35 protein-coding genes (2 of these 35 cut by a window edge) are annotated in these 57,671 nt (G+C 40.2%); 8 read left to right on the top strand and 27 right to left on the bottom strand.

Annotated elements, in window-relative coordinates; translation table 11 throughout:
• Positions 1 to 83, top strand: partial view of a DNA endonuclease SmrA gene (gene smrA, locus Q4567_RS01140; protein WP_216048222.1) — the 3' portion only. It extends 502 nt beyond the left edge of the window; the window shows 83 of its 585 coding nt (coding positions 503-585); its start codon lies off the left edge, out of view; it ends in the stop codon at positions 81 to 83.
• Between the two features lie 113 nt (positions 84 to 196).
• On the opposite strand, the gene Q4567_RS01135 is transcribed toward smrA, so the two are convergent.
• From Q4567_RS01135 to Q4567_RS01115, 5 genes are all read right to left on the bottom strand, one after another.
• Positions 197 to 547: an L-rhamnose mutarotase gene (locus tag Q4567_RS01135; RefSeq protein WP_303499025.1), complete on the bottom strand. Its 351-nt coding sequence runs from the start codon at positions 545 to 547 to the stop codon at positions 197 to 199.
• 46 nt (positions 548 to 593) lie between these two features.
• The gene (fucP, locus tag Q4567_RS01130) at positions 594 to 2,012 is read right to left on the bottom strand and encodes an L-fucose:H+ symporter permease (RefSeq protein WP_303499141.1); all 1,419 of its coding nucleotides are present in this window, start codon (positions 2,010 to 2,012) and stop codon (positions 594 to 596) included.
• A 297-nt stretch (positions 2,013 to 2,309) separates the two neighbouring features.
• Complete coding sequence (locus Q4567_RS01125; RefSeq protein WP_216048220.1) at positions 2,310 to 3,107, bottom strand: IclR family transcriptional regulator; 798 nt, start codon at positions 3,105 to 3,107, stop codon at positions 2,310 to 2,312.
• A 235-nt stretch (positions 3,108 to 3,342) separates the two neighbouring features.
• On the bottom strand, positions 3,343 to 4,809 hold the full coding sequence (locus tag Q4567_RS01120; protein ID WP_216048219.1) for a S9 family peptidase: 1,467 nt from the start codon (positions 4,807 to 4,809) through the stop codon (positions 3,343 to 3,345).
• Positions 4,796 to 6,010: a putative glycoside hydrolase gene (locus Q4567_RS01115; protein WP_303499023.1), complete on the bottom strand. Its 1,215-nt coding sequence runs from the start codon at positions 6,008 to 6,010 to the stop codon at positions 4,796 to 4,798. Before Q4567_RS01115 ends, Q4567_RS01120 begins: the two co-directional genes overlap by 14 nt.
• A gap of 562 nt (positions 6,011 to 6,572) precedes the next feature.
• Between Q4567_RS01115 and Q4567_RS01110 the strand changes: the two genes are divergently transcribed.
• From Q4567_RS01110 to Q4567_RS01090, 5 genes are all read left to right on the top strand, one after another.
• Positions 6,573 to 9,005, top strand: a complete 2,433-nt coding sequence (locus Q4567_RS01110; RefSeq protein ID WP_216048217.1) for a hypothetical protein — start codon at positions 6,573 to 6,575, stop codon at positions 9,003 to 9,005.
• A 5-nt stretch (positions 9,006 to 9,010) separates the two neighbouring features.
• Complete coding sequence (locus Q4567_RS01105) at positions 9,011 to 10,579, top strand: sulfatase-like hydrolase/transferase (RefSeq protein ID WP_216048216.1); 1,569 nt, start codon at positions 9,011 to 9,013, stop codon at positions 10,577 to 10,579.
• Between the two features lie 52 nt (positions 10,580 to 10,631).
• On the top strand, positions 10,632 to 12,458 hold the full coding sequence (locus Q4567_RS01100; protein ID WP_216048215.1) for an alpha-L-fucosidase: 1,827 nt from the start codon (positions 10,632 to 10,634) through the stop codon (positions 12,456 to 12,458).
• A 143-nt stretch (positions 12,459 to 12,601) separates the two neighbouring features.
• Positions 12,602 to 14,113, top strand: coding sequence for a sulfatase-like hydrolase/transferase (locus Q4567_RS01095; RefSeq protein ID WP_216048214.1), 1,512 nt, complete (start codon positions 12,602 to 12,604; stop codon positions 14,111 to 14,113).
• A gap of 143 nt (positions 14,114 to 14,256) precedes the next feature.
• A complete protein-coding gene (locus Q4567_RS01090) occupies positions 14,257 to 16,647 on the top strand; it encodes a PDZ domain-containing protein (protein WP_303499022.1) in 2,391 nt (796 codons plus the stop codon).
• A gap of 396 nt (positions 16,648 to 17,043) precedes the next feature.
• On the opposite strand, the gene Q4567_RS01085 is transcribed toward Q4567_RS01090, so the two are convergent.
• The 14 genes from Q4567_RS01085 to Q4567_RS01020 form a co-directional block, all read right to left on the bottom strand.
• Positions 17,044 to 18,516 carry an SEL1-like repeat protein gene (locus Q4567_RS01085; protein ID WP_216048212.1) on the bottom strand — a complete coding sequence of 491 codons (1,473 nt, stop codon included), beginning with the start codon at positions 18,514 to 18,516 and terminating at the stop codon, positions 17,044 to 17,046.
• A 97-nt stretch (positions 18,517 to 18,613) separates the two neighbouring features.
• Positions 18,614 to 18,904, bottom strand: coding sequence for an EF-hand domain-containing protein (locus tag Q4567_RS01080; RefSeq protein WP_216048211.1), 291 nt, complete (start codon positions 18,902 to 18,904; stop codon positions 18,614 to 18,616).
• Between the two features lie 545 nt (positions 18,905 to 19,449).
• On the bottom strand, positions 19,450 to 19,875 hold the full coding sequence (locus Q4567_RS01075; RefSeq protein ID WP_303499021.1) for an ATP-binding cassette domain-containing protein: 426 nt from the start codon (positions 19,873 to 19,875) through the stop codon (positions 19,450 to 19,452).
• Between the two features lie 61 nt (positions 19,876 to 19,936).
• Complete coding sequence (locus tag Q4567_RS01070) at positions 19,937 to 21,829, bottom strand: sulfatase (protein WP_303499019.1); 1,893 nt, start codon at positions 21,827 to 21,829, stop codon at positions 19,937 to 19,939.
• Positions 21,830 to 21,849: 20 nt separating this feature from the next.
• Complete coding sequence (locus tag Q4567_RS01065; protein WP_303499018.1) at positions 21,850 to 24,333, bottom strand: hypothetical protein; 2,484 nt, start codon at positions 24,331 to 24,333, stop codon at positions 21,850 to 21,852.
• A 233-nt stretch (positions 24,334 to 24,566) separates the two neighbouring features.
• Positions 24,567 to 27,002, bottom strand: coding sequence for a hypothetical protein (locus tag Q4567_RS01060; protein ID WP_216048207.1), 2,436 nt, complete (start codon positions 27,000 to 27,002; stop codon positions 24,567 to 24,569).
• Positions 27,003 to 27,391: 389 nt separating this feature from the next.
• Complete coding sequence (locus Q4567_RS01055; RefSeq protein WP_303499017.1) at positions 27,392 to 28,585, bottom strand: putative glycoside hydrolase; 1,194 nt, start codon at positions 28,583 to 28,585, stop codon at positions 27,392 to 27,394.
• Between the two features lie 3 nt (positions 28,586 to 28,588).
• Entirely contained in the window at positions 28,589 to 29,611 is a 1,023-nt protein-coding gene (locus Q4567_RS01050) for a glycoside hydrolase family protein (protein ID WP_216048205.1), read from the bottom strand.
• 222 nt (positions 29,612 to 29,833) lie between these two features.
• Positions 29,834 to 32,455, bottom strand: coding sequence for a glycoside hydrolase N-terminal domain-containing protein (locus Q4567_RS01045; protein WP_303499015.1), 2,622 nt, complete (start codon positions 32,453 to 32,455; stop codon positions 29,834 to 29,836).
• Positions 32,456 to 32,457: 2 nt separating this feature from the next.
• Complete coding sequence (locus tag Q4567_RS01040; protein ID WP_303499013.1) at positions 32,458 to 34,119, bottom strand: arylsulfatase; 1,662 nt, start codon at positions 34,117 to 34,119, stop codon at positions 32,458 to 32,460.
• A 115-nt stretch (positions 34,120 to 34,234) separates the two neighbouring features.
• The gene (locus tag Q4567_RS01035) at positions 34,235 to 36,004 is read right to left on the bottom strand and encodes a right-handed parallel beta-helix repeat-containing protein (protein WP_303499012.1); all 1,770 of its coding nucleotides are present in this window, start codon (positions 36,002 to 36,004) and stop codon (positions 34,235 to 34,237) included.
• The gene (locus tag Q4567_RS01030; RefSeq protein WP_303499011.1) at positions 36,005 to 36,667 is read right to left on the bottom strand and encodes a hypothetical protein; all 663 of its coding nucleotides are present in this window, start codon (positions 36,665 to 36,667) and stop codon (positions 36,005 to 36,007) included.
• Positions 36,668 to 36,769: 102 nt separating this feature from the next.
• Positions 36,770 to 38,212, bottom strand: coding sequence for an arylsulfatase (locus tag Q4567_RS01025; protein WP_303499009.1), 1,443 nt, complete (start codon positions 38,210 to 38,212; stop codon positions 36,770 to 36,772).
• A 29-nt stretch (positions 38,213 to 38,241) separates the two neighbouring features.
• Complete coding sequence (locus Q4567_RS01020) at positions 38,242 to 39,729, bottom strand: sulfatase-like hydrolase/transferase (protein WP_303499007.1); 1,488 nt, start codon at positions 39,727 to 39,729, stop codon at positions 38,242 to 38,244.
• A 498-nt stretch (positions 39,730 to 40,227) separates the two neighbouring features.
• Here Q4567_RS01020 and Q4567_RS01015 point away from each other — a divergent pair, with 498 nt between their 5' ends.
• Positions 40,228 to 42,672, top strand: coding sequence for a LamG domain-containing protein (locus Q4567_RS01015; RefSeq protein ID WP_303499005.1), 2,445 nt, complete (start codon positions 40,228 to 40,230; stop codon positions 42,670 to 42,672).
• Between the two features lie 72 nt (positions 42,673 to 42,744).
• Here Q4567_RS01015 and Q4567_RS01010 read toward each other — a convergent pair whose 3' ends face one another.
• From Q4567_RS01010 to Q4567_RS00995, 4 genes are all read right to left on the bottom strand, one after another.
• Positions 42,745 to 43,356: a hypothetical protein gene (locus Q4567_RS01010; RefSeq protein WP_216048198.1), complete on the bottom strand. Its 612-nt coding sequence runs from the start codon at positions 43,354 to 43,356 to the stop codon at positions 42,745 to 42,747.
• Positions 43,357 to 43,921: 565 nt separating this feature from the next.
• Positions 43,922 to 45,814, bottom strand: a complete 1,893-nt coding sequence (locus tag Q4567_RS01005; RefSeq protein ID WP_303499003.1) for a sulfatase — start codon at positions 45,812 to 45,814, stop codon at positions 43,922 to 43,924.
• 333 nt (positions 45,815 to 46,147) lie between these two features.
• Positions 46,148 to 47,857 (bottom strand): VCBS domain-containing protein, encoded by a 1,710-nt coding sequence (locus Q4567_RS01000; RefSeq protein WP_216048196.1) that lies wholly within the window; start codon positions 47,855 to 47,857, stop codon positions 46,148 to 46,150.
• 67 nt (positions 47,858 to 47,924) lie between these two features.
• Positions 47,925 to 50,663, bottom strand: coding sequence for a TonB-dependent receptor (locus tag Q4567_RS00995; protein ID WP_303499002.1), 2,739 nt, complete (start codon positions 50,661 to 50,663; stop codon positions 47,925 to 47,927).
• A gap of 362 nt (positions 50,664 to 51,025) precedes the next feature.
• On the opposite strand from Q4567_RS00995, the gene Q4567_RS00990 reads away from it, so the two are divergent.
• Entirely contained in the window at positions 51,026 to 51,808 is a 783-nt protein-coding gene (locus Q4567_RS00990; protein ID WP_216048194.1) for an IclR family transcriptional regulator, read from the top strand.
• 72 nt (positions 51,809 to 51,880) lie between these two features.
• Here Q4567_RS00990 and Q4567_RS00985 read toward each other — a convergent pair whose 3' ends face one another.
• The 4 genes from Q4567_RS00985 to Q4567_RS00970 form a co-directional block, all read right to left on the bottom strand.
• Positions 51,881 to 53,452, bottom strand: coding sequence for an alpha-L-fucosidase (locus Q4567_RS00985; protein WP_216048193.1), 1,572 nt, complete (start codon positions 53,450 to 53,452; stop codon positions 51,881 to 51,883).
• Positions 53,442 to 54,926, bottom strand: a complete 1,485-nt coding sequence (locus Q4567_RS00980; protein WP_216048192.1) for an arylsulfatase — start codon at positions 54,924 to 54,926, stop codon at positions 53,442 to 53,444. The genes Q4567_RS00985 and Q4567_RS00980 overlap by 11 nt, the downstream gene beginning before the upstream one ends.
• 333 nt (positions 54,927 to 55,259) lie before the next feature.
• A complete protein-coding gene (locus tag Q4567_RS00975) occupies positions 55,260 to 56,909 on the bottom strand; it encodes a sulfatase-like hydrolase/transferase (protein WP_216048191.1) in 1,650 nt (549 codons plus the stop codon).
• 137 nt (positions 56,910 to 57,046) lie between these two features.
• A protein-coding gene (locus tag Q4567_RS00970; RefSeq protein ID WP_216048190.1) for a sulfatase crosses the window boundary here: on the bottom strand, positions 57,047 to 57,671 show its final stretch. 1,217 nt of this gene lie beyond the right edge of the window; 625 of the gene's 1,842 nt are visible here — the last part of the coding sequence; its start codon lies beyond the right edge, outside the window; it ends in the stop codon at positions 57,047 to 57,049.

The following is a 57,671-nucleotide window of genomic DNA, read 5'->3' as shown; positions in this document are numbered from 1 at the left end:
GCGGTTCAGCATCCGTGTATGTGCTGCTGAAAAAGAGTGAAACAGACAAAGCCACTAATCGAGAATTACATCGTAAAAAATAGCCGGTTAACAAGCCGAGTTTGATGATGTTTTGCGAAGGGTGTGTACAAGATACAGTAGTAAAGTAAAGCTAAGGTAGGCAAAGGCTACCTTAGCTGAGTAAGGTCACAATTAATCAGCCATTTTTTTGCAGATCAAATATGTTTTGCATAGGTTGCCATTTAGCGTTTTGCTGCTGGCTGTCGACTTTCTGGAAACGTTCCATCAGCCTTTCCCATTCCTGCACTTTAGGATTTTCACTGTCTAACTTAGCTTTAGTTTCAAAACTAAAGCCAGGCTTAACGTCCAACACCATCACTAAATGCGTATCAAGTCGAAAAATTTGCATATTTTCAATGCCAGAAGCGCGGATACTCTCAAGTACCTCTGGCCACACTGCACCGGGCTGATGATATTGCTCGTATAAGCGAATCAATTCATCATCGTCTTGCAATTCAAGACGAAGACAATAACGCTGATTATCCATAGGTCGGTTCCCCTTTCGCACAATGGCTATAAATGTTTTTTATCTTTTAAACTTTGTATACGTGATGTGCGCGATAACCAAATAGGCTAATCACCACAAAACATAGCAAAGGTAATAAAAAGGAGGTTTTTACTGACGGAATGTCACCAATAATAGGCGCTGCATCAATCATCGCTGCTTGCAAAGGAGGCATTAATGCACCGCCAACAATGGCCATAACTAAACCAGCAGAACCCAAACTGGCATCATCGCCTAAATCTTTTAGAGCAATACCGTAAATCGTGGGGAACATCAGTGACATACAAACTGAAATACCAATCAAGCACCATAACCCTAACATTCCGCCTAAAAATATCGTACCCAAAGACAATGTAATACCGCCTAATGCTAACAACATCAGCAGCGGACCAGGACGAATAAACCCTAATAAAAAAGTACATACAAAACGACTAATTAGAAACAGTGACATTGCCACAATGTTGTAACCTTGCGCCTCCGATGCAGTGAGGCCTACAGCGGTCATGCCATAGTGGATAATAAATGTCCAACACATGATTTGTGCCCCCACATAAAAGGCCTGTGCTATCACTCCCTCAATGTAACGACCATTAGTGAATAAGCGCCCAAAGGTTGCGCCTAATTCTTTTAGAGTTAATGGTTTATCATGGGAAATCGTGCGTGGTAATTTGCTAAATAGAAACACTAAAAACAAAATTCCTACCACCACAGCTATAGCGATGTAAGGGCCTCTTACGGTGATCAAATCAGCCGATTGCATTGCTTGATGGGCGACAGGCTGGTTTTGCGCAAATTCACTTAACGCGGCAGTCAATTTGCCGTCAACAACGCTAGGCAGCATCTCAGCATATTCTGGATGCTCCGCACGCTCTGCGGCGCGGAATTCTTCTACCTGCAATTTATTTAAGATAACCGTGGATGCGACAAACATACCGGTTAACGAACCAATTGGATTAAATGCCTGAGCTAAATTAAGACGACGAGTAGCTGTTGCCGGATCACCCATAGACAAAATATAGGGATTTGCAGTGGTTTCTAACAACGCTAAACCACAAGTCAAAATACATAGTGCTGCAAGAAAGAAATTGAATTCTTGCTGGACACTGGCGGGAATAAATAATAGAGCGCCCACGGCGTAAAGCGCAAGCCCCAACAAAATACCTGATTTATAAGAATATTTACGAATAAATATCGCAGCCGGAACAGCCATGATGCCGTAGCCAAGGTAAAAGGCAAATTGCACCATACTACTTTGTGCATTGGTGATTAGAAAAATATCTTTAAAAGCTTTTACAAGCGGATTGGTTACGTCATTGGCAAAACCCCATAATGGGAAAAGCATCGCTACAAGGATAAAAGGCACTAACATGCCTTCACCGATTATGCGCGGATGAGATGTGGATTTCTGTTTTGACGCTTGTTGTGCACTAACTGCTTCGACTTGCAATGTCATATTCTTTCCAACTTAATTAATTTAAATGACAGACAGTGATTGAGTTGCCTCTAAAATTCATCGACTCAGGTGATGCAAATTATTGGTTTTGCATCTAACCCAAGACAAATCTTTTTGTAAACAAAAGCGAATTCACGCTTTTACAAAATCAATCAAAGATTCTCACAAAGCGATAACAAGGGCAAGAATTATTTTACATTTAAAACATAATTTCATATGCAAACTTAATTTACAGTTGTACTTTCGAATAAATTTATAATGACAAAAGCCAATTAGGTGCTTCGCAAATAGTTAGGAAGCATCAAATCCTAACGCGGTGGATATCTCAAGCGCTGCCTGTTTGATCAATTTATGGGCGTCGTCGATATTAGTTTGATGTGACCCATCCAGATACTCAAAGAAAGGGACAATTAACGCGGCTACTGCTTGATCTTGATAATCAAAAACTGGATAACCGATATCTTGAATCCCCTGTGCTTGCGCACTATGGATACATTCGTAACCTTGACTCAGAACTTTTCTAACCATTTTATCCAAATTAAAGTCAAGATCAGTAGAGTGATGTGCAGGAATACGACTTAACATTTGTTCGCGAGTATGTTGGTCTGCAAATGCCAACAACAAGTGTCCTGAACAGGTGTTCATTAAAGGTGCTTCAGCGCCCAAACGCACACTAAATACCCTTTCTGATGGTGAATCCTGCTGTACGACTACGTGCCCTTTACCTTCATAATATATGACTAAATGGCAAGATTGCTCTATCGCGTAGGACAAGCGTTGTAACACCGGAGTCGCAACACTGGTCAAGCGTTTAACGGGCGGGAAGCGATGGGCTAAACCAAACATTTTTAAGGTTAGCATGTACCTGTCACTGCCCGGTTGAAGTGAAACATAACCACGTTGTTCCAACACCACTAACATCCTAAATAACTCGCCGACTGATCTATTTAGCGTTTTGGTAATCTCACCAATGTTCATGCCTTCAGCTTGATTGGCTAGCAGCTCCAGAATATCTAACCCTTTCTCAAGTGCTGGGGCACTGTAAGTTTTGCGTTTAGAGTTTTCTGATTTGTCAGTCGCTTTTGTCATTTTTGTTCCCTGTTTAACCCTTGGTAATATTTGTTCTGCAGCATAATGCTTTACATTTTTTGTAAGAACAAGTCTGTTTTTTGCAAACGTTATTATTGCTTATTTAACTAACTAGGCGTCAGACTCGTTAGATTAATAGCTACATTCCCTTTGATTATAAACTATCAATTTTGTTGAATAGAGTAGATTTCAAAACCCGTAGAGTCTGACCTTTTAAAACAAAATCAACTTTGAGTTAATTTGAAAATAGTTCACTGCTTACTGTGTATGTCTGATTTTCCTTATGATTTTCATCAGTGACCAACACCTGCAAATTAACAAACCAGTGACGGACATCCAAAGGAAGTGCATCAAAGGTTGCAATATATTGCCCGGGTATCGAACTAGGCGTCACTAAGTTAGTGTCAGCTTGAGTCCATGAGGCTTTACCTGTATGTCCTTGGTCTGCTGTATAGTGAATTGTCGCTTTAGCGACTTGATAATCTTTGTTATCTAAATTGATCGAAAATTCAGCTTGAGCTTTGCCAGAGTTGAGCTGTTTAACTGAAAGCGATTTAGCCCAGACTGTGCCTTGACGCACAATCTGTCTAGCAAAAAGATAGGATTCAGGCTGATCCCAACCAAGCTTGTGTCCATGCCTAATTCCCGGCTTGATACTCACTGAATAATCACCGCTTAATTGCTGATATGTACTCGCCTGCGCATCGAGTGCAAAATGTTTGTCGTCACGCCATGTCAACCAAAGAGAAGGTTGACGATAATTGCTTATGCGATGTCCGGGCTCCCATGTATTTTGGTATGCAGAATTTCCCATTAAGGCTTGCTGATATTGATTCTGCATCCCATCAAGAAAACCGCAACCATATATGGGGATAGAAAAGTCGAAGCTACCGTCAAATCCCATGACGGTTGAAGTAATGACCCCGCCCCAAGATATTCCGGTCAGGCCAATATGTTGCTTATCAATATCCGCTTGTGCGGTCAAAAAGTGTTTAGCTCGAATTACCGCCGACACAGCATGAAACATCCATTGATCTTGCAGTGGTCTATCAGAATCTGCATAAATTCCTTGTCTAGAAGGGCCAGAACCTAGATGTTTTTGCCACCTCAAAGTGTCATTGATTTTTGCTTCTTCAAGATCATCGGCGGGAATGTCAGTTTGCCCTTCCACAGCGACAGAAATTGCCGCAAAGCCTGCATCATTCCATTTATCAACCCAATTTTTAAAGGCTGTCCCCCCTCCCCCATGCACTAAAACCATGCCAGGGGTTTTACCCGATGGCGTTGTCAGTGGGTGTTCTGGAAACTTATAAAGAGCAAATATTTTAGTGGTTTTACGTTGTCCACTTTTATCGGTGTAGGGTTCACCTTCTAAGTAGAGTTCAAGCATGCCATCAGCGCGTAGCTTTGATGATACAACCTGTGCAACATGTTCTTTAGCCAGTTTGGAAAAGTACATGTCTACATTTATATTAGCGCCAGTATCCTCCTGCTGTATTGCCTTGCAGCCATGTAAAAAACCACTAAAAATGACAACAACTGCGAACCTCCTAAAACTTGTCGTCACTGCATCATCTGCGAATATTTTATGGGAAATGAAATTAATAATATGGCGTAGATGAAAGTATCGCCCACTTCGTTTGGTAATCTGCCAGCATAAGTCTGTGGCATTGATACTGGTAAAGTGACTATGAATCTTCATGTTGACCCCAGGTAATTTTGGCGGTTTTGGTATCGATATTGACGACAACAGAAGCATGCTCAAACTCTCGTGTATAAGTCCACCCTTCTTGCTTCGCATCAGATAAGGGGGCGCCGAGTTTTCGATCTAACTCAGGATACCACTGCAATGCGCCATGATGATCGCGGTAACCCCAAGTGTAATTAAAGTAAGAATAAGGCTGAGCAATGACTAAAAAACAGGCAAGGGGGAAATCAATGGCCTTTTTGGCCAGTTCATACAGTTCTTTTTCTGGCTTTTTCATCATTTGCTTGTCAGTAAAATTAAATCCAGGCCAAGCTTTGAAAATGACAATTTTTCCGGTTTTCGCGGCCTGCATCATGCGTTCCATGTCCAGTTGAATCATCTCCTTAGAACGACTTTGAAACTGATCAAAATGCTCAACTATGACTCCATTTGCATGATTGAGATAACGTAAACCACCGTCTTCCCAACCTCCAGGAATAGAACGAATACCGTTATAAATGATAAGTTTTTCAGCACCAAGGGTAGCGCTAGTTTCATCCAATAATTTGATGACTCCCTCTTCTAACGCTTTAAAGCGAGCAGTGCCAAGTCTTTTTGCGCTCACCTCAGGCTTGATCGAGATCTGTGGTAATGCGTCAATAAAGACGCCATCTAATTGCCCCTGTTGAATGGCATCGTTGGCAACTTTTATCCACCAGCTTCGCACTTCAGGATTGGCTAGATCATACTTTTTCAAATGTCCGCGTTTGAGGTCCAATTCGCCACTTTTAGTCTTAATTGCGCCGTTTTTTATTTTTGAAAATGTGTCATGAGCGTCATACAGCGAATAATCAAGTAACCCATTCCAGTAAAACAGTACTTTCATATTCGGGTTGAGCTGTTTTAATGCTTTCGCCCCAGCAATAATGCCCTTTTCAGAGCTGCCATGCTTTTTTAATCCATGTCCTTTTTCCAATGTGACAAAGTCATAGTGGCTAGCAATAAACAGGTTCTCTTCATGGCTAAGGTCTCCCTTTGTGCGACCAAAATGAGCATAAACAGGAACAGTATCCCAATTAAAGTTAGGGTAAGCACTGGTGACTTGAGACTGTGACGGATTGTTTGATAATTGAGAAGCATGGGCCTCACGAAGCGCACCAGATAAAAACGTTGCCATTAATATAAAGCAGATTAGAGTTGATGTTTTAATCTTCATTTTAACCTTTAATAAAACCATAGCGGCATCTCGTTTGCTGTACCTTTTGCTATTAATCAGTAATAAACTATTTGTACACAGATGCGATTAGATGAGGTATTCCTAACTGCTTCTAAGGGTTATCTATTCTTAATTAACACATTTTTAAGCAGCCTATCCAACAAAAAATTAACATACACGATTAATTTCATATACTCAATATAATTTTATATTTGAAATATCACTATGAATATAGAGGTAGTTGTTGAACTAAGTCTACTAAAGTGTTCAAAATTTATTGTGCTAATACAGCGCAAAAAAACAAATAATTGACAAAATCATAACATTCCAATAAATTCCACATATAATATTTTGTTTTATATTTAAAATGAGGTATCACTATTATGAGTTCAGGTTTTTGCAGATGAATGCACTGAGGCTTGAGTGGTTTGAGTGGTTTGAGTGGTTTGAGTGGTTTGAGTGGTTTGAGTGGTTCGCTACAGTAAGCAGAAAACCATTTTATCTGTACAGCTCTATATTAAGGTTTTTCTACGTGAAAATAACGCCTTCAGGATTGTCATAAATGAATTTTTTCTGGCTAACAACGATAAAATTAGCATGTATCGCATTATTACTGTCTCCTTCAGTACATAGCGTTGTACATAATAGTTCAGTCGTTTCCACACAAAGTTCGGACTTAAAAGTAAGCTTGGATGTTGATTACGCTGAGTTCTTAAAGCAACAAGATTTAGTTTGGGATCGGCTACCCGATAGTTGGCCAGTCGCGCCTTTTAGCGGTAACGGAAATATCGGCTTTTTGTTCTATCAGTCCCAAAGTGATAAAGACAACAGCATTTCCTTGCATGTTGGACGACACGATTACTATGACCACCGTTTACCTCACGACGGAAAAGAAATGCCATGGATATATAGAGGCAGACTACCTTTAGGCCATTTTAAACTGACTTCTATCGGTAAGATCACTGATGTGGATCTTAGATTAAGCCTCTGGGATGCTGAACTCACCGGAACAATTAGTACAAGTCGAGGCAGCTATTCAGTTAGAGGTTTAACCCATAGCCAAAGGGATATTATTTATTTCGAAACGGATGCTAAAGACGGAGAATCAATCACCATTAGTTGGCATCCAGACGTGCCCTTCCCTTCTGTGCGAGCATTTTTAGACGATGGTATAGGCCCTAAGTCGTCCTATTGGGATGAGATGCGAACTGCTCCTATGCCGATGCCTCCAGCAGCAACCGAAATAGAATCGGACGGCTTTACGTTTAGCTTTCAGCCTTTGTATCAACATAGAGGCGAAACAACAACTGGCTGGGAAGTCACAGGTAAAGCAGATGGCCAGCAAGCTTTATATGCGAGTATTCACCATAGTTTCCCAGAAAAAAACAGTTTGCAAACGGTCAAGGAAAACCTTCAAAAAGCACGTAAGACGGTCCAAAACGAGCAGTTTATTTCTTCACATCAACAGTGGTGGCACAACTATTATCCGCAAAGTTATTTAAGTATTAGCGAGCCTGAGAAACAAGCATTTTATTGGATTCAAATGTACAAGCTAGCGTCTGCCAACCGGGGAAATGGTCCGCTACTTGATTTAATGGGGCCTTGGTATCATAAAACCTTCTGGCCAATGGTCTGGGGCGATCTTAACGTGCAGCTAATATACTGGACACACCTCACCGCAAACCGAATGTCTTTGGGTGATTCTTTAATAAATAATATTAATAAGTACGCAACAAATTTAACCAAAAACGTTCCTGTGGATTGGAAAGACAGCGCTGCAGTAGGTGCATTATTTCCACAAGACATGGTTTCTGACAACGCTCGAAAAGTACCAGATATGTTGGCTTGGTTACTTCACGACTATTGGCTACATTGCGAATATTTAGCAGATGATAATTGCATGCGAGACGGACTGTTTCCGATTTTACGTAAAACCGTAAACAGCTATCGCAATTACTTGGACGAAAACCCCGTCCCTTCAAAAAGTGGCACAATACACATAAAACATAGTTGGTCCCCTGAATATAAACCAGGCCATGGTCAAGATATTAACTTCACAATCGGGCTGATGCGCTGGAGTTTACAAACGCTAATCGATCTCAACCAAAATTATGATATACAAGATCCGCTAGCCGACGAATGGCAACATATCCTAGATAATATAGTTGGATTCCAAATTGATGAAAATGGGTTGCGAATAGGTAAGGATATTCCGTTTAGTAAACCCCATCGTCACTATTCACATTTATTACCGTTTTACCCTCTGGCGGTGATCACGCCAGAAAAACCTGAAAACAAGCAATTGTTGCGCACCAGTGTCGATCATTGGCTAGAAACTTCAATGAATAAAAATATTAAAATAGATGCTATGCCGGTAACCGGTTATACCGCAACTGGCGCAACTTCGATTTACGCGATGTTAGGTGATTCAGTAAAAGCGTATCAATACCTCGATTATTTTATTCAGCACCAGAATGTTTCCCCCACCACAATGTACTCAGAATCCAGAAACTATCCTGTAATTGAGAGCCCATTATCCTACGCTACATCGGTACACGACATGTTATTGCAAAGTTGGGGCGGCAAAATTCGAGTATTTCCAGCAAGCCCTGCGCATTGGCAGGAACTCGCCTTTTATCAACTTCGTACACAAGGTGCGTTTTTAGTTAGTGCCAGTAAACAACAAGGCATAACCCAGTTCGTTGAAGTACAAAGCCTCGCTGGTAAGCCTTTGGTGATTCAAACAGACATTGATAACCCTAAGATTTATATTCAAGGTAAACTTGCTAACGAAACACAAGCGTTTCGTGATGATTCTGGTTTTTATCAGATAAAACTCAGCAAAGGCGAGCGCGCGATTTTAACCAAAGCAAACATCGAAAACACCGCGTTAAGCATTAAGCCAACCCCAATCAATCCTGAGGAATGGAATATGTTTGGCTTAAACGAAAAAACCAAACGCCTACCTGGCCATCACTATTACTACAAGAGGTAAATACCATGCGTCGAAATTCAATATTCTTATTCCAGTGTTTATCTCTTGCCTGCACACTCACAATGAACATGCCAGCGTTTGCTGAATCCACAACGTCAACCCCCCTTAGTAAAGAAAACAAGCAACCAAACGTGATTTTCATTTTTACTGACGATCAACGTTTTAATTCTCTGACTATGACGGGCGATCCACTATCGCCCACTAAGCACATCGATCAGTTGGCTAAAGAAGGGGTTTTCTTTGATAACGCATTTATTACCAGCCCAATTTGTGGCCCCAGCAGAGCGAACATGTTTACAGGCCAATGGGAGCGAAAAAACAAAATTGGCTTTCATTCCATGTCTAAAAACGTAATTACTGAAGAAGTTTTTAACAATAGTTGGTTAATGCAGCTTAAAAAGCAGGGTTACTCCACAGCCTTTATTGGCAAACACCATACAAAAATAGCTGATAAAAACGACAGTCCTTTACGTAAAAATATCGATTTTTCATACTTTGCATCTGGCCATTTGGGTTTTCATCTTAAACGCCATAAAACCTTCTCAAATTTGAAAAACAAAACACAAATTGAAGGCTTAATGGAGGCGACTCAAGCCTATTTATCGCAAAACGAAGATTACGATTATTTTTATGAAAATGCCGAACCTTCGACGAAAAGAAGTATACACCGCAGAGATCCCAATAAGCCCTTTGCTGCGTGGATTAACTTTAATTTACCCCATGCTTCTAGCATTGGCACAATGGGTAAATTGGAAAGCGACCCTGTTATCTATAAGACGCTATTCCAAGATAAAGTTGATCAAATTGACCTACCAGCGGGCTATCCTGTGCCTATTAGCTTGCCTAAAGATGTGTACGCCAGTACTGACCTAATGAAATATTATGTCACTGAAAATAAACCTAAATTGTTAAATGACAAATTAAAGATGGCGCGGGCTGTATACGCCATTGACCAGTTTGTTGGACAACTACGTCAACTATTAAAAACGATCTCTGAAGATGAAAATACTATCATCGTTTTCGCTTCAGATAACGGCTTGTTACTTGGTGAGCATGGACTTGGTGGAAAAACGATTCTGTATGACGAGTCTGTGCACGTCCCGCTTATTATCTACTCTCCTTTCTTCGACACTGACATCCAAGGCAAGCACATCGATGACTTAGTGGTTGGGCAAGATATAGTGGCAACGCTTTTAGATATGGCTGGCACCGATGTCCCATCTTCATACCAAGGTAAAAGTTTAGTTCCACTGATAGAAGAAACGAAAACAGAATCGTCATGGAGACAAGATATTTTTCTTGAAAACTTGTTTACCGACCAAGGCTATCCAAGACAAGAAGGCGTGCGCGATAAAAAATTCAAATACATTCGTTCGTTTAGTAAGAAGCAAGACAGAATGCGGTATTTGCCACAACAGTCTTTTGCTAGCAATGAAGAACCTATTTATGAAGAGTTATTTAATATAGTGGCGGATCCTAATGAATTGACCAATCTAGCTAAAGATCCCAAGTACGCAAAACAGCTTGAGTACTATCGAACCAGAGCACAGACATTAGTAAAAGAACTTTATTGATAATGAGATTAAACGCTTTCACATTTAATTTATTCAGGTAAACAAAATCAACATGACAATATTCAATAGAGTCTCCACTTGTATCACTTTCATTAGCATCGTTTTGTTGTGTAATGGATGTAGCTCATTAGCTGTCAACAAATCAAATCCAACTCGACAAGATTGGGTTGTGATCGATATTAATTCAGCAAGCAAATTTCGAGATCAGTCGTTCTTAGCTAAACACAAAGGCAAATTTGTCGTGCAATTGGTCACTAATGATACTGGAGAAGAGGCCTTAAGTAAGTTAAACATTAACGGCCAGAACCAAAGCGAAGTGTTGACCGGGAAATACAAAATTGAATCGGGCTCTGTATATGAGTTTAGCAGCCCTGTAATTTTGGAGGCTAACAACCAATACCAGCTATCATTAACAACAACACTGCCAGTCAAACAAATTAGAATTGTTCCCCACCGCTCCAACCCAATTGGCACTGGTCAATACTATAACGAATGGCTAACTATGCACCAGTCACCGGAAAAGCAACAAGCACTGCGTTGGTTTAAAGAAGCGCGCTTTGGCATGTTTATTCATTGGGGGTTATATTCTCAGGCAGGTGGCATGTGGAAAAAAAACCGTATAGAAGATTCGCCCTACCCTGGTCCTCGAGTGGCAGAGTGGCTAATGTCGACCTTCAGAATACCTCGCGCAGAATATCAACAGCTGGCGAGTACTTTTAACCCTGACAAATCCTTTGCGCAAAATTTCGCACAACTGGCCAAGAAAGCTGGCATGAAATACCTCGTTATTACCTCTAAGCATCACGATGGCTTTGCGCTTTACGACTCAGCAGTGTCCGATTACGATATTGTTGATGCAACGCCGTATCAGGGCGATCTAATCAAAGAGCTGTATGATGCTTGTCTATCAGAGGGCATCGAGTTTGGTATCTACTATTCCCATGGCAACGATTGGTTTGACGGGACAGATGGCAACTACGCAAACGTTAAAAAACAAAACGACAAATTAGGAATTTATACCCATGCACAAGGTAAGAACCTATGGGATCCTAGTTTGAATACCCATGCAGAGTACTTAAACAACAAAGCTTACCCGCAAATTAAAGAATTACTCACCTTATTGCCAAAACTACGGTTAATTTGGTTTGATGGCGACGGACTTATTACCGAAAAACAAGCTTTTGACTTTTATAAATTGGCATACGATATCAATCCCAACGTGTTAGTGAGCCGTCGTGTTGGTTATCAATTTGGCGACTACCTAGATGCGGGTGACAATGTTATTCCTTCTGCATCAGAGAAAATGAATAAACAATGGGAGACAGTCGGCACCACCAATAATTCTTGGGGCTTTAAATTTTATGATGACGACTGGAAGAGCACCAAAGAGCTGCTTTACTACTTTATCGATATTCTGTCCAAAGGTGGCAACTATTTGCTCAATATAGGGCCCGACGGTCAAGGCAATGTCCCGCCAGAAAGCGCTCAACGTCTTGCTGAAATGGGCCAATGGATACAAACCAATAGCGCTGCAATTTTTGGCACAACACGTTGGGATACCAGTTATGAGGGCGCAAACGAAACCTTATTGTCAGGCACCGGCCATCGCGCAAAATCCGGTTTTAATCGTCAATTTACTAATCAAGACTTTTGGTTCACGGCAAAACAAAACAAAGTATATGCAATGTCGTTAATGCCGCCACAGGACAGCATTGAAATACTTTCTTTGGGCAAAGGCAGCGGACATATAGACGCGGTTAGATTACTCGGCAGTACTCAAAAACTATCTTGGAAACAAACTGATCACGCCCTTGTTATCGATGCCCGTGATTGGCAAAAGGCTGAAAATGGATTTGCTGTAGAGATCATTTTCAAATAACCCTAATTGGCCTACACATCGACAAGATGTGTTTAATTAACGCCTTTGTTTTTAGACAGAAAACATAGATCAACAATTGAGCTGATAACAAATGAAAAAGCGTTATCCCGTAGTGACATATACGAACGTAAGGAGCTTTCATTTTGAAAAAATTTAATTTCTTCAATATTTCATTTTTGATATTATTTTTTTCGCAATCAACAGCTTTATTGGCAGTTACTCCTACCCCATCAACTAAAACAGACCTTCCTCCTAATATTGTGTTTTTAATGACGGACGATCAGCGTTGGGACACTATAGGTAGCTACGGTAGTAAAGATGCAATTACTCCCAATATTGATAAGCTTGCCGCTCAAGGAGTTAGTTTTGACAATGCCTATCATGCTGTAGCTATTTGCATGCCAAGTAGAACAACGATTTTCACCGGACGTTATTTTTCAGATCATCGTGTAGGTTTCACCTACCCTTATAATCGCACATTACCTGCAACAGAGTTTGCCCAAAGCTATCCAGCGCTGATGAAAGCAGCAGGCTATCGCACAGGGTTTGTTGGTAAGTTTGGCGTTAGCTTAGAAGCATTACCCGAAACCGTTGCCGACCACTTTGACTTTTATGCAGGTATTTCAACAACAAGTAAAAAAGGCCCTCACTTTCCTAAAAGTGATAAAAAGCTAGCTCATATCTATCGTAAGGATCGTAACCCTAAAGAGCGAACGTTGATTAAAGGGGATGCAATGATCCGGTTTTTAGAAACGCAGCCGAAGGGTCAACCTTTTAGCCTTTCAGTCAGTTTCGATGCGGTCAAGAATGACCGTGATACTGACATGTATGGTCCACATGTTGAACTGTTTAAAGACAAGAAAATGCAGGTACCTGCTAATTGGGTAGAAGGCAAAAATGACCAGTTGCCTAAAGTATTAGACTATAGCCGCAGCACCTACCTTCACATGCAACGGACATCCACGCCTGAACTTTACCAAACACTTGCTCGACGTTTTGCAGTGCAGAGTTATAGTGTAGATGAGCAAGTTCGTCGTTTAGTCGCTAAATTAGAAGAGCTTGACCTACTAGATAACACAATCATCATTTACACCAGTGACAATGGACGTTACCACGGTTCACGTGGGCTTTACGACAAAGCGATTCAATACGATGAAGCCATTAAACAACCACTGATTGTATTTGATGGAAGAGCCTCTAAAGAAAACCATGGTCGTAGGATTGATGCCATGGTTTCGTCTGCAGATATTGCCCCCACGATTTTGTCTTTGGCAGGCTTAGACATACCGCCGGTAATGAAAGGTCATGACTTAAGTCCACTCATGGAGGGTAAGCAAGACATGAAAAAATGGCGGGAAGGCGTTTTGACAGAGAACTTTTTTATTCAGGAGCTGTTAAGAACCAAAGGAAAGCAGGTTGAAGCCAAGAATAATGAAGTTATAAAAAATAATCGCTCTTATCGTAGCCGTGGGATACGAACAAAACAGTATCAGTATTTTGAGTATTTCGAACATTCGCCAGTAATTGAGGAGCTTTACGAGCTAGCAAATGACCCTGATGAGCAAAACAACCTCGTATCTGATCCAAATTACAAATCGACTTTAGCAGAAATGCGGAAAAAGGCGGCACAACTTTATGCACAAGCTCTTCAGTAATGCAGCGAGTAGACACCAATTGCAAAATATATTGATAGGAACGTTTAATGCCTACTAAATACTTGATAAACCCCTTTAACACTCACAAAAGCGCAGTTTATAAATCTGCTATAGCACCAATAATACTATGTATTTTTAGTTGCATGTCTAGTGTCCACGCAGCTGAGATCTATGTCGCACCAACAGGAACGGATAACAACAGCGGGCGACAAGGGAAACCGCTTGCGTCAATAGCTAAAGCCAAACAACTCGCTCAGTCTTTTGCAGGAAAAGAAGCGGTAATAGTACATGTTGCTGATGGCGTTTATTATTTTCCCGAGACATTGATTTTTGAACCGGCGGACTCTGGTAGTGAGCGATATCCCATTATTTACAAAGCAGAGAATGAAGGGCTAGCGGTGTTAAGTGGTGGTACAAAATTGAAGCTTACTTGGTCTGCTTATAAAAATGGTATTTTCCAAACCGATACACCTGTAGGTTTAAACATTGATCAACTTTTTATTGATGGTCAAAATCAGCGTATGGCACGATACCCCAATTATGATTCGAGCAAAAAAACAGCAGCCTATCAAGGGTATGCGGCCGATGCTTTTTCTGCAGAACGAGCGGCAGACTGGGCCGATCCTAGGGGTGGTTATATTCATGCAATGCATCGTTCACAATGGGGCGGATACCATTATCAAATCACTGGCAAGAAAAGCAATAACGAAATAACTTATGAAGGTGGTTGGCAAAATAACCGTCAACTGGGCATGCATAAAGACTTTCGAATGGTTGAAAATATATTCGAAGAACTTGATGCACCAGGCGAATGGTTTCATGACGCCCCAAAAAATAAACTTTATTTTAAACCAGCCAAAGGGATAAATCTAAATACAGCTAAGGTAGAAGTGGCACGCCTGAGTCATCTTGTAGAGTTTAAGGGTACTGAATTAAACCCAGTAAAACACATTACCCTACAAGGTTTTGTTGTACGTCATGCGTCTCGCACTTTCATGAAAACTAAGGAGCCTTTGCTACGTTCAGATTGGACAATCTATCGCGGAGGCGCATTCCTTCTTACGGGCACTGAAAACATTCATATTTTAGATACCGAATTCGATCAGGTCGGTGGCAATGCTATTTTCGTCAACAACTATAATCGTAACGTATTGATTAAAGGGTGTCATATTCATGATACGGGTGCCAGTGGTGTAGCCTTTGTTGGTGATCCTGATGCCGTGCGTAATCCTTTATTTGAATATAAGCAAACAAATGACTTGTCTAAAATTGACCGGACTCCAGGGCCAAAAACGAATAACTATCCAGCTAATTCAACTGTGGAAGATTGTCTTATCCACAAAATAGGCAGTGTAGAACGTCAGCCTGCTGGTGTGCAGATTTCTATGGCAAAAGGTATTACGGTTCGCGATGTTTCAATTTACGATACAGCTAGAGCGGGAATCAATATTGGTGACGGTACGTGGGGTGGGCATTTGATTGAGCGCGTTGATGTGTTTGACACCGTGCTAGAAACACATGACCACGGCTCGTTCAATTCTTGGGGACGAGATCGTTACTGGCGAAGTGACCAAGCCACATCACAACAAGCGATTGATGAGGCTCCCGACTTACCATTTTTGGATGCAGTCGAAACGACCACCATCCGTAATAGTCGCTGGCGCAGTGATCACGGCTGGGATATTGACTTAGATGACGGCTCTACTAATTACGATATTTATAATAACCTGATGTTAGCTGGAGGGTTAAAATTGCGTGAAGGTTTTCGCCGCCACGCCTGGAATAACATTGCAGTTCACAGTGGTTTGCACCCACATGTTTGGTATAAAGAAAGTGGTGATAAAGTTTATAACAACATTTTCATGTCTCGGCACAAGCCTGCTCGAATGACTCATCCCTTTGTTGATCAAGTTATGGTAGATAAAAACTTCTATGGCGAAAGCAAAGAAAAAGTAATGTCGGTTTCCGACAACCTAAGTTGGGATAAAAACTCAGCCTTTGGCGATCCGATGTTTGTCGACCCGAAAAACGGAGACTTCCGTGTGAAGCCTAACTCCCCTGCGTTGAAGATCGGTTTCAAGAATTTTCCGATGGATCAATTTGGTGTCAAAAAAGCATCTTTACGTGCTATCGCTCGAACCCCGAACCTTAGCGCTCCGGTAAAAACCAAACGTAAAGCACAGCCATCGTTTACAGGTAAATGGATGGGGGCCAGTTTAGTAAACCTTTCCGGTAATGACTTTTCTGCTTTTGGCGTCAGTAAACAAGCAGGTGGAGTTGTGATAAAAACAGTGCCAAAAGATAGCAAAGCTTCTAAAGCGGGGTTAATAGCAGGCGATGTTATTCAGAATGTTAATGGCCAATCAGTTTCTAAGTTACGTCAATTAAATCAAACCTTGAAACGTACACCTGCGGATCTACTCAACCTTAAATTGGTGCGCAATCAGGAAGTCATCGAATTGATGCTCCAAATGGATAAAGATCTGCAGTTGAAAAGTGTATCAAGCCTAAAAAGAAGCACCTTCAATAAATGAAATTAACTCTTGTCATACCTATCATATGGTCTGTTCTATTTACCAACGTGGCACAGGTGCAACTTAAAATCTATTATGACCGAGTATCAAGGAAATGTTGGCGACTTATGGTTTGTCAGCGTGTTACCTCCCCCATTTGACGCACCTATATGGATCATCATGTTGTGTTTACTACGCCCTATGTGTTTGTTCCAAACCGCAATTACGGAAATCTATAGAAGAACAATGGCTAGCACACGGGGAGCTAACTTCGCCAAAATCGTCTGGAATATGAGATGAGTAGCGATAACCCGCCTATATTTTAATATTTTCTTGCGAAAAATTATCGCACAGTTACTGATGCTCAGCGACAACTACAGTGCCAAAATAACAGCTTGATATTGTATTGAAATTTTCTTAACTTTCTTCACTAATAAACACTTTCCCAATGGTGAGTTGTGCTAACAGCGTTTGCCATGGCTCAATGTCCCAGTTGACTCTTTCTCCCATGCTTATTGCCCGTTTTAGATATTGAATAACTTGTTGAAAATTACGCTGTTCACCAAAACGATATGCTTGTGAAAGTAAATAGTAGTATTCAGGATTCCATTTTTGTTGCTCGCCTATTTTTGTTAGATATTCTAATGCCAAAGAAAAGTTGCGTAATGCTTTATCTTGAGCAAATAGTCTCAATTCTGCAGCCTTTAAGGTAGCCGAAATATCATCTTTCTTCGCTGCAGATTCTAACCAAAACAAGGCTTTCGTTTCGTCTTTCTGCACCCAAGGGCTACTAATTAATAATTTACCTAAGCGAGATTCTGCTTTCGCCAAACCATAAGTACTGGCTTGCCCAATCCAATCAATGGCTTGTTCAATATCATCCTGTTCTCGATAAAGCTTAAGGCCGTATTCATACATAGCGTCAGGAAGGCCCTCTTCGGCCAAGCTTTTAAGGCGTTCGTTTGCTTCTCCTTCATACTGCTCTAACCAACTAAAATATTGCAATAGCTGCGCATATTGAAAACGGTCTTTTAAGCTAGAACTCGCCTTGAGTTTTTCACTCTGGCGAAGCAGCGATAGGTACATTTGCGCGTTTTTTCTACGCAAAGTGAGTTTATCGTAACTAGCAATACCTAAATTGACTCTAGCAACAAACTCAACGGTTTCGTGTTGTATTGTAGGCTTAGCTAAAGAATACCGAGAGAATTGATCGAGCAAAGTAGTGGCACGCCCATCGCGCTGCACTTCTACAATATTTCGAACAGAGCCGTCAGGCGCAAGGTCAAAATCGATAATGACAAAGGGCTCGCTAGACGTCGTCGTGAAACTGAAATCCATATCGAACGAGTCTTCACTGTCACCGCCCATATCGTAATCAGAATCAACTAGCAAGTCATTGTCAGCAAGCTCTAATTCAAAATCGTCTAATTCTAATTGCGCCTTTCCATCAAAGGTAATCTTGTTTGCCAATTTGTTTGCAGCAAGTTCAGGCAAATATTTTTTACTGATGTATTTTTTACCTTTTTCGCTTAGTAACTTATTCAGAAATTTTTGAATGTTTAGCCTTTCTTTAGTAGCCATGTTACTTAATATTTTCTCTACTAACGATTTTGAATCATGAAAGTCGTATTCGGCCGCGAATGAAAGATATATAAGTGCTTTGAACGCATCTTTATCGGTCCCTAAGCCTTTGAAATACATAGTAGCAAGCCGATAGTATGCATAAGGGTTTCCTACTTTTGCCGCATCCGAATAGCTAGCTTTTGCGAGTTTAAAATTTTTCGCAGTATAATATTCATCGGCCTTAAAAATATCATGGGCAAAGACAAGCGATGAAGAGAAACAACATAGGGTTGTTATAATGCTTATTAGCTTAATTAAAAACATCATAATTCTTTTTCCATTTCAGCCCTAATGTAAATAATAATTTTATCAGTCATCACAATATTGTCTGTTGATATCACGGCATTTTTACCAAATGATTCAATTAATTTTCTTTCTTTTTTTTCTTGTTTTTCTTGTTCTTTCTTTCGGCCTCAAGTTCGGTTCTATTAAGGTAGCCGTTTTTATCAACATCGAGTAGGCCGAAGCGCTTTGGTCCATTTTTAGGCTTTTTAATACTAGACGAAAATTCCTCGACGGTTACGCGACCATCAGAATTAGCATCTACTTTGCTAAATCGGTCTTGCTTAGTATTTGAGGTTGTTGAAGTTGTTGAACATGCAAATAATGTTGTTACAAATGCTGTAGCAATCACTGTTTTTAATAAATTTTTCAAAATTACACCTCTTTTTTAATGGAAGTTTATTTGTCAGCGTCAATCCAATAGTTGCCATAAACTTCTTCGTTTAACATTTAACGATCCATTCACAATGTGCGCATTAAGCAACTCAGATGAAACTCGAAAAACTCTTCCTTTCACTTTTCAAGTACTAAACGAATAACGTTCTACAGCGACATTGCAAATTAGTAACATCAGGTTAACATAAAACCAAGGTGTATGTAAAAATGCATTTTATATTTGAATTGAATGAGTGTAACTTATTGTATAGCAAGGAGGATGCACGACTCTGGCGCTACCGCGCATAACACAATAATTTATATTAAAACTACGATTAACTATGACGCTGACTAACGACGGTGATTTCACGAAAAACACCACAAATTTCCTTTTTATTTTCTTTCGTATTATGCTCACATGTCATGCTGTTCTTCCTTTATAAAATGAACGATATAATTTAATATCGTTAATCACAATCCTTGCCATAAGCAGGCCTGTTTCAACTTTATATATTTTGCCGGTATTATTAGTGGCAACAAGAATTACCAGCTAATAATCCCCCCAAGATAAACCATAATTGCCGCTTCTGATTCATAATCAAAGGCGCTCGTGGCTTCGTATAAAATAAGAATTTTAGGGTTGGTGATGAGTGCTCTTGCTAATGCCACCCGTTGCCTTTGACCACCCGACAAACCGCTGCCACGCTCACCCACTTGAGTGTAATACCCCTCTGGTAATTCGCTAGTAAAGGCAGTAACACCTGCAAGCTCTGCTGCTTGTAACGTAGTTTGCTCGTAAACTTGTGGTAGGCTCTGGCAAATATTGTCTTTACTGGTGCCAGAAAAAAGCATACTTTCTTGTAACACCACGCTCATATTACGGCGCAGCTCTACTAGAACGGTAATGATGAGCCAAATACCAGCCATGTGAGTGATGGGGCGTAATAAAATTACGCTATTACTGTTCAAAACAGCATTCAAATAAAAAAGCCTATTTTTCAATAGGCTTTTAAACATTTATTCCTTTAAGTTATTTCTTTTTCAAGTTTTCCTCAACAGACGGCGCCACTTTCGACGGCAAGTTATTACCCCGTGATGATTTTTTCACGTATGGATAGCTCACGAGGAAATTGTTCTCATCGATTAAGTTGATCAGATAGTGGGTTGTCCCTTCGGGCAAGGTGACAGTCACTTTATTGCCAGGTAAGACCTGAGCAGGCATGCGGAACCATTCCTCCTTCTTAGCGCCTCCATTAAGTGTATACATCAATTGCGCACGTGCCAGCTTCGCACCATTTTCTTGATAACGATATTCAACCACATTGCCATTTCTTTGGTGAGACAATACCGTTGGTACTGCTTCTTTATTTGGGAGTGAGTCACTATAATGCGGATTATAATAAGGGTAACTCGCATCCATGGCTTCTAACTTCTCGGTCAACTTCGCATTCATCGCCTGCGCCTTATCAGGCATCTTGGTGGCTAAATTATTGGCTTCTTCGATGTCCACACGAATTTGCTTTCCACCCTCAGTTTTATAAAGTTGATACAGCTCTAACTCGTCATTTTTAGGATCTAGATGATCATAGTTACGCACCAACTTATAGTCGCCGATTCGAATCGTACTCTCCAGCGCCAAAGCGTTCGGAAAGTGCCACAAAAGAGTGTCGCGTACCTGCCCATCTTGTTGTTTCACCAATTGCGGGTCGGTAGCATCTGTGGCGAGAAGTTTGGAAAGGTCACTACCGTCAAACTGACTACCTGTCGGCTTCGGTGTATTCGTCCAAGAAAGAATAGTCGGATAAAAATCGAGACCGGAGGCCATAACATCGGTTTGCACACCAGCTTTAATTCCAGGACCAACAATAATCAGAGGCACTCGTGTCCCCCCTTCCATGGCAGAAATTTTACCACGATCCAATGGGTAATTTTCGGCGATCTTTTCACCCGGCATGTTTTCCATACCACCGTTATCCGAAGTAAAGATAATATAGGTGTTTTCACTCAACTTATGTCCAGGCCAACGGGGATCTTCTGTATTATCTAAATAGTCGAACATTTGTCCAACGTAATAATCAAGCTCCTCAACCATAGCAGCATAAAAAGGGTTTGTTTGTCCCTCACCTTTCCATTCTTGCGGGTTTTCCGGTAATTCAACACCCATTTTTTTCACATATTTGTTAAGCAAACGTTCGCTGCGTGTATGAATAGGCGCATGCACTAGCTTAGTGGCATAATAAAGAAAAAATGGGTCAGCTTTATTTTCGCGCACAAAGGTTAATGCATCTTCACTCAGTTGGTGGGTAGCAAATCCGTTTTCATCAAGACGATACGGATCTTTGGGATTGTTCGTCGCAAACCCCGTTAACCTATGTGGCTTCATCCGTCTAGTAGTGCCTTGATTAGTCCGCGTCCAATCAAAGCCAAGATCCTCTGGTTCAGGATAAGTTCTAGCCATGTGCCACTTACCACTATGCCCTGTAGTGTAGCCGTTGTTTTTAAGTGCTTGCGGCAGCGAAACATAATCTGTTGATACACGTCCACTATACCAAGGTGGCATCATGCGATGAGCAGTTTTATGAAACGGCGCTGGCGGTGTGCCACCGATAACATGGGTGTATTGAGTGCGGGCTGGATGCGCCCCTGTCATAATGGCACCACGACTAGGTGCGCAAGACGGTGCTGGCGAATAACCCTGCCAAAACATAGTCCCCTTACTTGCTAGTGCATCGATGTTTGGTGTTTCGAGTGGCGACGGCTCATCAATGTCATAAATTTTCACATCCTGCCAACCAAGATCGTCAGTTAGCAGTAAAATTATATTGGGTTTTTCAGGGCGCTGATGCACAACCTCTTCATGCACGGTGGTGCAACCTGAAATTAAGACTGCACTGAAAAGTGCGATTTTTTTAATGGTTATCATAATAGTATTCTCAAATCAGTTTATTTTGATAAAAGTATCGTTTCTTCATCTTCTAATGCGGGTCTTGGAATTAATTTAAAACGTCGAATTTGTTCATGTTTTTTTAACGAACGCAGGCTTAATACGCTGCTCCAAGTATTGTTATCAGCTTGCCAATTCCACTGAGCTTCTTTTTCTTCGTCGAAGCTGCTCCCCAGTGGCTCATAACCAGTATTAACCTTTTCGGCCCAGTAAACGCTTGTAGGCCGCGGCAATCCAATCACTTTAATGGGGTACCATCCTTGCCCACCTGAAACACTAAATCCTTGTATCGCTTCGGCGTAAGTTATTTCAGGTAGTGTTGACTCCACATTCGTACCATCAGCTCTGATAATGGTAACTTGGTTTTTAACCGCCTCATTGATGGTTAAGGCTTGTATTCCATTTGTACCCTTTATAATTTCTTTGATGTTGGCATCTTTTCCAACGTAAAAGTTAGCACTAGCTGGTAACGCTAGGACTTCAACCGTGGCATTGATAATATCCCCCGGCATTAATTGTGTTATTTGTGGATCAATTCCTAACTCAATATTCACATTGCCAGCTTCGTTGTTGTCACCGACTTCGTACGAATGTAGCCAAGCATTATTCAGTTTTTTACCCGCAATAGTTGCGTTAAAGTCACGAAGTATTGCCGCACGATTTCCATAACCGGTGCGTAAATTATGAGGGTTGAGCTGTGCAGGCAACAAAGCCCAAGGAGCGTTTCCAGGCCAAGGAACCGCAGCTGATTTGATTTGTTTCGCACTTTGCAACGGAGTTAACTGTTGTGAAAGTTCGTCTACCTTATTACCTTGGCCATATTTCACAGATAACGAGCGCCCTGATGCATAATAATCTGTGCCAAATTGAAAGAGTGCAAAACGCGAAATAGCTAAAGGCTTCAGCACTTCAAATTCAAGTTTTATATAACTACGATTTAAATCATCACTACGTGGCATGATAAAAGTACTGCGCAATGTTGCAGAATCATTTGTGGTGATTTCTGCTATCGATACTTCAGATAAAATAGGACCTAGTGAATGGAACTCTGTTTTTGCTTGTTTCCATTGAATGTAGCGGCCGTTTTCATCATGTAATAATCCAGTATCACCACCGCCAATATTGCTGGTCCAGTCATAGCCCTTATCATCACTTTTGTTTTTCATACCTTTTTGGAACAGCGGCCTAATATCAGTGATCATTGACCGACGTAGGGCTCTGCCAGGTTGAAAACAAAAGTGTTCACTCCAATTGCCTAAAGCCGCTTGCAACCAAAAGCCATTGCCGCCCCAACCTACTAAACTTAATTGCGCTACTGATGCTGCTGGTACGCCATTCCAATTGGCATGCACTATTTCATAGGTATAGTTGTGATGACTTTTTGCCGGCACTTTTAAACTAATAGATGTATGAATCCAAGCGCCATCATTCTCTATCCGTGGCAGTCCTGCACGAACGTGCCAATTTTTGCTGACCTGAATGGGCCAGCCTGTTTGGATACCATTATGGTCACGCAAAATAGGCACAAAACCGATTTTTGAGTGTTTGGGATGTATAAATCGTAAATTCACCGTTTGCGCTTGAGCACTATCATTGCTCAAAGAAAAACGATTTGTTGTTGTTCGATTTAAAACATCAAGGGAGGTTCGACTTAATCGTTTTGATTGCTCTATCTCTGGCAGTTTAATTTCCCATGCATTATTTGCAGCTTCAAAAGAAACAGTTGAGTGTTTTGAGACAACTTTTATGTCGGTAACTGGTGTTTGTTCCAAATCAAACCACTGCACCTCTTGGTTTGCTGTCAGGTTATAAGCCAGTGCTAAGGTAATATTTTGTTTATGTTTATTTTTAATAGCCGGATTTATGCCTTGCCCCTGATTAGACCATACTGGATTAATAGCGCTAATCTTAACCTGCTTGGTTGATTTTAATGTTAAAGATATAGAGCCTGAGTTGTGCCAAGCCTTCCAATCTAAATGACCTTCTACATCAATAATTTGATCGACATTATTATCTGGAACTAAAGAAAACTCATGGAAAGATAAGTATTGAAACCAATTACCGGTTTCAATTAAACGAATTGGAAAAGCATGATTGACGTTAGGTGGTAATTGTAATTTTAATGAATATTTATCGCCTGCCGTGGTTACAATTTCAAATGATAATGAGCTGGTTTGGGTTTTATCTTTGACACCAAAATGAAATTGCATATTGATTGGATTAACTTCAATTTTGTTCTGCCCTGCTTGCCAAACTAACGCCGTTTTATGTTGATTAAAACCACGTAAATGCTTATCTTCTGGGCGATCCACATTCAAATATGGCACGCCATTTTTCCACATTAATGAAGCAGGGTAAGCGTTGCTATTTGGCGTGACGGGATTTCCTGAGTCATTTATTTCTGCTGTACTGCTATAAATTTGATTTGCGCTATTGCAAGAAACCAGCATTAGACAGATAAATGGGATGAACACTATTTTCATTCGATATTCCTACAACGTGCAGTGAAATATATTCAAGCCTGTGGTGGATCAAAGTGTATTCGGGCCGCAAAAGGCTTATTGGGATATTGTTTAGTGATACTTTTTTAAAAATGAATCAATACTGTTTAAAATAACCTTTGCTTACTCAGTGTCTTTAAGTAACGCAGAGGCAAGCGCTAAACCATTAGCGCTTGCTTCAATACGAAAGTTGCAACAATTTATTCAGCTAAAGATCATTCTTCACCGTAATAAAATGCATGAGATGGTAAACGGGTTGTTTTCTCACTTAGACCAAATAGGTTTTGCTGAGATTTTTCAATGTCTTGGGAACTGATAAATAGGTCACCTTGAGAAATGTTTGGCGACATGAACAAAACACGTTCATTCTTTGCTAATTCGATGTGGAAAAATCCACGTTGGTCTTTTCTCACAAGCGTATTGTCAGCCAACTTACCGTCAATATAGATAATTGGGTTAGCAATATCAGGATTAATAACTAACGGCGTTCCCACTAAACTTTGCAGCTCTACAAATTGAGTTTGTCCGGCAGATTTTTTAGCCGTTACCAAAAATGCACCTTGAGTCCGTAGTTGATGAAACGCTAAATCTTCCCAATGTTTAGGAACCGCAGGAAATACCCTAACTTTACCGCCCCAGCTTTGTAATAACATGTCGTGCACTGAGGTAGCATAAGATAGTGGACTTTCTATTACCGGTTGCGTTTTCACCTCGGCGTACATAGTCGTAGGTGAAACATTTTTATGATTAATAAAAAAGTCTAAATATTTATAAGCTAGCTCGCCATCGCCTAAAGTTGCGTAAATAGAACTTGCGCCAGTTGCGGTATAACCAGTAACTTTCATCGCGCTGGCCTTTTTCTGACTATACATAGTCACGTCTAACCAATGGTCTACCGATGTCCGTGCAAGCTTGGCATCTTCCTCGTTATCCACATTCAATTGGGCTAGAGGGTAAATCGGCAGTAAATGTGAATAGTGGCGGTGCGGCTTATCAAAAGGAATATCTTTGCCTATCCGTAAACCATTCTCGTCTACTTGAAAAGGCACAAGATTGTCTAATACCCGTTTCCATTCGGCTGAGAGTGGATCATTCATATTATTGCTTTGATCAAGTTCGATTAAGGTTTCGAATGTCCAACGTAACAATCCAATCGTGAAATTGATGTCCTGACCTCGACCAGGCTTATATTCAGGAGACCAACTGTATTTGATATGAATAGTGCCATCATCAGAAACTAAAGCATTATCTTTTAAATAATTTAAGTAGCTATTGCCGGTTTTTCGCAAGATAGGAAATAAGCCATCACGCAATCGCTGCTCATCACCTGAATAAACGCAATGTAGCCAATAATCGTGTAATAACCAAGCCAACATATCAGGGACTTTTGCACCATTAGTCGACACCATATCTTGCGGGAATAATGCACCAACAGCGGCACTGTCTTTCCAATGTTTAGGTACGTTACCAGTTAGGTTGTCATGATATTTATCTATATTATTGACTAAGGATTCTCCCAACTCCATGCGGTTAGCTGTTAAGTGTGTCCAGTAAATTAGTTGAACATTCAAATCGCCCCACACCATTGGCCAGAAGGTATCGTTGTACCATGGCCCCATTAAATCAAGAATAGGACCATCGCCGCGGCTAGCTGACGCCAATTTGTACATTTGTATCCAATAAAAGGCTTCTTTTTCTGGCTCACCGATAGATAAAAAACTTTGTGGGTAATAGTTATGCCACCACTGTTGGTGGGTTTGAAAAAACCGCTTTTCGTCTAATAATTCACGGGCTTTTAGTAGATTCGCTTTCACTTTTTGAAGACTGTTTTTTTCAGGGAAACTATGATGGATACTGGCTGATAAATATTGTTTGCCAGACTCTTTTCCAAGCACTTCCCAGCCAACAGTAGTTTCACCACGATGTTGGTACAATGGTTGAAAACTAAAATTCATATCATCTTCTTTGAATACTGAAGCTTTCGGAGGCATAGGCATGGGCGCATTCCGCATGCGATCCCAAAGGGCAGATTTAGGACCTCTTCCTCTATCGAAAAATCCTTTTACCGGTGGATAAGGCTCATCCGGATGCCAACTTATAGTGATTGACTCTCCGTCTTTAGCATCAGTTTCAAAATAAATGATATCTTCTTCACTATGCGTGATGCCTTTAATTGCATATGAACCAAGGCTTGTGGTGATTTCACCGGTTAGCTCTGCGTCATATAATCCAAGTCTAAGATCTACTTTTTCAATATCACCTTTGGAGGTAAGATTAAAATGTCCTAAGGGCAGTCTACCTCGGTAGATCCATAGCATTTCCTCACCTTTATAAGGTAAGCGATGGTCGTAATAATCATGTCTACCTGTATGTATAGAAATAACATTTTTGGCTTCATTTTCAGCTTGATAGAATAAAAATCCGACGTTACCGTTTCCGGTATAAGGAGCGACGGTCCATTTATCTGGGATCCGATCCCAAATCAGATCTTGTTGTGATAGAAAGGATTTATAATCGATGTTTACTGCTACTTTGGGCTTAACCATTTCCGCAGCAGCTATCCCTTCATTATTGTTCGAGCAAGATGCTAAGAATGAAGCCCCAACCAATAACAAAGCACATTTAAGATGGTCAGTTTTAAGCGTCTTCATTTTATTTTTTATAGAGTGATAATTAACCAAGGTATTTCCCCAATTTCTAATTCAATACACCTAGAAATTCTAATAAATATTAAAAAGAGAATGATTATTTTGCATACGGATATTATAGCAGCCGTAACAATATTTCAAACATTGTTTAACATATGAAACGAATTATTTAAAAATTAATTCGCTTTATTAAATTGATAATTAAACAATTGAAAAAGGGCAATGCAGCCCTTTTGGTTGGATGAATTGTAAAAATCACTTAGCGGTGTTGATGAGGACTCAATAATCCCGCGATGAACTTCTGTTTGGATATTTAGAGCTCAGCGATTACATCCCACTACTCAAACTGCTTACTCCCTCGATATACCTCATTGTGATTTACACTGTCGCGATCATTTCCATGTCAATCTAGCTTCTTGTGTTTGTACATTCAGATAAACAGAACAATATGCAAACTCTCGGGTGAATATATAACCATCCCTTTTCGCAGGTCCTTTAGGAGCGCCAAGCCTATTTTTAAATGCGGGGAAAGTTTGCATCCAAGTTCGATTGCGTTGCTCGCCATGTTTATTGGTTTGTACGCCAAAACCATCGTGAGGGTAAAAGTAGCTATACTTTTCGGCCATTACCAAAAAGATAGCAGTTAGATAATCTAAACGCTTTTGAATGTGTTGGATATTGCCTACTTTCTGACGAGCCTCATCAAGTCCAATTTTTGAACTGTCTTGTTTTAATGCCTCACCAAGTCCTGCGGTAAAAGCTAAAATTTTCCCTTCTCGAGCAGCCTTTTGACCAGCTTCTATCCCCTTAACAAGATAGTCAGGTTTGGAAACACCACCAACGTTATGCTCAAATCCTTCGAAATATGAGCCATCGAAATATTCCATATATTCCAGTCCAGCGTTATCAAAACGTGCTCTGATAATGTTTCCCAAAATAATGTTGTCATCGCGGAATTCGTTATTAATTGCGCTGAGTAAGTCATGATATCCAGCGATTAACGCATCCGCTTTGGCTTGTCCCAGCTTCTTTGATTTAGCAAAATAGTAGCCAATAAGTACTTTGATATTGGCATCGATGAATAGGCCATCTATTGACTCATCGGTTAACATTTCCTTTGCGTCTTTGAGCCACCACTGTTGGACCTCACCCTTGGAGATATCGAAAAACCTCGTATTGCTGTTATCATTCACCACAGGATAATCGCCATCGTCAGTCTGCAAATATCCATTGGGTATTCTGCCGAGATCTTTGCTCGCTCCGCTGTGCCAATCTATAACGATATTTTTATAATAGAGTATCTTGCTTTTTGGATTAATCTGTTTGATTGCACGAGCTGCTTTCAAGGTGCCTTCTTGAACCGACCCTTCTTTTTTACCCTGAGCTTTTTCTAAGGTGATAAGTGGAAATTGGGCTAAATAGTTAAGTTCATCCTTGCTATATGATGTCTGTTTCCAAACGTGCATATATAGCGGCATAGTATCCCAAGAAAACTCTGGATACTTGTCTGAATTTGTTGCTAATGCCTGATTAAAAATTGCCAAACCTGTAAACAACGTTATAGCTTTAAACGTCTTCTTTAACATTGTTTATTCTCCTTCCCAGCCATTAATTTTCAAAATATATCCCGCGCTACTGTCATCATCGTGACAAGCAAGGTATAGGTAATCCGGTTTGCCATTTTTCCATAAAATACTTGGCCGCTCGCTACGAGCCAGTTTGTGACCGTAATAAATTTGGTTCGTTTTATAGGCTTCACTTGGTGTGCCCCAATCAAGGCCATCTTTCGATTTATACAGTAACCCCGGTCTCCATCCCCCTTTCTTTGCATCACCGGTATGCTTACCTTCCAGCAACGCCGACACATCTTGTCGATCTTCTAAGATCATGTAATACATGCCGTTGTAATAAAATGCATAAGGATCTTCAATATCCACTTTTTGCTCTGCATAAGTGATCACAGGACCTTTTTCAGAAACCCTATACGGCCCTTCAATATTGTTACTTGTGGCGAGCGAGATCTCACGATAAATCTCGCCTTCATGGGTAGTCATGGTTTTATGGTAAATCCTATACTCACCATCGGGCGCGACAACAAAAGTAGGATTTGAAGCATGTTCACCATTTTCAGGTGTCGCTTTTATAATTGGATTATGCGGACTTTCGATCCAAGGCCCCATTAAAGATTGGGTGGTTGCTATGCCCACTTCTTGCTTTGAACCGTTCTCGTCTTTGTATCGATTTAATAGAAACACGAGAACGAATGTGTCGCCCACTTTTGAAATTTGTGGATTATGATAGCTGGCACTGTCACTGACCAACACATCACCTAGCAGCGTATATGGGCCTTCAGGTTTATCTGCTATCCAATGTACAATTTTACTATGTTTAGTCCATCGGCCATTTTTAGGAATAATAGAATTAAAGACGTGTACTTTACCGTTGTCATCATAAATCGGCGCCATCCCCCATGTCCAAGTTCCTTCTGGCGCGGGCAAGATAAAAGGTCCTGGCAACATAGATTTTACTAAGGCTGATTCTTCGATGGCTGCTACTGACTGGGACAAAAGTCCAAATACAAAGGCAGAAATAGCTATATATATTGTTCTCATCAACTCTCCACTTTGGTTTAACTTAAATCAAATCACAAACTCAGCCAGTAGGACGATGAACATTAATTTATCTATTTTTGTTTATTGCATTTCTACTTAGCAAATTGCGTATAAATAGACGTCATATGAATAATATCAATTAGTTCGACGCCTTCGATTTTATATCACATACAAATCATCATTGCATATATAAAACAAAATATAATTAAAACATAGTCAACATCATTTATTGACATCAGATGCAGCTAACTTCAAACTCACCTGAAAAGTCGCTGATTGACCTGCCGACAAACTCACTTTTGTGTAATTTTCGCCGAATTCTGAGGGACCCAGTATGTGCTCTTCACTTGCCGTTATCTGTTTAATTGGCGACGGAAATTTCATATCGAAATGACTCTCTCTTGTTGCTACTAGGGATAGCTCAATTTGTTTTGCCTGCTCACTCCATTTTGCTGAAACTTTAATTCCTAGCCGGGTTAAAATATCGCTAAAACTTCCTTCGTCCCAATCACCTGGAATCGCTGGTAAAATACGTAATATGCTTTGCGTAGAGCCTACTAACATTTCAGTAACTGCTGCGCTATAACCAAAGTTCGCATCCATTTGAAACGGTGCTGTTGGCCCCCAAATAAGCGGTAAGGTCGCGCCCATGTTTCGCCAATCATTGTGATAGGTAAATAGGTTTTGACCTAAACAACAACGGGTTAAAATATCCAAGGCTTCTTGTGCTTTTTCACCGTCATCTAAGCGCGCATAAACATTTGCCATATGTGCAAGTGACCAACCGGTTTGTGATTTCAGACCAATACGTAAACGTTTTTCAATGGCAACTTTGCTGGCCTGAAATAGCTCAGGTTCAGACTCAGCCGTAATTTCTTGGCCGGGGAATAATGGATAGATATGGGATTGATGACGATGCTCATAATTGTCTTTAAAATCAGGATGCATCCATTCACGTAACGCGCCATCTTCATTCACTGCATAATTTGGCATATCAGCAAGTAACGCTTTCCAACGTTTCACACCGGCTTGCTCTATATCCAATAGTTCACTAGCTGCTATTAAATTGCGCAGTACTTCTTTGGATATCGCAAAGGCAATGGTTGAATTAATTTGTACTTTTACTTTATGAACACGACCTGTTTGTGCATCGGTAATATGCATTTCTGCGGGTTCGTTTTCTGGTGATTGGGACGGAAAAATCATATTTTTACCGTCAGGTCCCTTAACAATAAAGTCTTCATAAAATAGCGCTACTTCTTTCATGAAAGGAACAGCGCGATTTCTCAAAAAGTTTTCATCGCCGGTAAACAGGTAATAATCATAATAAAATGCTGCTAGCCACCCCGCAGCATCGGTCCAGTTAACCACATGTGGTGCGGTATGGCGAAGCACCCCGGAATCTGGAGACATAAAGGGAGGAATATAAATACCCCGTGTTCCCCACAATTTACGTGCGTTTTCCCGAAATTCATCAATATGGCTGTCAAAATAGTCATAAAACGCCATCATCGACTCTTTCATATTACCAGGAAGGCCCTGCCAATAGGTCATTTGCAAGTTTTCGTTGATACCATATAAAGAGCGCCAAGGTGGGCTATAATAACCATTCCAAATACCTTGTAAATTCGCAGGATAGCCACCAGCTGTACTGCTAGAAATAAGTAAATAACGGCCATACTCAAACATCTTTTGTTTAAGCTCTTTAGATACATCACCTTGATAAGCATTGAGTAACAAGACTTCATTTGGCGTGTTATTGCTACCATTTGGATTGATATTGACGTTTATGCTATTAAATCTCTGACTTTGTAGGGCACTATGCCGCGCAAAATAGGCGTCATAACCTTCATCAATTTCGGCAAGTTCGCTTTTGAGCCGGGCAATTGCAGTAGAACTATCTTCGTTGGCAAATACGGCGATGTACAACGTCACCTCGTCTGCATTTTGATAGCTAATTTTACCTTCCGTTTGTCCAACATAGCCGTCTAACTTTCTTTTTGCACTAGGTATAATGTTCAGCGCTTGAGCATTGCTACCATCAACAACCACACGCACTACGCCACCAAATTCACCGCGATCACTGCCTGTTGAACTAAAACTAATAAACTCACCATCGGCGTGACTTTTGTATCGGAAGCCCGGATCAAAATTGCCACCTTTTTGTGCGATAGCATCCCGTAAATCGTGAATATCTAAAGTGACTTCACCCGTAATCGATTTGGCCTTGTTCGCTTTAATAGACATCAGCGATATTTGATCAGGGATTGAAACAATCAAACGACGGGACATGCTAATGTCACCATCTCGCCATTTCACTTCTATTTCACCGGTTTCAAAATTAAGCGTGCGCGCATAGTCTGCGAACATGCGTTCAGCGTTTGTAGTTACCAAAAGATCAAACGCGGGGTGGTACTTGGCATTGGCACTATCTAGTCCTTTTTCCCTTAATTTATTGGTGTAATGATAGTTAGCCTCAAGGTACTTTTTATCCAACATCAGTTGTCGCACCACGGGTAGTTCATCTGAAACGTCGGGCAAAGGTGATATTTTGCCGCCATACCATAATTCATTGTGGTTAAATAACACGCGCTCTTCAGCTATCGCACCGTATACAGTGGCAGCGATGGTGCCGTTGCCAGCGGGTAAGCCTTCACGCCAATTAAACGCTGGCGTAACCATAGTAATACCGTGTTTATATGCAGTCGTTAACGTACTCTCTTTACGTTCAATAGTCGGTGATTGCATTGTTGAGGGCTCGCCACTACACCCCACCACTAACAACAATCCACTTAAGCTCAGTAACATTAACTTTGCAGTATAAAATGCTCGTTTGAAAATCATAGTCAGTAACTAACCTTCGCAGATTGTAAGCTATCAAGTATGGCTAGCCGACGTTGTTGATCGGCATCAATGCCGAAATTAACCTGCCAATTAATTTTTGGTTTGGGTTCGCCCTTGTTGGTTCGTTGATCCTTTATGGATTTCTGAACAGCGCTGTGGAGGCGTGCAACTATTTCTGGGTTTTGTCGGGCAACATTAACCGTTTCACCTTGGTCGTCTTTTAGGTTAAAAAGGGTTACATGTTGGTACCATGGTTCGTTACTTTTGGGCGTAAAGTAGCCTTCTTTTAGCTTTTTAGCGTTTATTTGATTTCGTTGTCTAATCTCTGCGATTTCTGCTAAAGATTTATAGATGAGTTTCCATTCACCATCACGTGCAATTAAAATGTTATGTAAACTACTGATAATAACCTCTCGTTGCCCAACAGGCGCTTCCTTACCGTGTAATTGAGGTAAAAAACTTACACTATCAACAGCATAATCAGGTGTTGGTTGACCGAGAATATCAGCGGTGGTGGCAATAAAATCCTCTAAGGTAATATTGTCGTTTTCTCTACGATTCAATTCACCTTTAATGCCTTTAGGCCACTTGACTAAAAACGGCACGCGATGACCGCCCTCGAACAAAGTGGCTTTTTCGCCACGTCGTCCGTCGTGAGTGTCGTGCCCTGCCTCTTTAAGTTCTATTGTTGCGCCCGGGTAAGAGCCATTATCGGCAGTGAAAATAACTAGCGTGTTCTCTGATAAACCTTTTCTGTCTAAAGCATCGAGCACTTGCCCAACGGTCCAGTCAATTTCCATACGGTAGTCAGCATTCGGGCCAATTTTGCTCAGCCCTTGAAATGCTTTCGAAGGAACAACAGGCGAATGCGGTGCATTAAGAGGCATATATAAAAAGAAAGGCTCATCTTTATTTTGTTGTTCAATTGCCGCTACGGTACGTTTTGTAAATTCCCCCAGAACTTGAGAGGGCTCAAGATCAGGATCAGCAAAGCCGGTGCGATGACCAAATCGATTCTTACCAACAAGGTGCTCTGTAGGTATTTTACTTGCTTTATTATCGACAAGATAAACGTATGGTGCAAAATCTAAACTCCCCGCAATACCGAACCAAGAATCGAATCCATGGTCGGTTGGACCGCCATAAAAAGGCGCACTAAAATTAATGCTTTTATCTTCGCTAAGCGTCGCTTTATGGCTCATACTTTGTCGTGACTTCATCACTGAGCCATCTTTCATCGTCCAACTTGTGCCAAGGTGCCATTTACCCACCATCAATGTTTTATAACCTTGGCTACGTAAAAAGGTAGCAACGGTTTCTTGCCCTTCAGGCATAATGCGAGAGCCATAATTAGCGGCAAGATTAACGTTTTCACGCCAAGGATATCGGCCCGTCATAAGACCATAGCGTGTAGGAGTACAAATAGATGAACCTGTATAGGCTTGCGAAAATGCGATGCCTTCTTGAGCAATTCTATCAAGGTTTTTGGTCTTTATTTTTCCATGGGGAGCAAGTTCTTGAATATCTCCATAGCCCATATCGTCAGCCAAAATATAAACAATGTTAGGTTTGCTAGTGTCTGCAGATACTGAGGGAGACAAGGTGAATATCACGCAAAGTAATGTGACGTTTTTCAATAATGATGTTCTTGCAAATATTTTCATTGTTTATCCGTATGTTTAATTGCCCATTCGTTTTATCAAAACTGCCCCTCACAACCTGAAGAACAGTCAAGCTAACAAGTCATTTCAAATAGCGACAAATAGGTACTTTATTTACTTAATAAGTTAACCAAATCATTTGCTCTTTTTGATTTCTTACAATGATCAATTTAAGGCCTTCTTGCCATTCCGTTTGATCGTATGCATCACGTAAATCGGTATTGCTGACTATTTTCTGTTTCTTATCATTAACAATGGCGTAAAGTACGACGTCCCCAACACGCAAACCTGCATTTTGCGCAATGCCACTTTTAATGGTTTCAACAAATGCGCCTGCTATTTCAGGAATACCCAAGGCAGACTGCTCACCTAGTGTTGTAACCGAATTAAATTGCGCACCAAATAAGCTAATTAAATGATCGTGTCGGCCTTTCGCGTCTTTATTTGTTAATTCGGGAATGCTGGGTTGCTCGGCTTTTTCTTTTAAGTGCTTGCTTAACACGCCAAATTTATCCATCGCAAAGTTTTTAAAACCAATTTTATGGGCAGGTGATGCTTTACCAACGTGATAGTTGCCAGATTGTGGGTCGACGAACTGCGGGTCGCCATAAATAGAGTGTTGGTCAGTATTAAATGCTTGCGACGCCTTTAAGTGTTGTTCTGTACTAAATAGGTTGTAGTCAATTTCTTGCCCCCACTTTTCTATTTTCATTAGCGCCGGTTTGTAGGAGCCAAAGACAATATTATGACGAAATACATCTTTACTATTTTCAAACCACACATGTGGATGCAGAGAATTATTGATCACAATATTGTTCTCAACGACCCGATTAAAACCCTCACGCAATTTAATGCCACCGCTTAATGCCAGATTATTATAAATTTGATAATGGGAAGAACCGTCATCCAAATCTATATCCCAGCCATGATCACATTGAAAACGATTATTCCGAATGACAATGGGCTTTAACACATCGAGTTTGTACAAATCAGGATGTGTTTTGGCGATATCGAACAAAACGTTTCGATTCGGATGCCAAAAACGATCCCGTCCCCAGGAATTAAATGCGCCATGGTCACTGGTTTCTAACACAGTATCAAATACGTCGTTGTATTCAATGATGTGCCCACCCCAAGCCCCCTCACCAATGTTAATACCGGCACGGGGAACATGATAAATAGAATTGTGGCTAACGGTAATATCTGCCGCCATTTGAATTTGCACGCCAGCTACTTGTTTTTCAATTTGTCCTATGTGGTGGATCAAATTATCGTGCGCTTTTGAGTTAGCCGGGTAATTAGCTGTTTTGGGCCCAGCTTGCATATCCATATCATCAAGTTCTACATATGTGCGATATTGAAAACTTGGCGAACGTAAAGCATCTGGGCTGCCAACAAAGGCGATAGCACTGGCCCCAATATTAAAAATCTCATTACTAGCAATAGTCACATTACGATTATAGTTACTGACAAAAACGCCATTCCCCCCTAACTCGGTAAACACGTTATTGCTGATTTGGCAATTTTCAGTGCATTCTAGCACAACAGCACCACCGCGATAAATCGTCCAATCGCTTCGCTGCAACGGCTCTTTGGTTTGCATGAATGTCTTTTTAGTTTGGGTAAAGGTAATACCTTGTATATGGATATTTTTAACCGGCTGATTAATGCTGCCCCGCAGTTCAATAAGATGTGCCGATTGAGATACGGTAACTTTGCTATTTTTTATATCGAAGTCTTGGGAAGGATAAAAATATAAGGTTTTGGTTTGTTTATCAAAAAACCATTCGTTTGGAGCATCAAGCTCTTCGAAAACGTTTTCTACATAGCGGTACATGTTATGCAAACCAGAAGTTCGATTATTTGGGAAACCACCTTCTAAAATCACCTAGCCACTTTCGTCTACACCGGTAATTTTATAGTGCATGCCGCCCCAGCGAGAACGGTGTAAAGCATGCACAAAACCGCCCTCAGGATTTTTCCATGTTGCAACACGTTCACGGGCAATCGCATCAGTCGCAAATCCGTTAAATATAGCAATATCTTTATCAAAATTAGGATAACGAGCTCTAACTTGTTGTTTACCATCGATGAAAAGCAAGTCGAATTCTTTTGCATTAACCTGTGTTTTTAATAGCCTATCGTTATGACGTTGCCACTGGGGCTTTATTGGTGTTGCGCCGCTCAATACTACCTGATGATTATTTACCGGTTTGATAACAAATGGGCTTTTTTCGGTTCCAGAAAATTCTGGGCCTAAAATAATCCCTTGTGTCAGATGATATGTACCTTCAGTTAACTGAATTTCGACCGACTTTTTTTGTGCTAACAGTTTTTTAGCGTGAGAAAGTGCATCTATCAGACTATCCCCGCTTGGATGAGCGACTAAAATAATGCGCTCACCATTGTGTGTAACCTTAAAACTGGAAAATACTGCTGTTTGCTGAGCCTTCGTCTGTTGGCTAGACGTTTCTGGCGTTGCCGCGTATTTACAACCTGTGAGCGCTATTAACAAGGACAAGCATAATAAAGTGGCATTTTTTTTGTTCATGTAAAGATTAATTCCCAGAGTAAATAGAGTACTTTATTGCTTATCACAGCATGTTATTTTATTTAAAAGCGCAAACAGAAAGTTGCAAATTGTTGTCGACTACTACCTTCTATTACGAATTTCCTGAAGCTCAACAAGTAATTGCTTGGCAATATCAGGGCGCTTTTCAAATAGATTAGTGGTTTCAGCTGGATCTTCTTTTAGGTTGTATAACTGCATTGCTTGTCCATCCGGCTTAACGCGAGTGAAACCACCACTGCCCTCACCTTCAATGAGTTTCCAATCTCCTTTTCGAATGGCAAACAAGCCTCTGTGAGAGTGATGAATAACGGCACCTCGCTGATAATTTGTGGTCTGTGTTGAGGTTAATTCAGAAGAAAAATCGACACTGTCTAAATTATCGAGCTGTTCAACATCTGCACCTGTAATAGATGCCACTGTAGCCAACAAATCATTTAGTACCACTAATGAAGAACTGACTTTGCCTGCCACAAATTTGTGAGGCCAGTTGATGATCAAAGGCACTCTATGGCCACCTTCATGGATATCTGCTTTTTGACCACGAAGCTTGCCATTGGCGTAGTGATGGTATTTTTGCTTGTCATTGTCGGTCCAATGGGCGCCGTTGTCTGAGGAATAAATAACGATGGTATTATCGGCAATGCCCAAGTGCTTGAGTTGCTCATTCACCTGTCCTACCAAATTATCCACATCCATCACAAAATCACCATAATGACCTGCAGCGCTTTTACCTCGCGACGCTTTGCTGGGTAACCAAGGAGTGTGTGGCGCTGGTAACGCATAATATAAAAAGAAAGGTTTTTTGTCGGCCGATTGTGACGCCAATTGAATTTGCTCTAATGCTTTTTGGGTAAGGGTTGGCAAAACGTTTTGATGATCAAAACCTTCGCCAATCAATCCTTTGCGCCAAAACCCCGCACCGTCATTTCGACGAAATTGACTTGCCTCCACAATTTTTCCAGTTAATGGTGTCGCTAAGGTCTCATTTTCGATAAACACATAAGGTTCCATATCAAGCGAAGCTGCTATCCCATAAAAATAGTCAAAACCCACTGAATTGGGACCTCGAGTCAACTGACTCCAATAGTCAGTCTCGGCATAGCCGATGCCCACATGCCATTTCCCCACCGCTATGGTGTTGTAACCTTGTGACTTTAACATCGATGCAATTGTGGTTCGGTCCGACTCTATAAGCGCTGGTGAGTGTCCTCTTAACACGCCACGTTTTAAATGCGTTCGCCATGCGTATCGACCTGTTAACAACGAATATCTAGAAGGGGTACATACTGCAGAGGATGAATGTGCGTCGGTAAAAGACACGCCTTGTTCAGCCATTTTATTAAGATTAGGTGTGGCAATTTTACTTGCAGGGTTATACGCCTGAATATCGCCATATCCCATATCATCAGCAAAGATAATGACAATATTAGGTTGTGCATTTTCTATCGGTTGTTTTGCTGTTTCATCGGCATAAGCGTCACTGTAAATCACGCCAAGCAATACAGAGGCAGTAAAACTGATCAATCGTGCTCTATGTTTATTAATACACATAGTTAGTTTTGATCCCGTAATTTAGACTTTACATGCTCAGGGATAGTTGCAGGGAACTGTTGTTGTAACCGCAACATTTCACCGCGAAGGGCTTTTACAACCTCTGGGTGCTGGGCAGCAACGTTATTTTCCTCGTACCAATCTTCTTTTACTTGGTACAGCTCTTCTATTTTAAGGGTATCGTTGACTAACAGTTTCCAATTCCCTTTCAGTATGCCGTAATTTGGCCAATTCGGTGTGGCAGTGCTTTTACTTCCCTTACCCGGAGGCCAAACCCAATACAAGGTTTTACTTCGCTCAAAGGTTTCGCCAGCAAGGGCTAAACGAATGCTTTGTCCGTCAGACACATACTCTGCAGGCAAAGTGGCGCCAGCAAGATCAGCAAAAGTGGGGAGTAAATCAACGGCATTTAAAACCGAGTTTTTATCGATAGCCCCAGCAGGTACAACGCCAGGCCAACGGGCAATAAAAGGTACGCGCACTCCACCAGCATATAGTGAACGTTTAGCGCCTTTTAATCCTAGTGTTTTACCCACTGAATAGAAGGTACCAAAGCCTGGACCAGTTGAATCATCATCCATAAACTTTCGCTCGCCGGTTACTTCAGGACCATTGTCTGAGCTAAAAATAACCAAAGTATTGTCGTCAATGTTCAGCTCTTTAAGCAGCGCCATGATTCGCCCAACATCGCGATCTCCAGCTGCAATAATGGCTGAGTAAAGCATTTCTTGTTCGTTTAAATGCCCGTACTCCTTCATTAATGCAGGTTCAGGATAATGTGGCGTATGAGTCTCATGGATCCACAAGTTGACAAAAAACGGTTGATCTTTATGGCGCTTAATAAAATCAATTGCTTGGTTAGCAGTCTCGGATGGCGGCATATTGTAACCAGGTAAATTAAACGCACCGTATTCGTCATAGCCGTATTCAGTTGGCAGTGGCGCATCTTCAATTTGTACATTGGTTAAATGCCATTTACCAAAATGTCCCGTGGCATACCCCGCATCTTTAAGGACACGTGGCAGCATTGCAGCTTTTGCGTCAAGCCAATCTGGCATGCCAGCTCGCTCGTGATGTTTAATGGTCGCAAAATGTTGATTTATGTTGTTTCTTGAGGGGAACTGCCCGGTCATTACAGCAGCGCGACTAGGAGAGCACACTGGGCTACTCACTGAAAATTGGTAAAAATCAGTTCCCTCTGCGGCCAATTTATCGATATTGGGCGTGTTAACTTGCTTATTACCATGAACACTCAGATCTCCCCAGCCCCAATCATCAGCAAAGATATAAATTATGTTGGGTTGCTTTACTAAGGGCTTGTCTGAAGAATGAGCGTTATTGTTAGACGATTTAGTGGAACCGCAGGCCGCCAGTCCCAAACAGATTAGGCTCGCTAATCCAACAATTCTAACCTGCTGTAATATTCTAGACACTGCATAGCTGCTTAGGTTGAGACTTTCGGCGACGCTAATAAAGTTATGTTTATCCATTTCTGACTTCTCTTTGGGATTATTTCGCCCAGAACATTAACCAAAATTTATAACAAAAGATTAACACAATGCAATCATATTTAAAATATTATTTTATATATGATAATTACTGATGATGTTTTTGAAAATGAATGCCTATCTTTACACTAGAAAGTCACTTCAGCCGTATAGAAAAAATTCACGTCCCTAGAGCTTAAACCTATATTTAATAAAGGCTACCCCTAGCTACGCCCTCTTAACGATTCGCTCTTAACTAGCAATTGACAAATTTCCCTAGACATAAAGAACCTAGTAATACCCTCCGCCATCAATGTTAAAAATACGTTTATTTTTCACATATGAAATGTTATTTTATTTTTAATGGACGGTTAACATTGGTTGTTCTTGTATGTGAAATAGTTCATATAAGTGCGTGGAATTAGTAGCAAAAACGATTTTTAAACAATTTGAAAAATTAATTAATACAACAAGTAAATAACCCAAAAAAGGGGGGGACACATGAAAATACGCAATATTTGTCGTAGTGCGGTAATCCTAGGCCTAATGTCTTGCAATGCTTATGCGGAAACAAAGGCTGCATGGATGCAAGGTAATTGGGGAATTAGTTATCGAATTCCTGGTGGCGATGTGGCTTACTCTGGTAGCCATGTAGCGGAATATAATGTAGACGCAGCAGTAGAACAAATTTCAGCCATTCCAGGTTTGAAGTGGGTACAACTTAATTTAACTAACGGTGCCTCTGGCGACCGGTTTATCGTGCCAGTTTCCGAGGTTGAAGCAATAAATCCTTTGTCAGCACCCAATAGTTATAATGATTTATATGACCCAACTATTCCCGGTCAAGATCTCTTTGATCAACTCGCTCTCGCTTTCAAAGCAAAAGGTATCAAAGTTATTGCTTATATTGCGACGCAAGGTCCAGGTATGCTCAAACACGGTGCGCAGAATTCAATGGATCTAGATAAATCCATTCCTAATTGTAAATCTTCTAAGCCATTAATTACTGATCCTAATACCCAAGTGTATTGCTCAGCGAATATGAATCGTTGGAGAGATTATGTGTTAGAGCAATATCCATCAAGCAGTCTTTATCGCAGCTTTGAATTGTCGATGGTAAATATTGTAGAAACATTATCATTGCGTTATGGAAACACAATTGATGGTTGGTGGTTTGATCATTCAGGATTTGGTGATAGCACATTGCTTCATGCCGCCGCTTTAGCTGGAAATAGTGATGCTGTCGTAACATTTAACGAAGGTGATAAAGTGCCTTTGGTAAATAACCCAGACACCCTAGACGATTATACCTTTGGACATCCAACTCCAATCGGTAGCGAAGTTTCGTCGGATGATAAAAACCTTCCCATGTTAACGTCGATTGAAGCTACATCAGATGGAGTTTTTCCGGGCACTGGTAATGATGTTGGTTCTGTTGGCCATATGTTCATGCCGCTCCAAGAAAGTTGGAATGGTGGAACCGTGGTATTTTCTGAAGCAAAAGGATCAGATTGGCTTAATCGAGCATTAAAGTCCGGAGGCGCTTATACATGGGCACTAAGTCAAGATAGTAATGATGCCCTTGGTGGCGGAGGAGCAAGAATCATTTCTGAACCACAAGTTAAAATGCTTGAACGAATGAATTTCAATATTGGCAAACAATTACATATGAATTTAGACGGCGCTGATGGCACTACTGCTTATGATGATTCAGTGAATCAATATACGGCTTCCGTATCAGGTGCTTCCTTTGTAAATGATGCAACGAGAGGAAAAGTTGCCAGCTTTACTGAAGGTGATCAGCTTGAGTTAGACAGCTATGCAGGCATTTTAGGTCATAATGCTCGTACGACTATGGCGTGGATTAAAACCTCAGACAGCAAAGGTGACATTATCGACTGGGGCAACAACACAACTGGAGAACGTTGGTGGTTGCGAGTAGTAGATGGTAAATTCAAATTGATATTAAAAGGACCTAATGTTTCAGGAACAACTGTGCTTAACGACGGCCAATGGCATCATATCGCAGTTGTCGCACCTGATAATATTGTTGAAAACATTCGAGTTTATATAGACGGTGTTTTAGAGAATGTTGCTGTGAATGATAATGCTTCTGCTACCTTTAATACAACGTCGGGTGGCAACGTGGAAATAGGTGGCGCGTACACAGGCCTTATAGATAAAGTTGTTGTTCACGATAGAGCGTTAGCCGAAAACGAAATTGCTTATGTTGTTAATTCAGCAAATGCAGACCTTGATTTAGAAGTAGCCCTAGATGTTCGATTTGAAGATTCTGCGAATTCAACTCGTGTGACAGACAGTTCTGTTTATAACCGTTCAGGAATTAACAGAGGTGCGATTAGCGGTATTTATGATGCTTTTCGTGACAGTCAAGTTTATTCATTTAGCGGTGTCGATAGTGGTGTAGATGTTGATGATTTGTATGACAGTGATTACGCACATGAAGTAGTAATGACAACTGATAACTCAAAAAACTCAAAGGGGTATAGTGGTGTTAATGGTGGTGAGCCACGCACGGTTATGGCATGGATAAAAACGACCTTTGGTGGTGCTGTTATTGCTCAATGGGGTAATAAGAATTCTGTAGATGGTGAACAATACGAAGTGCGATTAAAAAATGGCGCACTGAGATTAGATATCACCGGTGGAATTGTGAAAGGCACGACACAAATTAATGACGGTGAATGGCATCATATTGCGGTTGTTTCTTCCGATGAACATTTGGCAAATACTAAGCTATATGTAGATGGCGTTTTAGAAACATCGACGGTCTTAGGGTCTCAAAAGACCATAGATACAACGACACTCAATGGTGATAGTCGTGACGTAATAATTGGCAGTACTTTTGTCGGCGAGATGGATGACTTTATTATTCATCAACGGGCATTAAGACAGTTTGAAATAAAAAATGCTGCAGGTCTTTAATGATGTAACATCCAGCTAAAAAAAACTCTCTTTAGGTTGTGAACCTAAAGAGAGTTTATTTAAAATGTATGATTATAATTTTCGTTTAATGTTACCTGCCATTATGCCAAATAAGCACAACACAAATATCCCAATAGTTGATGGAGCGGAAACGGAAACCGGTGCAGCAAATCTTTCAAACCTGATACTATCCCAATAAGCTCTATTATTTAATCCATGCGCTATAAATTCCACAGAAACTAAATTATCCCAAATACCAGACAGGTTAATTTTTCCCGTTTTTGAAAAGTCTTCTGAAATATTCGACCCATCTGAGAGCAAGCCGTTTAATGTCACAGAAGACACCGGATTTCTACCATTCACATAGCCATTACCTGATTGAAATGACTGCAAAGAAAATAAATCACTATTATCGGTTGTTAAAGTAAATCCAGAGGTATTTGAGCCCGTCTCATCCCAGGTCATTAGGCGACCATTTTTTCCAGTAAAAGCAGAATCATTTCTATCCGCACCAAGTGATGCTAGACCTAAGGAAGTGCGTTCAATAATAAAGCCGCTTGTTTCTAAGCTATCAATTCTGAACTCACTTTTATCGACATTGAAATTAATGATAGCTGCAGAAGCTGAACTACTTAATGTGATCATACATCCCACCAATAGGGTTTTTAATAGTTTTATCTTCATATTATATTTTCCTAAACAAGTTGAATTTAAAGTTTTTATAAAACTTAGCTATTGATGAAAACCCTTAACCTACGGAGGGATGTCACAATATGATTACAATTCTACATAAAATTTTACATCTTTCATATATAAAAAACTATTTTATATTGATTTTTGTGGGATAAATTTACGCATTACGTGTGGTTAGCATTTAATTAATTTAGGGTATGTGAATACAGGTCGTGGATAGCAATGGGATTAATTATTCAGCTTAGAGATTTAAACTATTTATCAACTGCAAATAACACGGAAAGTCGATGACGTTAGTGACCTAATACATGCACTGCTAGCCAAAAAAATGTATCTTGTTTTGAGAATTGACGCTAACCGGAAGGCCGATATTCATAACAACCTATTATGCTTAGCTGCTGTCTTATTTTCGCGCTGACAATGTTCTACTGAAGCTTAATTGTTTTAATTTATATTAAGAATCCCTGGCAATCAGCGTTCCAAAACCTGTGATGTAAATTCAGATAAACAAAGCCCACTGCATTGCAGTGGGCCAACGTCTAATCAAACTCGCAGATTATTTTAGTTTATGAAATTTACTTTTTATCATAAACCGATTTTCATCAATTAAAATGAGACCGTATTCTTGCGCTTCTTTAGGAACCGTGAATGTGTAATCTAGCTTATTATCAGCAACATCTACCGGTATTTTTATATACGTGGATTTAACTTTGCTTTTCTTACCTTTTTTGTTTGCCGTAGCTTTATCAGATATTTTGACAAGGGCATAACTCTCAATAACGTTATTTTTACCCTCTTCTAATACAACAGAAACTTGACGAGATTTGCTATCAAAAGCATCACTCACGATAGTCGGAATGGAGGCTACTTGTTGTTTATGTTTTTCATCTTTAAATCTAGTAGGATCTTTGTAAGGATATTTTGCATCATAATCTTTTAGATATTTTTCTAATCTTTGAGATAACTCTTTGACAACTTCAGGCTCTTGTTTAGCGATATTATGCATTTCTTCTAAGTCGTGTCGTTTGCCGTTTTTGTATAGGCGATACAGGAGATAATCGCCACTCAAATAATTTTTATATAACTTAAAGTCTCCAGACCTTATGGCTGACTGTTGGGTAGAATTGAGACCAAAGGGATAATGCCACCATAACTCTTCTCTAGGTTTTCCATTTTCATATTTAACGTCACTTTCATTATCTAATAGTACGTTTGAAATATCTAAACCATCTAATTCCGCGCGATATTTTTCAGGAATTTCACTTTTTGTCAGACTTAATACAGTTGGGAAAAAATCTAATTGGTTGATTAAAACATCCTTTGTTTTTCCTTTAACAATATTAGGGCCGGAAATCAGCATTGGTACTCTAATACCGCCTTCCTGAGTATACTTTTTCCCCTTATCTAAAGGTGCATTATCCGACATAATTTCGTCTCTGCGTTGCTCCGCTCCGCCATTATCAGAAGAGAAAAAGATGTAGGTTGTTTCGTACAATTTTTTACCAGGATTTCTAGGATCGTCGGTTTTCTTTAAATAATCGACAACACGCCCAAGGCTCCAATCTAATGTGGTTACCATAGCGCCAAAGTAAGGGTTGGTTTGTCCGCCCGTCGTTATTGGAATATCTTTGGTAGGGAACTCCATGCCTAATTTATCAGTATAATATTGCAATAATTCACGGTTTTTCGTGTGAATTGGGTAATGCACCATCCAATGAGCTAAATATAAAAAGAAAGGTTCTTGCTTGTTTTTGTCCATAAATTCAAGTGCACTTTCAGTAACCTCATCGGTTGGATATGAGATCCCATTGGGTGAGTCTTTTGTAAAAGGATAGTACTTTTCGTCACTTAAACGATATGGGTCTTTTTTGCTGTGTGTTGCAAAATAATTAACTCGATTGTTCTTCCCTTTCGGCCCTTGGTGCGCGCCTCTAGACTCATTCACAAAATCAAAACCTTGATTCTTTGAGCTTTGAATCTGAAGATGTCCCGCGTGCCATTTGCCTACGTGGCCGGTTTTGTAACCATTCATTTTTAATGCTTCAGCGATGGTTAAATGCTCTGGACTTAATCCTTCGGGAAAATATGCACTAATGTATTTTTCCGATTTATGGGGAGCTGGAATTTGTCCGCCAACCACATTGGTTATACCGGTTTTAGCAGGATGTAAGCCGCTTAAAAGTGCTGCTCGTGAGGGAGCACAAGTGGGTGCGGGGGAATATCCATTAGTAAAATTGACCGCATCTTTTGCTAATTTTGCAATATTCGGGGTTTCCCAAACAACTGGGTCGTCTAAATCATTTAATTCGGTGTCTTGCCAACCTAAATCATCTGCATAAAATATAATTACATTGGGTTTTATTAACTCACCTTTCTCCTGACTACTGACGTAGTTACAAGAGAAAAATGCTAATGATACTAAGGTTAAGAATGTTTTGTATTTTTTCATAATATGTATTTATTCCACTTTACAGGCCTAATAATAATCTTTACATGTTCGCTAAATGATTAATCTGGTTAGCGTTTTCAAATAAATAATAAAGCGTGGCGCCAGCTAATTTAGCAAAGGATAAATAGTACAAAGGTTTTCCCATTCGCCCATTCCCTTGCAGTGCTAACAAACAATTTTTACATGGACTTTTGTCAATATCTCCTAAGGTTTATATGCTTACTAAAATTTCATCGAAATAAAGTGTGTGGAACAAAATAATAGCGCTATAAAAATAGCGCTATTTGCGTACTATGAATATTCACTAAAAAAGCAATACTGAGTCAATTGTGCCTATGGCAGTTTTTGCTGAGTAACGATAATTGCTTCATTTGTACCAGAATGATATGTAGAAGTATCAGTATGAATTTGCGTATTTTCATCGAAAGCTTCAAAGTCATCTTCAAATATTAGAGTCGTCCCTTCTACATCAGAGTAAATTTTTAGGTCGTCAATATACAAAGAGCCATCAGTTACCGGATTTGGAGAATCACCTAATCTAAATGCTGTATTTAAAACACCGTTTTCTACATCGCCTGGATGCGTAGAAAATGAAGAATAAGAACCATTAGTTATTACTAACGCTGGATCTGAAGAGCTTATCGGTGTGCCGTTTATTGATACGTTCATAGTTGGGGTAACTGTACCGTCAGCATTCGTCGCATCCCATGTTATGGCAACATCAACCCACTCACCAAGTTCAAATTTTTGATCGATGAGATGTTGATCATTGTTGTCACGAATAGCGATATCTCCATCTTTTAAAAATCTTAATTCAATTAACGCCCTTGCCGTATTGTTTCTATCGCCATAAAGACCCACGCGAGCACTTTGACTAGGATCATTCAGTTCATTCGTTGAATCAAAATTTTCACCTAGTTCATGTTTAAATAAAAAGCTCAACTTGCCTACTTCAAGAGTGCTTGCAAGCGGATTACCACTGCCATCGACTTGGTCGCCGATCACTAGTTTTAACTCACCTATATCACCATTTGATGGTGTTTCGCCTGTGCTCGTGTTGATGTTAGTATCAGTTAATTTCACGACTTTAGTTGAAATAAGATCAGCACCTGTAATTGTTATAAGCAGTGAGCTTGTCGTACCATCAAACGAAGTTAAGATAATCGTATCGACTAAATCATCATCATTACTCGTTAGCGCGGCAACCGTTGCATTATTGGTATCTAAAGTGTACGTCCAAGCTCCGCTTGCCGTTATGCTAAACACACCGTAAGTTGTTGTTATATCACTCAACTCTTCGAACGAACTCTCCCCTTCATTAAGGTCTGTAACAATCGCCGTTCCTGTAGCTGGTTCAGCCTCACTAGAGGTAATTGTAACGCTTAAATCACCTGAAAACTCAGCATCTACAGGAGGGATAGGTGCAACTTCATTCGTAGCTTCAGAGGTTACATCCTCCGCGAATCCGTCATTATCAACATAGGTAACCGTCACAGTAACCGTTTTACCCACTTCATCGTTAGTTAGCGTAACTGTCGGCGCATCGGTGCCGATAGAATCTGTGCCTGCTAGCCAAGCGTAACTGACACCTTGTAGTGACAAGCCGTTATCATCAGTGATAACAGCAGTTAATTCCTGTCCAGACTCCACAGTACCGGTAATTTCGACAACCCCTTCAACATTTAAAACAATCGGTTTGATCACCTCAGTGGCTGCTGACACAACGGATTCATCAAAACTATCATTATCGGTATAGTTCGCAGTGACCGTAATAGTGCTATCAATATCACTATCGGCCAATACATAACTATTAGACGTCGCCCCAGGTATTGCTACACCAGCTGACAACCATTGATAAGATACCGCAGACTCATTCACGCCATTCACATCACGAACTTGTGCAGTTAACGTTTGACCCGAAGTCGTCTCACCGGAAATAGACACACCACCTTCTACATTAAGTTGGTTGTCTGAATCAGTACCACAAGCAGATAATGCTAAAGCAAGTGCAGATACTGTAAAAATATTTTTTAAATTATTCATTTTTCGCCCTAAATTATTGTTTTTTCTAGTTACAATTTAGTTTTTATAAAACACCTTCAAAATTACATTAGAACTTGTAATTTACTGAAACAGAGTAGGTTCTTCCTCGATCAAAATAATCTAGGAAAGTAGATTCATCGCCATAAAAATCACGACGTTTTTGACCTGTAATGTTATTGGCGCTTAACTTAACCGATACATTTTTCATTGGTTTAAGATTAAGGTTTACATTCAGTTTTTCTTGCTCGCCACTAAAGCGTGAAGTACTTGATTGTGAACCGGTTCCACCTAAGGAACGGAAGAATGAACCACGGTAGGTGTATGCCAGTCTTATTGCATACCAATCGGCTTCATAAAAGCCAACAAAGTTAAAGTTATCTTTAGACGAACCAGGGAAACCAAAGCCAGCATCACCCACGTTTTCTTTATCAAACTTAGAATCAACATAGGTGTAGTTCACAGAAAAACCAAACCCGGCCAATGCAGGCACTAATTTTTCCAAAGGTTGCAATAACCCGATTTCAACCCCTTCGGCTGTACCATCTGAAAAGTTGATATTGGTTGTTAGTTCCCAAAGGCCGTCATAACCCGCTAAAGGTTGGTCGACCAAGGTATCTTTGATGATGTAATCATCAATTTCTTTGTAAAAGCCACTTAAAACAAATGCGCCATCATATTTGGTATACCACTCATAGGTAATATCAAGGTTTTGTGAACTCATTGGGTTTAATGCTGGGTTACCTATTACAGCAGAGTTATCTACACCTTCATCATCTAACTTAATTCTGTTTATAGGTGCAGTATCTTGATAATCAGGACGAGACATTGTTCTTGATAAACCCAAACGCAATGCCATATTTTCATTTAACGCAAGGTTCAAGTTGAGACTAGGCAGATATGTCCAGTAGTCATTAACGGTTGTTACTATCTCTTCAGTTATCTCACCATCTGGTAATTCTAGCTCTTGCAAGGCTGTTGCCTCGTTATCAGTATAAACAGCACGCATACCCACGTTGCCGGTTAACGGCAAACCGAAAACTTCTGTGTATAAATTAACTTGGCCATAAACTGCAAAGATATCTTCAGTCATTTCATAGGACTGATCCGGATCAACTCCAATCTCATCCCAACTATAACTTTCAATTCTTGGGTCAATAGTGACCGCTGATGAATAAAGTGGAACTAGGTAACGTGAAGGTGAAATACCCTCACCACTCAAGAATTCTTCAGGTAAGCGATCGCCAATCAATGCAGCACCTAACATCTCATCGGCAAAATCGCTTAAAGTGCCAGATTTGGAGCGCTTTGCATCGATATCTGTTCGATCGAAGTGGATACCGAAATAAACTGATGAAAACAAGTCGTGATTATCAATAGCGTAGTCAAAAGCAGCCGTTAATCCGTAATTTTCACCCTCACTAGAAATCTCTCTAATACTTGCTCGAGAGTAATTCCAATCTTCAAGAACATCAGCATCTGGAGCCGTTATTGAAGGCAAGTCACCTGTTCCATCATAGATAAAAGTACTGGGATCGAGATCTTTTTCGAATCGAACAAAACGTAAATTTTGAGTGTAATCAAGAGTCGATACATAAGCATCAAAATTTGCATTGAGGGAATCATTAATTATCCAATCAACATTGATACCCGAAACTAAATTTTTCGTTTCATTGTCGTATTTGGTTGCCGTGGTTCTTGCGGCTAGGCCACTTCCGGTTAAATCTGATTGAGCAAGATTAGCATAACGAACCGTGCCATTTTCATCCACAACCAGACCAGGGTTACCCGCTTCAGATTGATCGAATACAGTACCTTTCCACACACTGTTTTGATTCAAATTAACTTGAAACTGATTACGAGTAGATTTGTTGTTGTAGTGGGAGTACATAAAATCCCAATTGATATCTACATCTTCATTGGGTTGATATTGAATACCCGTAGCAATAGCTAAACGACTTGGGCTTTCACGTATGGGGTTCATGGTGATATTTTTGGGTGCTCTAGCTAGAACAGTCTCACTTTCACCGTTTGTTTGCTGACTAATTTGATAATCATCGCCCCAGTTAATTCTCAACTGGTCTCTAGCATTTTTTTCCTCACTTGCTACAAGGGCAAAATAACCACCTAGATCCTTGTCATCATTGCGAAATGCACTAAGTGCATTCACGCGAAAACCAGTTTCATCATCAATATCATTTAAACCAGCCCGAAAACCGATTGTCGAATAGCTGTTCTTCTTTTTTAATTTTCTTAGATCCAGCGGCTTCATTGTCTGTAAATCAATTTGGCCCGCTAAACCGCTTTCAGGACGGCTAGCTGTTGATCCTTTCGTTACCCTAACACCTGATAAAACACTTGGTGGAAAGGCATTAAAATTCATTTTACGTAAGTTTCGACCTTCGTTACCTGATGATAATAATCGACGACCGTTAATAGTAGAGTTTACAAACTCAGGGCCAAGACCACGGATAGAAACACGATCACCGTCAGTACCTGCATCATCAGTTTCAATTTGAACACCAGGAATACGTTGAATTGCACCAGCAATGGAATCATCTGCAAATTCACCAATGTCTTCAGAAGTAATTGCATCTACCACGGTATCTGCATAGCGTTTGATTTGTGCAGCATCTTTTAAGCTACCCAAAATCCCCTTCACTTCGATCACTTCAACTTCATTTGGCTCAGCAGCAGTTTTTTTAGACTCTTGTGCTAAAGCAATATTTGCATTTAATAAACTCGTCGAAAAAATTGCCATTGATATTGCAATTGCTAGCTTATTCTTATTATGAAAATTTAAAGACATTATGCTATCCCCTGTATAAATTTCGTTCATCAATTTACGTAATATTTACATGGTAAACAATGTTTCACATTTAAAACAGCATTTTTTGTTATTTTTTTTAGATGATTTAGCAATAAAAATAAAACATCTAATTAACAACAGGTTAGAGAACCCTATTGAACAGCATTTATTGTGGGAAAAAAGTGTTTTTTAGCGACTTAATCATTTAATTGCGCTTTTTCAGAAGATAAATGGTTTAAATTTTGAGTAAATAGTTAATGCTTCGTTAACAATCTTACCTAGTAAACAAGAATGAGTATTGACCATTAACTTAATATGAAACACTATATTATATACAAAATAAATTAGAGGTTGTTCTTTAGATGGAAGAGAAAGAGAAAAAGAAACGAAGTTATTCTGCTCCTGCCCTAGAAAAAGGTTTTGAAATATTAGAGCTATTGGCGGAAGTGAAAGAACCTATGTCCCTTGCCAAAATCTCGACTACTTTAGAGCGCTCTAAAAGTGAAATATATAGAATGATTTCAGCATTGGAACATCGAGGTTATCTATCCAGGAACGAAGGCAGTGACTCATTCCATATAACCAATAAATTATTTGATTTAGGAATGAAAGTACCTCCTGTTGGGACTTTGGTGGAAGCGGCATTTCCAGTGATGCACAAGCTATCTGGCGATATTAAACAATCTTGTCATATAGCAGTTGCAAACCAACAGCATATGGTAGTTATCGCCAGAGTACAGAGCCCAGCTATTGTAGGTTTATCGGTTCGAGTGGGACATCATCTTGACCTATATAAAACCGGCTCAGGTAGAGTTCTTTTATCCTATATGCCTGAGAAAGCAAGAGAAGAATCCCTCAGTATATTTGAAAAAACGGATAACGACTTTAACAGAGAAGAATGTGAAGAATTAATTGAGCGGATATTAAGTAAAGGCCATGCTAGGTCGAAAAGTCCAATCGTTTCAGGCTTAATCGATTTGTCTTTTCCGATCTTTCTTGGAAAAAGTAAAGAAGTGATTGCCTGTATAACGGTACCTTATATTGTAGAAAAAGGTATTTCCTTAAGCCTTTCAGAAACCGAATCTTATGTGCGAGAAGCAGCAGCTGAACTTTCTGAATTGGCGCAAACCTACAGTGGGTTCTAGTAAACGCAAGACTGTCTAAGGCAACACAAAAATGCAAAGTTAAAGTGTCACTGGCACTTTAACTTTGCTCGGTTAGTCCAGTAAAATTTTAAATCCAATAACGGGTTGTTGAGGTAAAGTTTCAGGTAACTTTATAGTCAGCCCATTTTTATTCCTGTGCCAGTGAATCTTTTCATCCGAACCAAGCATCGATATTGATTGAATATTTTTGTTTAACAGTCCAGCGTTTTTCAATGCTTTGATTTGAATATCGTTTTCAGGTGGAGCCAGTACAAAAGCAAATAAAATATTATCCTTATAGGTAAAGCGAATATCTTGAGCAGAAAAGGCTTTTAAGTTTTCGCCCGCTCGCTTAGTAACGATCTTTAATGGACCTTCACCAAAAATCTTCCATGGTCGAGTAGCATAAATACCTTCACCATTAATGTTAATCCAATCTCCAAAAGCACGAATATAGGCCGCTTGCTCTTCTGGTAAAGTGCCGTCACCACGCAATGCTACGTTCATCATTACCACGCCATTTTTACTAATGGCATCAACCGCGTTACCCAGTAAAACCGGCACGCTCATTTTGGTGATTAAATTTTTGCGATAAAACCAGTTACCCGAAACATCTGTCGCCCACATCCAGGGGTGAGTTTGTATTTCACCAAACATTCCCCGTTCAAGATTGTAAGTAAAAGCAGCCTTATCTTTTTTTGCGTCTTTAAATGAAAGTACCCGAGTTTGTTTACCGTTATTTTCTAACAAATCACGATTGATAAAATCAGAAAACAAAGCAACACCAGAGACATCGCCAAATTCATCTGAAGGATATGGTGAGTCATTGTTAAACATATCTGGATCGTACTTTTCGATTAATTCCCAGCTGCGTTCAAACCAATGTTTGTTCCAAGTCTGCTGCGATGCAAATTCTGTTGGGTGATAGTCCATTGCAAAGAGTTGCCATTCTAAGGTATTCGGTTTTTGATATTGTCTGGCTGCATTAAAAAACCTTGGTGCCCAATATAAATGTGTAGACACACCAAATTTAAGTCCATACTTAGTTGCTGCATCTTTCCATTCTTGGATCGTGTCTCTTTTAGGTCCCATATCTACCGCGTTCCATGGGTGAGATGAGTCGTACATATCGAAATTATCATGATGGGTTGCCACGGGCATAATAAAACGAGCGCCATTTTGTTTAAAAAATTTAACTAACCCCTCAGGATCCCAGTTTTCAGCTTTAAAAGATGGAATGAATTTTTCGTAGCCAAACTCTGAGGGATGTCCATATCGTTTAGTATGCCACTGGGTGAGCGTAGCCGTGGTTTGCATATCTCGTTGAGGATTTTTAGACGGTGTTATAAAGCCTTCTGTGCCGTACATTCTGCGTCCATAATGAGAACCATCATGGGGTCGATTTTCATCTATCGCTGAAGGTATCCCCCAATGTGTCCAAATACCTATTTTGCCATCCACAAACCATTCTGGTACCTGATAGTTTTCGGCCATAGACTGCCAATTTGCCGCTATTAGCTTATTGTTTTTATCGGTATCAGTTTGATTGTCGTTTAATCCATTGGCGCAGCCAGCTAAAACGCTCTGACAGCACCAGATTAAGATAGTTAAATACGTGAATTTAGCTGTTTTTTTATAATTCATTTGGACTCCAAAATGGGATTCCAGTTTCCTTTAGCTGTTTGTTGTATCGAATAACGAGGGGAAAATCGGCCTCTTCCACCTTAGGAAGACCTTCATTAATCATTAAAGGAACACTTGCATCCCACCATTGTTCATACGCATTACGCAGATTGTTCACGACTTTAGGATACATAGATGCTAGGTTTTGGCTTTCTCCATGGTCGGCATTCACGTCGTAAAGTTCTTTATTATTAACGAACCGCCATTGCTGTGTTCGTACCGCATATTTACCGTATTTTGCGGCTTCCATCTCACCCGCTTTCCAGCGCCCAATATGTATAAAGAGCTTACGATCATCCCATTGGGCTTTAGGGCTATTTAATAAGGGTATTAACGAGCGCCCATCAAGCTGCTGCATATTTTCAGGTAAGGTCGCACCGGCTAATTGCGTTAATGTCGGATAAAGATCAATGTGAGCAGTCAGCCCATTAATATCAATATTTTTATCTAGTACACCTTTCCACTGCCAATACATGGGAACCTTAGTTCCGCCTTGATAGGCAGAGTTTTTTCGACCTTTTAATCCAGCATTGAATGGAATGAGCTGTTTGCCGTTGTGAACCATAGGTGGCATTGACATGCCATTATCGGTCATAAAAATGATTAACGTATTATCTAATGCGCCCCACTCGTCTAATTTCGACATTAAGCGCCCGACGTTATCATCAATGTTCTCGATCATCCCATAACGGCCAGCGGTTTTCTGATCATATCCAGCTTCTAAAAACCGTTTTTTATAACTTTCAGGCGCTATATAAGGAGCATGGGGTGCATTAAGTGAAACGTAAGCGAAGTATGGCTGTTTTGCAGAGTGCTGCTTTTTTATCCAAGCTAATGCTGCAGAAAAAAACACATCAGTACAGAAACCTTTGGTCTGTACAATTTTGTCGTTGTGAAGCAATACATTGTCAAAATACAAATTATCTTTATTAGGAGGGAAATCTCCTAGGTGAGTTTGGCCAATTCCGCCAGCACCATGCATTAGCACCTCGTCAAAACCACGAGCTTGCGGTAAATATTGCGGTTCGTCGCCCAAATGCCACTTGCCAAACAATCCCGTTTGGTATCCTGCAGATTGCAGTGCCTGAGGCATGGTATAAACATCAGGAGCCAAGCGCTCCCGCTGAAATATGGTATGGGTAACCCCCACTTTAAAAGGTGGTAGACCACTCATTAACGCTGCGCGTGTAGGAGCGCAAGTAGGACTTACTTGAAAGTCGTTAAAACGCACAGCGTTGGTGGCAAAACTATCAATATTTGGCGTGTTTAAAAGTTCATTGCCCGTAAAGGAAAGATCCCCTAATCCTTGGTCATCTGTCATGACCAAAATGATGTTTGGTCTGGATGCTAACAAATTTTTGTCCAGTGGTTTTGCACTTACATCACTGCAAATTGATGCAAATAACATAAATACAAACGCATACCGTAAATTCAAAATAATCCGCCTTCTAAGTTTAGTGTCGCAATCAATCGATAAAAATCTAGTTAAAAACATGCATTTTGAGCGTAGATTTGGAATATCCTAGCCAACACCAATGTTTTATATTTGAAATATCATTCTATATTGTAAATAACTTGTAACACAAGTTGTTTATAGAACAATACATGTGCTTTTAGAATTGGTTGGATAAAAACAAAAAAGCGAACCTTAAGGTTCGCTTTTTTATGATGTTGCTGTGACACATGGACTGTAACACTTTGGTTAATTTAACCGCCGATTAGCTGTTAATTAATGCAATTGTTATGCAGTTAAAAAACCTTGCGATGGCTAGCGCCTCTTTTTGCTAACATAAGTCTTAAATGGTTTATCACCGCGATACTCTTTAACAAGGGCCGCATTTTTCTCACGCAAGCGTTGCACGACATCAGCATTGATTGGATCGGCAATCACATTGTTAATTTCAAGAGGATCATTTTCTAAATCAAATAACTCTTCATATATAGGCTGTTCGCCATTAATCGATGCAACACTCATTTTCGCGTACGACTGGTCTTTTTTCTTATCAAAGTAGCGAATATATTTCCATTTATGGGTGCGTAAACCTTCCATACGAGGGTAGTTTTGAATCGTCATCATATTCTCTAGGAAAAGTTCTTGTCGCCATACAGTCTTGTTAGCTAATTGCGGATCTGCTTGCATTAGAGGTTTTAAACTGTGTCCCTGCATTTCCTCGGGGATCTCAGTATCGGTTAAATCTAATAAGGTTGGTGCAATATCTAGCAAGGCCACCAGCTCATTACTTTCATCCGCTTTATGTTGCTTAAGTCTTGGATCATAAACCACTAATGGAACACGTACCGATGGTTCATACAACAGAACCTTGCCACCTAAGCCAAATTGTCCGTGCATTAAACCGTGATCAGAGGTGAATACGATAATCGTGTTATCAGCGATGCCTTGTTCATCTAAATGTTTTACAAGCTTGCCTACCAATTTATCGATACCCGAGATAGTTTGCATCTCTCTGATTTTTCTTTCTCTTAGTGCTCTGGGCGTTTTAACATAGCTATAACCGTTAATGTATTCACCGTTATAGACGTTTTTAGGTATTTTAGGGGTTTTTATATCTTTACTCGCCACATAGGTTTCAGGCAGTTCCACTTGATCAAATTGGTCTCTGTAGGTGGTCTTATAAAGATCTAAATCGGTATCACGTAACTTCATAGTGCCTGTGCTATTGGCATGCGGCACGTTAAAGTTAATCATTAAAGCAAACGGTTTATCTTTAGGGCGACTATCGAGAAAGTTGTAGCCTGCTTTAAACGCTTCATGAGGCTCCATGAAGTTATCTAAACCTTCTTCAAGAATTTCTATTTGCGTATCTGCTTTTGCATTTTTAAAAATGGCGTGTTTCTTTCTATCCTTTGGGTAAAAAGTTAAATGTCCGTGACTGGCATACCAATAATCAAAGCTGTTATCCATAACGCCACTTTTATAGCCAGTTTCACCTGCTTTATTTTTACCAATAGGTGTATGGTTTTTGCCTATCCAGCCAACAAAATACCCCGCATCCTTTAACAGCATTGGATACGTTTGAGACCAAGCCTCTTCTGTCATGCTGCTGTCAGAATTGAAATTAATACCATGCCGTCTTTCATATAAGCCGGTTAATAAATTGGTACGACTAGGCGTACATACTGCGCTAGTTGCAAAGCCTTTGTTAAAAACAGTGCCATTGGCAGCTAGATTATCGATGTTAGGTGTTTTAATGATGGGGTGACCTTCATACCCCGTGACCCCTGCTCGCATATCATCAGCAAGGATTACGATAACATTCGGGCGACTGGTTTGTTTAGCCGAATTCGTCGCCATTGTAACTTCTTGGCTACTTTCGTTGCTGGCTTTTTTAGCTACACTGCAACCAGAGATACCCAGTGTAAGCGTAATTCCTAAAAGTATTAAACTATTAAATTTCATTGATTTTGTTCCATGACATTATTCTCAATCAGCACCTGGCAGCCCGCAAAAAAGCAAACCTATCTTTATCACCAGCAAGTTTTTTACACTTTGCTTAACGTTGCTTTGCGCCACCAAGTTACTCCAAAAAATCAAAATTAGTTTACTGAAATTGCTTTTGGTGCAAACACTTTAGTGTCTTTCAGATAGCCCGCTTCTGGGTAACTAATTAAGAAATTGTTTTCGTCAAACAAATTAAATACATAGTGAGTTGTTCCTTTTGGCAAAGTTACTGATAATTTATCGCCATCAAGAGCCATTTTTAGAGGAACCCAAACTTCTCCTCGTTTTCCACCATTTTTTGTATAGATCAACTCAGCACCAATAACTTTAGCGCCATTATTTTTATACTTTAACCAAACCGTATTACCGTCTCGTCCATGTTTAACAACAGTAGGAACTTTACTTTTGTTAGGTAACGACGTTTTTGCCAGCGGGTTTAGGAAAGGATAACGCGCGTTTAATTGTTCCAATCGTTTTTGCAAAAGGTTATCCATCTCTTGTGCTTTGTGAGGCATTTTACTGGCAAGATTATTCGCTTCTTCAATATCAACTCGTTTCGTACCGTTTTCATAAAGTTGATACAACTCTAAAGTCGCTTTTTCTTCAGTAGGAACGTATTGGCGAATAAGTTTATAGTCACCGACTCGCAAAGTAGATTGCATCGAACTATTTGGGAAATGCCACATCATTGTATCTCTGGTTTTCCCAGTCCAAGGATCG

Origin of the sequence: Aliiglaciecola sp. 2_MG-2023 (assembly GCF_030548145.1) — a bacterium.
GTDB classification, from domain to species: Bacteria; Pseudomonadota; Gammaproteobacteria; order Enterobacterales; family Alteromonadaceae; genus Aliiglaciecola; species Aliiglaciecola lipolytica_A.
The sequence above is the reverse complement of the archived record's forward strand: the minus strand, read 5'-3'. Positions and strand labels throughout refer to the sequence as shown.

What these genes read in the sequence shown, in the direction of transcription:
- Q4567_RS01005 (WP_303499003.1), bottom strand. Translation starts at nt 45,814, where the DNA reads ATGAAAAAATACAAAACATTCTTAACCTTAGTATCATTAGCATTTTTC.
- Q4567_RS01040 (WP_303499013.1), bottom strand. Translation starts at nt 34,119, where the DNA reads ATGAAAATATTTGCAAGAACATCATTATTGAAAAACGTCACATTACTT.
- Q4567_RS01125 (WP_216048220.1), bottom strand. Translation starts at nt 3,107, where the DNA reads ATGACAAAAGCGACTGACAAATCAGAAAACTCTAAACGCAAAACTTAC.
- Q4567_RS01065 (WP_303499018.1), bottom strand. Translation starts at nt 24,333, where the DNA reads ATGAAAATAGTGTTCATCCCATTTATCTGTCTAATGCTGGTTTCTTGC.
- Q4567_RS01010 (WP_216048198.1), bottom strand. Translation starts at nt 43,356, where the DNA reads ATGAAGATAAAACTATTAAAAACCCTATTGGTGGGATGTATGATCACA.
- Q4567_RS01085 (WP_216048212.1), bottom strand. Translation starts at nt 18,516, where the DNA reads ATGATGTTTTTAATTAAGCTAATAAGCATTATAACAACCCTATGTTGT.
- Q4567_RS01055 (WP_303499017.1), bottom strand. Translation starts at nt 28,585, where the DNA reads ATGTTAAAGAAGACGTTTAAAGCTATAACGTTGTTTACAGGTTTGGCA.
- Q4567_RS01105 (WP_216048216.1), top strand. Translation starts at nt 9,011, where the DNA reads ATGCGTCGAAATTCAATATTCTTATTCCAGTGTTTATCTCTTGCCTGC.
- Q4567_RS01020 (WP_303499007.1), bottom strand. Translation starts at nt 39,729, where the DNA reads ATGGATAAACATAACTTTATTAGCGTCGCCGAAAGTCTCAACCTAAGC.
- Q4567_RS00990 (WP_216048194.1), top strand. Translation starts at nt 51,026, where the DNA reads ATGGAAGAGAAAGAGAAAAAGAAACGAAGTTATTCTGCTCCTGCCCTA.
- Q4567_RS01050 (WP_216048205.1), bottom strand. Translation starts at nt 29,611, where the DNA reads ATGAGAACAATATATATAGCTATTTCTGCCTTTGTATTTGGACTTTTG.
- Q4567_RS00995 (WP_303499002.1), bottom strand. Translation starts at nt 50,663, where the DNA reads ATGTCTTTAAATTTTCATAATAAGAATAAGCTAGCAATTGCAATATCA.
- Q4567_RS01100 (WP_216048215.1), top strand. Translation starts at nt 10,632, where the DNA reads ATGACAATATTCAATAGAGTCTCCACTTGTATCACTTTCATTAGCATC.
- Q4567_RS01115 (WP_303499023.1), bottom strand. Translation starts at nt 6,010, where the DNA reads ATGAAGATTAAAACATCAACTCTAATCTGCTTTATATTAATGGCAACG.
- Q4567_RS01000 (WP_216048196.1), bottom strand. Translation starts at nt 47,857, where the DNA reads ATGAATAATTTAAAAAATATTTTTACAGTATCTGCACTTGCTTTAGCA.
- Q4567_RS01030 (WP_303499011.1), bottom strand. Translation starts at nt 36,667, where the DNA reads ATGAACAAAAAAAATGCCACTTTATTATGCTTGTCCTTGTTAATAGCG.
- Q4567_RS01110 (WP_216048217.1), top strand. Translation starts at nt 6,573, where the DNA reads ATGAATTTTTTCTGGCTAACAACGATAAAATTAGCATGTATCGCATTA.
- Q4567_RS01060 (WP_216048207.1), bottom strand. Translation starts at nt 27,002, where the DNA reads ATGAAGACGCTTAAAACTGACCATCTTAAATGTGCTTTGTTATTGGTT.
- Q4567_RS00985 (WP_216048193.1), bottom strand. Translation starts at nt 53,452, where the DNA reads ATGAATTATAAAAAAACAGCTAAATTCACGTATTTAACTATCTTAATC.
- Q4567_RS01015 (WP_303499005.1), top strand. Translation starts at nt 40,228, where the DNA reads ATGAAAATACGCAATATTTGTCGTAGTGCGGTAATCCTAGGCCTAATG.
- Q4567_RS01070 (WP_303499019.1), bottom strand. Translation starts at nt 21,829, where the DNA reads ATGATAACCATTAAAAAAATCGCACTTTTCAGTGCAGTCTTAATTTCA.
- Q4567_RS01090 (WP_303499022.1), top strand. Translation starts at nt 14,257, where the DNA reads ATGTCTAGTGTCCACGCAGCTGAGATCTATGTCGCACCAACAGGAACG.
- Q4567_RS01135 (WP_303499025.1), bottom strand. Translation starts at nt 547, where the DNA reads ATGGATAATCAGCGTTATTGTCTTCGTCTTGAATTGCAAGACGATGAT.
- Q4567_RS01045 (WP_303499015.1), bottom strand. Translation starts at nt 32,455, where the DNA reads ATGATTTTCAAACGAGCATTTTATACTGCAAAGTTAATGTTACTGAGC.
- Q4567_RS00975 (WP_216048191.1), bottom strand. Translation starts at nt 56,909, where the DNA reads ATGAAATTTAATAGTTTAATACTTTTAGGAATTACGCTTACACTGGGT.
- Q4567_RS01120 (WP_216048219.1), bottom strand. Translation starts at nt 4,809, where the DNA reads ATGAAGATTCATAGTCACTTTACCAGTATCAATGCCACAGACTTATGC.